The sequence below is a fragment of the Arthrobacter echini genome, from assembly GCF_004803505.1.
Lineage (GTDB): Bacteria > Actinomycetota > Actinomycetes > Actinomycetales > Micrococcaceae > Arthrobacter_D > Arthrobacter_D echini.
In genome coordinates, this window is record NZ_SSWH01000009.1 from 1 (window position 1) to 56,068 (window position 56,068).

Consider the following 56,068-nt stretch of genomic DNA (forward strand, 5'->3'; position numbering starts at 1 on the left):
AGGCAAACACGTAGGGTCCTTGCAGCGGAGGGTTTTCTGGCGATTTCCATCTTGCTCGAGGGCCCTACGTAATCGCCAGCCCCGCCCTGCCGCCCCGGCATCATCACCGCCCCACCCTCACCCTGGTGAGAAAACCTCACTGGGTCCCCCCGCAATCGGCAGCTAAGAGGTTCCGCCAATAGGTCAGGGGCGCCGGGGCGGTCGGGTGTCCCAGCGTTGTCGGATCCAGGCCTCGCGGAGGAGCCTGCGGGTAACGATGATGGCGTTGGCCAATCCGATGAAGGCCTCAATTACCCGGATGCGTTTCTCGATGCAGACGGCCAGTTTCTTAAACCCTCTGTTGTGCCAGGAGTTGGTCCGTTCCACCACCCAGCGGGCGGTGTTCTGAATCGGGCCGGGCACGCCCTTGACGGCGATCTGGTGCTTACAGCCCAGCTCGGCAAGCAGCTCGCGAGTGGCACCCGAGTCGTCGCCGGCGTCCAGGTGCACGGTGATTCGCTCCGGGAGTTCGAAGCCGAACTGGGACAGCGTCTCCATCGTGGGGCGCAACAACGGGGAGTCGTGGCGGTTGGCCGCAGCGACCACGGTCCCCAGCGTGGTCCCGGCACCGTCGACCAGCACGGAACGCTTGGTGCCTTGTATCCCGCGGTCCACCGGTGACCGCCTGGCGGCTTCTCCGCCGCACGGGGCCTTGGTGATGCACCCGTCCACCGCCACGTCCTCCAGCTGCAGCCCGATCATCTTGTCGCAGCCGTCGAGACACAGTTGCTCCAGGCCGGCGAAGGCTCCGCCCTCGATCCATTCATCGCGCCGGCGGCGGATCGTGGTGGCCGAACATGATGTCGGCGATCTTCTCGTAGGCCGCCCCCAGGACGAGAACCTGGACGAGCTTGTCGAAGACCACGCGATCCGGAATCCGTGGCCGGTGGCAACCACACGGATGCTCGTCCACCACAGGAGGGATTAGCACCTGGAACTGGTCCCAGATCGGTTCGATAATGCACGATGGAACAGCAGGCACGAGTGCTCTTGGTCAACACACTGATTCTCGACAAATCCGTGTCTACCAGGCCTCGTGCCTGTCTCATGCCACCGTCCCACCACACCTACTGGCAGAACCTCTTAGCTCCGCTGTTTTTCAATCTCGTCTCTCAGTTCTTCGGTATGCGACTGCCAGCCATCCTCCAGTACTCCAGCGAAGCGTCGGAGTACTGGCCCTCTTCCTGCCACTTTGATCAGATTGCGTCTCTTGGGATAGAGCGAATCTAGTTTCTGCCGACCCTGAACATAATTCTCCCCAGCCGTCTCCGTGCTAGTGGGATGGAAGTAGAGATACGCCTCATACGCTGCTTGAACGAGCTGAGTTGTTGCGGTTCAAAGCGGGCCTGAAGCTCTTATGGCGAGCACAGTTCCTTGCTCTGCTACTTCGTTCAGGCCTTTCGTCATCATGTCCAGCTTTTCTCGGCCGGTCTCTGTAGTCGTAGGCTGACCAGAGCTTAACCACTGGAGTGTCGAGCCGGGGTTGTACTCGAGCAAGTAGACTCGGGATACTAGAGAATCCGCTTTGCCTTGCAACTCCTGATGTCTTTGGTGAGCGCGCTGTGCATAATGACCAGATTGCGTTAGCAGTCCTCCCGCTGCTACACCAACTAAACCTATAACTGCTGGAACCCAGCTGTCAGGGATGCTGGGTAACCAGTCCCAGCTCAGCGCCATTACATTCACTGCGCTTCACTATCAGGTCCAAGCCCTGCCTCAGGGTCCGTCTCGGCTTGAGCCTCACCTTCCGCTTCGGTCTCGGTCTCAATGTCGCGATATGTGGGCCAACCATCGTCGGCAATGACGAGCCGCCTGAGAAGGCTTGAGAGCTGATCTATCTCAAGCGAGTCGTGCAGCAAGTTCTCCCCTCCAATGCGGTGAAGGTGCTGAAGCGCAACGGCTCGAACGACGAGTACCCCCAGTTGACCGATGATTTGCGTGCTCGCCGCATCAGGCTGTCGCCTCTCCTCGTAATGCTTAGTCTTGTTGTACACCTGTGCAAATGCTTTCGCGAGGGCAGTGTTTGAATGGCCCGAGCGTGAGAAATTGAGCTTGCTCCGGACGATGCAGCGGTACATGTAAGTTGCAGCGGTTGGCCGGGGTCGCAGAGCAGCGGAATAGGTGGCTTCCTCCTCCTCGGCTTGAGGAAGCTCGTGCCCTATCGCTTCGACGGCAATCCCTGAGGCGATCACCCGTTCCTCCGCGGTGTAGCTCTCTCGCTGCAGTATTCCAAGTACAGGACTTGTGACGCGGGACCAGTAATCCCGGTCGATCAGCCAGTCTTCAAGTTGTGCGACATCAACGCGGTTCATTGATGTGAGACCGAGGGTAGGCTTCCTGTCATCCGCCTCGTCCTTCGCCACGTCACGGAAAGTTGATGGATGAAGTAGTGGCAGTTCGCGATTTGCGCCCTGTGGTTTCACTCGATGGGCTGTAATCCAAGCGCTTTGCCCCGAGTTCAAAGCAAGGATTGCGCGCATCTGTCTATGAATGGCCAAGTGATCATCAACAGTTACATCGGCAGGGAAGGTCGTCTCGATCCAAGCATCGGCATACATGTGCAACTCGAGGCCTTCGCGAATGGAACTTCGCCAAGTAAGGCTCAGCGCTACCTCGCAGTCTCCGACATGGAAGGTAATTGCCTCTGGCGATCGTACTGTAGCTGTGTACGCCTGCCCCCGTCCATCGTCATCGCGCTCATGCTGGGTTGTAAACACGCTCCTGGCAATGAAACCGCCGAGCCCAGTCATTGTCGACTTCAGCCAAGGGACTGAAATGGGTTTGCCGAAGGCCGGCTCATCAAGGCCTTGGATGGTGACGTCAGGCCTTAACGTGAAGTTGACGCCATAGGAGAAATTCTCCTTCCTCCTGATCATGGTGCAGTTGTAGAAAGTTGCCACTCCCTCTGAGCAGGAAAAAAGAAGAACCTTCGGGATAGTCGCGGAGTCCTGCGCCCACCTGTGTACTTCAGCATGTTGAGGATCAGGCTCTTCGAAAAATACCTGGACTGGGTAGCTGAACTCAAGCGTCGGTCCCCACACCGGGTCCACCACGTAACTGGCATGTTGGTACGGCAACGTGTCGTCGCCGTCAATTACGAAACCTACAATTTGGTCGCCAGGTTTCATATCTGTGAGCTTCATACTTGCCTTCACCTCGGGCTTATCTCTGATCGTTCAGAAGGTAATCCTGCCATTAGGAGACTCCAGGGGTCCCCTGGGTTTGTTCTGGGGGTGTCCACCCTTCCGCGACCAGCACGGCTGCGACCCGGTCGGTGACAGCGACGGTCTCGCCTTCCTCCGCGAGGCCTGGATCCGACAACGCTGGGACACCTGCCCGCCCCGGCGCCCCTGACTTATTGGCGGAACCTTCAAGCTCGCCACAAACGAGACATAGCCCGAAGCTCAGACGACGGTCGCAATACCCTATGTTCAACCCGTGACGTGTAGCCCTTGACCAAGAGTCGGAAGGGCCCCTTCCCCACCGCCACCCCAGCGCACTTCTTCAAGCTCACCTGCACACCAGTTCAACAGTTCCCACCCCTTGTCGCTGGCGCCATCTCGGCTTGCAAACCGAGACGAAGGTGGGTGAATCCTTAGACCTAAAACAGTCTATGGACCACGCTGTCCGGCGATTAGCCGGCACCACGACTTTCAAGTTCCCTCGACACCACGCTCCAAACGCTTGAACAGCTCCGCTCCGAGTTGGGTAGCCCTCAATTCTTCGCTTAAAGAGTCCGGTGTAAACGTTCCGTTCGCCGTTCCTCCGTCCATGCTCCCTGGGTTCATCAAAAGGCCGCATCGCAGGAGATCTTGAATCAAGGGGAGGACCGCGTCGTCCAGCTTAAGGCCGTCACTGACTGTTTGCACTGATACCGCCAGCCCTGGTCTCCAATAGTTCATACCATTCTTCATCTTCTTGCTATCGACAAAATACTTCAGGGCACGGATATGAGGTGGTTCGATCACTGAAAGAATTCTGATCCAGATGCTCTCCCTGTCTATGAGCGCATCGTCCTTAAGTATCGAACCAAGCGACCGACCCAAGGAAGCAGCTTTACTATCGAGTCTTGTGCGCCGCGCAGCGTCGATAGCTTCCGCAGCAAGGAGTGCATACTCGTCGTTCTCCACAATACGGGCGATTAGGGTCGCAGGATCAGCGCTGGCTTGAACGGACGCCGCCTGAAGAAGGGCTTCCACGCGTGTTTCCTGCTGCTTCTGCAAGTTTCCTCTCAGCACCTCAAGGGCTGCCACTCCCGCAGCTATCGGTACACTCAAAGGGGGAACTAGTGCACCTAGCGCGGCTCCCCCGGCAGCCAAGAGAACGCTTCCTCCGTTGCCCGTGCCTACTTGGTGCACAAGCGGCTCGAATTCCGGTTCGAATTCCTCATCTTGGTTGGTATCGGTCGGCTTCATAGCGCCCTTCTCTGTCAGGTACTTCTGCCACTCAAAGTTGGGTCAGTCTCCCAGACACCTCGGTCGCTATTACCAGTGTGACCCCGATACCTGTAACTCCAACCTGAAGGAGGTAAGTCCATCTATGGCCCCAGGAGCGTTCGAACGAGCAGTCTAGCCCAGCACGTCCGAGACATCCGCGGCTTTGTTACTCAAGCTGTCCGACGAAATCGATGATTTGGTCGCCGGAGCTGCCAATAGTCGGGCGGCTCCGTCCTCCCCAACATAACTCACATTATGGTGTGGGTGTTGAGCTATCGGGTGTGCCTGCCGAAGCGCTTGAGATTCATGGCACCAACGGCTCCGGCCTATGCGGGGCACAACTGCGTGAGCAGCCTGCGGCTTACACTCGGAGGCGTGGCTACGTACGAACCCGCCGAGCTCGCTCGGGAACTCGGCTATACGGACGAGCAGCGACCGGGCAAGGTCGTTCGGGACTACCTGCGCAAGAAGTACCCTGGGCATCCGAAATACCAGAGGTGGGTACTCGATGAAGCTCAGGCTGCAGACGTTCGTGTCAACGTCCCGCGGAAGCCCTGACTGGTCGCATAGTGGAGGGGCAGCCAGGCGCCAATAGGGTTGCTGGCGCCGCGCGTCAGAGGAAGAACGGCTGGCAAGTCCTGCAGTGATAGCCGGGTCCTCAACAAGCACCTCAGGTGCCTGCTTCCTCAAGGCGGCTAGGACCGCTCCATGAGCATGGGCATTGTGGGCAGTGCGGCTTTATCTGACGACGGAAGGTACTTCTAATTCAGACAGGAGCTTCACCTTCCGCGAGGTCTTACGACCCAACTCTTGATCGAGGGTGACTTTAAGCCCTGCCGTGAGGATCTCGAGTCGGAGGGTAGATAGGACCTGGTCCCTCCTATCCGGGCTGTATCTCCTACGAGGAGTCCCAGCCGCCTCGGCGTCGGCACTACCCCGCGGGTTCTCCTGTACCTCGGGAAGAATCTTCAGCTTGATGGCCTCGTCAAGGATTTGAATGATGGCGTCACCTTGCATCCTGGTAGACGATGCTTGCCATACCGCATCCAGCACTTCCTTCTCCTTAGAGTCTGCCGCCTCGCTCTTCGCCAGTGCCCGGAGCATTCTGAGCCCGTAGACGTTCAACTTCTCGTTCCCAGACAGTGTGGCCTCCAGCGCCCATTGGGTGCGCGTCCACCATTCGGAGTTGGCTGCCAAGTTTCCCTTCCGTTTTGGCAGAGGGCTCATTTCCTTCGTTGGAACCGTCAGTGGCTCCTTCCGATGCCGACGGGAGATCAAGCCAAAAGCGACGACGGCAACAGCTGTCAGAAGTATCGCCCCGACGACGATGACTACCCACCACGTCGACGAATCAGTACTTGCCGAGGTCAACCCTTCCGGGACGGCGATACTCCAGCCGGCCATGGTGGCCGTCCGATCGTTCATCATGTGACCACCTCCGTGTTCGTCCTGGTCCTCATAACTCGATGGCGTCGTCAAGGAGCTCCGTTATCGTTCTGAGCAGTTCGGGGTCGGCCGTCGGAGCCCCTGGCGGATGGTCATCGGAGCGCGACACCATTCCTATGGACCGGGTCCGTGCGTCTCCGCCGTCACCGCCACGTAGAACCCCCGCGAAGCCAGCCCAGGTGCCGGAATCGCGGGGGTTTTGCACTTGCGGAACAGCCTCAGCGCCCGATGCGTCCGCCGGTGGGTGCGAGACGGGGCCGGCATCGTTGCTATCTCTTCAGCGCCTCCCCTAGGCTGGAATCGATGCCCGATGACGGTCGTCATTCCTACCAAGGGAGCGTTCCATGCGCGCTTTGCAGATCGAATCCGCCGGTGTACTGAAGGTCAAGGACGTACCGGTTCCCGAGATCGATTCCGACGAAGTCCTCGTGAAGGTCGCGGGAGTTGGCCTGTGCCACTCGGACATCCACGTGCGCCACATGCCCGAGTGGCCCATCCCGAACATGACGCTGGGCCATGAGACCGCCGGCTACGTCGAGAAGCTCGGCGAGAACGTCACCGAGGTCACCGAGGGCCAGGCAGTCCTGGTCTACCTCGTCTGGGCGTGCGGAGTCTGCCGGCCGTGTATCGAGGGCCGCGACAATGTCTGCGCGAACAATGGAGGGCGGCTGGGTATGCCTCCCTGCCCGGGGCTTGGGCCCGACGGCGGTATGGCCGAGTACATGAAGGTCAAGGCACGTTACCTCGAGCCCCTCGGTGATCTCGATCCGGTGACCGCCGGCCCCCTGGCCGACGCCGGGCTGACGCCGATGCATGCCGTGAACGGCGCCCAGCACCGCCTCACCCCGGGTTCCACCGCCGTCGTCATCGGTCTGGGCGGCCTCGGACATATGGGGCTTCAGATCCTCAAGGCCACCACGGGTGCCCGGATCATCGCCATCGACTCGAGCGAGCAGAAGCTGGAGCTGGCCCGCAACCACGGTGCGGACGAGACCTTCATCAGCGATGGTGAGACCGCAGCGAAGGTCCTGGCCCTCACCGATGACTACGGTGCCGATGCCGTCTTCGACTTCGTCGGTGTCCAGCCGACCGTGGACCTCGCGACGAACATCATCGCCCCCGACGGCGCGCTTCGTTTCGTCGGTCTGGGTGAGGGATCTTTCACCTACGCAGCAGACGCGCTCACCTCGACCTTGCCGTGGGGTGTCGATGTCCGCCGTTCCTACGGCGGGACACGCTCCGATCAGCGCCAGGTCATCGAGCTCGCCAAACTCGGGAAGATCTCCGTCGATGTGAAGCAGTATTCCCTCGAGGACGGCATCCAGGCCTTCGACGACCTCGAGGCCGGAAACGTCCCAGGACGCGCCGTCCTCGTCCCATAGTCGACAGCATGACGGCCCCGTTGGGAAAGACCTCGGCGGGGCCGTCATGACATGCCGGTCAGGTTGAACCGGCCATTCTGCACAAGTAAGATCGCTAGGCTCGCAGACATCATGGACGAAGATTTCGTAGGCCTGCTCTTCCTGCTCGCATCTCTCGTCGGTCTGCCTGCCATAGGTGTCTTCGTCACACGACAGGCGGCCGAGGGATTGATCGGCCGGAATGCCTCCGGCGGAATTCGTACGCGCTACACCAAAGCATCAGACCCCGCCTGGATTGCCGGGCATACAGCTGCACTTCCGGTAGTGAAGACGATGTGGCTGGCCGCAGGCGCGGGAGTTCTCCTGACCATCAGCGCGCAGGTTCTCGTCGGCGGGGAAGCAGGCGCCGTCGTCGGCGTCGCCGCGCTCCTCGCCCATGTAGCGATTCTGCTTCGCGCTGCCGCCGTTGCCAACAGCGCTGCCCGGTCGACTACCGATGATCGAACCAGAAAGTATTGAGCCCGTGACCTCCTCAGAGAACAGGCGACAAGCAATCCCCATCAGCTTCACCTCCCTCGACGCCGTCGGGCATGACCGCGAATCCCTGATCGACTTCATGACGCGTAACGAGTTCCCCTTCCACGGGAAACCCCAGCCCGCCCGAGAAGACATCGAGAACGCCATCAGCGAGGGCGCGTACCAGGACGAGGACCATCAGTCCTTCTGGATCGACCATGACGAGATCGGACGTGTCGGCTTTTTCCGGCTCGAGGACCTCAGCGAACCCACTCCGGTCTTCGATCTGCGACTCGACGGCACCTTCCGGGGGAAGGGGCTGGGCATGGAGATCCTGCAGGCCGCGACACGGCACGTCTTCACCTCGATGCCGCAGGTCGACCGGTTCGAAGGCCAGACCCGGGAGGACAACATCGCGATGCGCCGAACGTTCCTCAAGTGCGGCTGGGTCAAGGAAGCCCACTACCGGGAGGGCTGGCCCGTGGACGGCGGTACACCTCTCGCGTCCGTGGCCTACGCGATCCTGCGGCGAGACTGGGAAACAGGCCGGACGACGACGTTCGTCTGGGAGGATCTCGTTCTGTGACCGAACATCCCCGAGCGCCTGAAAGATCCGCGATGGAGGCCGTGTTTGGATGAGGCCATGACGAATGCTCCCCCGATGCGGTCCCTGTCGAAGCTCACCGACGGCGACTGCGTGGCGATCCTGTCGCCGTCGTTCGCTGCCCCTGGCTTCGCCCCTGCTGTCCGTGAGCAGGCGATGAACCGTTTCTCGACGGCGACCGGCCTGGACCCCGTGGAGTTCCCGACCACCCGCCAGCTCGGCGCGAGTCCCCAGGATCGCGCCAGGGACATCAACGCCGCGTTCGCCGACCCGAGTATCCGGGCGATCCTCGCGACGGTCGGGGGCGACGACCAGGTGACCGTGATCCCTCACCTCGACGCCGAGCTTGCGCGCGACGACCCGAAGATCTTCCTCGGCTACAGCGACAACACGAATCTGCTCAATTGGCTGTGGACCAACGGCATCCCGGGCTTCTACGGTGGCTCCAGTCAGGTGCACCTGGGCCCCGGACCACACCTCGACGACGTCCACCGTGCCTCTCTTCGAGCTGCCCTCCTGACAGGGGAGGACCTCGAGATCAGCGATCCCGGAGAATCGGAGGACTTCGGTCGGGACTGGCTCGACCCGCGGGCCCTGACCGAGTTCGGCGACCGCGACAAGACGGAAGCGTGGGTCTGGGCCGGCCCGCGACGAGAGGTGAAAGGCCGCACCTGGGGCGGCTGCCTCGAAGTGATCGACCAGCTGGCCATGGCCCACCGCATGCCCTCGGCCTGCGATCTCGAGGGCGCGATCCTGCTGCTCGAGACGAGCGAGGAGCTCCCGCCCGCGAGCGCCGTCAAGCGCTGGGTGCGATCCCTGGGAGAGGCAGGCATTCTCGGCGCCGTTGCCGGAGTGATCGTCGCCAGACCACCCACCAGCAGCTTCTCGTGGCGTCCGGACTCCGACGAGCGCGCCGCCCTGAGGGAACAGCAACGGGACGTCGTTCTTTCGCAGCTGGGTCAGTACAATCCGGACGCGGTGGTCTGCGTCGGCGTTCCCTTCGGGCACACGCGTCCGCAGTGGATCCTGCCCTACGGCGGCGGGATCACGCTGGACGGTGCGAGCCGGACCATCACCGCGCACTACAGCTGAGGCGGCGCTGCCTACGGCGGCAGCAGAGGTCATGGGCCTACGTTGACCTCGAGGATCAGCCGCCTCTCCTCCTCGGTGAGGGTGGATGCGGCCAGAATCTCCTGTAGCACCGCGGACTTGCCTGCGATGTAGCGGTCGATGGTCATGCCCGGTTCTCGTGCGAGGTGCTGCTTGACGGCTCCGTAGCGGTCATGGAGATCGGACCGCGCACGCAGGACGTCGCGGACGGCCAGATGATTGCGAAGATGCAGCGTGTCGGCGACGCAGAGATACACGCTCCGGGAGGGCCGTTCATCCGGTGCGGTGAGGGCTTCGCGATCGGCCAGGCCGAGGTCGCCGCAGTGGACGTACCCGCCGAGCTCGAGCGCCCTGATGGCATTCGCGATGTGACGGCGCTGCACGACGACGTCGACGTCGAGGAGCGGCTTTGCCGGTAACCCCGCGACCGACGTCGAGCCGACATGCTCGATCGCGTCCACCGGCACACCGGCCAGGATCGCGGCCAGCTCTCCAGCGACCACCTCGAACTGGCGGGCCCACTCCGGAGAGTGAGCGACAACCCGGATGCCGCTGCTGTACCGGTCGTTCACGCGGATCACACTACCGACGTCGTCGATGTCTGCGGCGAGGACCAGCAGGCTGCGTCAGGGCTCGAGCAGTCCCGACGGGAATGCGATTTCCTGCAGGGCTACCAGGTGATTCCGCCACGCCCGCTCCCCCTCCTTCGTGAGTTTCAGCCACGTGCGGGGGCGCTTACCGATATAGCCTTTCCGGATTTTGACGTAACCCACCGATTCGAGCGCGGTGGCCTGCTTGCTGAGGACGGAGTCGGACACCTGGAGATGGTCACGCAAGGTTGCGAAATCGATCTCCTCCGCCTGAGCCAGAGCCGCCGTGAGGGAGAAGCGCACAGGATGACCCAGGGCATCGTCGAGCTGGCGTCGCGGATGGTCGGGGGTCGCCAAAGCGTTCATCGAGTTGCCTCGTACCAAGCGCACGACGTCGTCGAGACCGTCAGCGACGCGGCCACGACGCCCGCGAACCAGAGCTCTCCAGGGAAGACGAATCCGGACAGTAGCATCCCGGCCATCCAGAGCGCGCCCCAGAGCCCCATGTAGATACCCCAGCGAAGTCCGAAGCCTCGCTTGCTGGTTCGGGTGAAGAACAGCACCGTGCCGAAGAGGATCAGCAACCACACCCCCATGAGGATTGCAGGCAGGGTCGGGGAAGCATCGGCAGCGAGCCGTGCATAGGTGAAGGTGAGAATGCCCATTGAGGAAAGAGCACCCAGGCCCAGCAGGAAACTGATAGCGGGCCAGCTTGCGCCGGACCGCACGCTGCTTCCGACTCGACTGGCTTGGTCAAGCAGAGCTTGGGCCTGTGCGGCATCGGGCGAGCCCGGGGTCATGGTATTCGTCGTGTCCTCCTGAAAGCGGATTGCGTGGTTACACTCTCGCAAGTGATTTCCAGTCTGGCAAGTACTTTCGGCAGACACTTGATCTCCGAGGAAGCGGTGTTCAGCGAAGGATCACGGCAGGAGCAGCGACACGGCGAAGACCAGGCAGCCGACGGCGTGACCCGCGAGGACCTGCTCCGGAGTGTGGGCTTTGAGCCTCACCCGGGACCACCCGACCGCGGAGGCCAGGAGCAGGGCAAGGGCCGGCCCGAGCGCCGGGACGGGCGCGAGCAGCGCCAGTGCGATGTAGGCAGCCACGGCTGAGTGCACGGAGAGCTTCCACACCAGATTCGCCAGCAAACAAAGGACCAGACCGATGAAGATTGCGCCCATAGCACCGAACAGCTCAGCGGGCGCCTGCAGGAACATCAACAGGAGCACCCCGATGCCGAGCGAGAGTGCGGCGAACGCCATCACGGGGGCACGATCCTCGCGCACGCTGATGTGGTGATCCGTGACAGCACCTCGATGCTTCAGCCACAGGAGCAGTGCGAAGGGCAGACCCACGGTGAAAACTGCTGCCGTAATCGACTGCAGCCAGGTCACCCCGGGAGTGAGCAGGGGCTGCGCCAGCAGGAAGACACCGACGAGAAGCGTCGGGGCCAACCCCTCCGTGATGATCAGTGCCAGCGACCGGCTGAGACGGCCGCTTGCGGGCGAGGCGGTTTCCGGCATCGACCGATCCTATGCGCAGACCCTCACGAAGACCTCGATGAGCCGAGCGGCATCTATGAGGTCAGTGAAATTCGCTGGGACACCCAGACTGCAGCGACTTGATTCAGATACTCGTCGTGACAGGCCTGCATCGCCCCCTCAGAAGCCGCATGCGGGCCGTCATAGGAGGAGCTGAAGCCCAGTTGATTGCCATCCTGCTCAACACCACCGACGCCGAACCCCTTGTCCTGGAGGCAGTCTCTCGTGGCATCGACCGCATTCCGGTACTCCGCTTCACTCACGACCAGGTCGTCCAGGACGGCCCGCTGATAGTCGCTCTTAGTGTCTCGCATGTCGCGTTTCTCGACTTCGGAAAAGGACGGCGCACATCCGGTCGATACGACAACGGCACAACCGAGCAGTACAACTCGTGCTGCATTTCTCGGCGGATTCTGCCTACCCATCGCTGACGACCTCCTACGGCCTACTCCCCAGGGCCAGGGCCGTAACGCCCGGCTGCTTCGGCGTAGTAGGACCGCATCCCGTGCTTCACGCCGAACCGGACGACCACGTATAGCACCAGGGCCCCGATGACCAAAGGGATGATCCACACCAGGAAAACGATGCCGAACGAGAATCCATCCAGTGCCACGATTGCCCCCATCTCATACCGGTTCGTTGAAGCTCAGCCTAGCCCGACCTCTGACCGAGCTCCAGGATTGCAGGCCGGCGCGCTATACTACACAAGAGACATTGCGCAATACTTCTTGTGTAGTAGGTTAATTCGATGGAACCGCAACGGAATCTGCACGACGCCGCCCACCTCCGCGTTCTCGCTCATCCCACCCGGCTCCGTCTGCTGGGGTTGCTCCGGCGTCTCGGCCCCCAGACTGCGGCGAGCCTCGCCGAGCACGTCGACGAGGCTCCCGGCACCCTGAGCTATCACCTGTCGAAACTCGCCGCAGCGGAGCTGATCGAGCAGGATCCGCGCCCCGACAGTGACCGGCGCGAACGCTGGTGGCGGGCGAGCCAGGAGCAGACGGTGTGGGACGACGCCGACTTCGCCAGTGACCCGGAGAAATTCAGGGTCGCGAAGGACTACTACCGCATCCTGGGCCAGCACTACGCCCGCCAGTACGAGGCGTACGTGGAGTCCATGCCCCAGCTGGACCGCGTGTGGGTCGACGGCGCCGTCGGCAGCGACCGTCGACTCCGCCTCACCGCGGAGCAACTACACGAACTCCGCGACGACTTCCATGCACTCGAGGAGAAGTGGGCGGGTATCAGCGCCGACCACTCGGCCGGCGATGGTGCGGAGGAGATCTTCCTCCTCATGCAGGCGTATCGCAGCGCCACATGAGCACTCCCGGACGGGCGCGCCTCTCCCTCACAGCACTGCTGATGGCCCATACCCTCTCGCGCACCGGGAACGTCGTCACCCTCTTCGCCATCCCCTTCCTCGTCCTCGAAACCGGCGGTGGGGCGATCCAGGTCGGTATCGCAGCAGCCGCCACTACCGCCCCCGTGGTCCTCGGTGCGCCGTTGGGCGGCGTTCTGGTGGACCGCATCGGATACCTGCGCTCGTCGGTCGGCTCCGACGTCGTGAGCGGGATGACGATCGCTCTGATCCCCGTTCTCGCTGCTCTGATCGGTCTGCCGTTCCCGGCACTGCTCGCGCTCGTGTTCCTCAGCGGGCTCCTCGACACACCCGGGGAGACAGCGCGCCGCGTCCTGCTGCCGGATCTCTTCACCAAAGCACGGATTCCACTGGAGCGTTCCGTCGGCTTCCTCGACGGCGCCACCCGCGCCGCGACCCTCATCGGGGCGCCGCTGGCAGCACTCCTCGTAGCATCGCTCGGAGCTTTCCCCGCGCTTCTGGTCACCGCTGGAGCATTCGCACTCTCCGCCCTTGTTGCAGGTGTCCTCATCCGTCCGGCGGCGCCGTCACCATCGACCGACGCCGTCGCCGATGCGATCCCGGGCGGTTATTGGGTTGATCTGCGCGATGGGCTGCGCTTCGTCAGAAGCGATCGCCTGCTCCGACCACTGATCCTCCTGGTCCTGGTGACGAACACGCTCAACGCCGCGCGGGGCGGCACGCTGCTGCCCCTCTATGCCAGCCAGGAACTTGCCGGGCCGGCGTCCCTCGGCGTCCTTGCCGGCTCGTTCGGCGGTGCAGCGCTCATCGGCTCGATCGTCTTCGGTTTCATTGCCCACAGACTTCCCCGCCGCGTCCCGTTCGTCATCTGCTACACCCTTATTACCGGTTCATCGCTCGGTCCGGCACTGGGTCTGGATACCCCCTGGCTGGTCGGGGTGTTCATCCTGTCCGGTCTGGCGGCCGGAGCCATCAACCCGATCATCGGCGCCGTCGAGCTCGAGCGCATTCCACCGCACCTGCGCGCTCGGGTCCTGGGGCTGATCACCGCCGGAGCCTGGGCCGGAATGCCCCTCGGAGGTCTCCTGGGCGGATTCGCTGCGAACTCCTTCGGCCTGACGGCCACCTTCACGGCCGCCTTCGTCATCTACCTCGCCGTGACGCTGACTCCGCTGCGCGGCGGGCCGTGGAAGCTGATGGAACGCACGGATGCGCCGGGCAACCGAACGGAGAGAGAAAGCCCCGGACAGGATCAGTCGGTCTTGTAGAAGATTCTCACCTGATAGGTGGCGTCCGGATCACTCGTGGTCACCTCGGTCGATTCCTGACCTGCCGAAAGAGGCAGCGACCAGATGGTGGTGGCTCCGGGAGCCTCCTCGTTGACGCCGTCGTCGCACAGGGCTTCCCCGCCGCCTTCCACACCGAAGGTGCCCGGGCTGAGGCACATCAGCGTGATCGAGATAGTAGTGGCGCCCTCCGGTGCAGGGCCGAGATCGAACGTGGTGGTCCCCGTATAGGTGCCCGTCACCGGGTCAGCTGCGACGGATGTACCCGCCGACGACGGCGTGGCAGGAGTGGGTTCTCCCCCGGGCTCCGGCTCGTTCTGCGCCGTACAGCCCGAGAGGAGCGCTGCCAAGAGCAGGGTCACCGCTGGAACGCCCACCCGCATCCGTCGTGTCATGGGTCAGAAAGTACCAACAGAGCCGCAGAACTCCTCGAACAGCAGTACATCGTTATCAGGATGTGTTGTCCGAAGGGACGAGAAGCTTCACCCGACGATGCTGGCGGCGTCGAGGTCTGGTGCCGGGTCGGTGCGAAGACGTGCGTGGGTCTCGACGTCGAACCGTTGGCTGCCGTAGCGCAGCTTCCCGCGCTCGATCCCCTCGGGAACGAAGCCGGCCCGCGTGGCGACCCTGCACGACGCCGGATTGTTCACCCGGTGCCCCAGTTCGAGCCGGAAGAGGCCGTCGTCGAAGGCCCAGCCGGCAGCAGCACCGAGAGCCCGCGCTGCATAGCCGTTGCCGCGGGCTGCGGAGACGAGCCAGTAATAGGCCCAGGCCGTGCCGTGATCGCGTTCGACGTTCGACAGGCCGACATTGCCCACGACGGCGCCGTCGACGTTCAGTGCCCAGGTCCGGCGGGATGGCAGTGCGGCAAGATGCCCGGCAACGTATTTCTGGGCGTCTTCGACGGAGGCGAGCTCGGTCCCCGCGAACTGCGTGGCCAGATCCGGATTCTCCCGGTACGCCGACAGGAGGGCCGGGGCGTCGTCGGGCGTCCACGGGCGGAGTTCGAGGGTCATGGCCCCTATCGTGCCGCACTGCTCCCGCCGTCGGCACGGCGAACCGGCTTGCACATGGCACTCTGGGATCGTGCCCCATCGCCTCCGTCCTGTCACCGTTCGAGACGCTGCGGAGCTGGCGGAGTTGCTCCGGCGGCACCGCGAGTTCCTGGCCCCGTGGGAGCCGCTGCGCGAGGAAAGCTATTTCACCGTCGCGGGGCAACGCGCCGACATCGCTGCAGTGCTGGTGCGCTACGAGCGCGGGGACGCGGTTCCACTGGTAATCCTCGACGACGGGACGATCGCGGGCAGGCTGACCCTCAACGGCGTCGTCCGTGGGCCCTTCCAGTCGTGCAGCATGGGCTACTGGCTCGCGGAGGACCGGACCGGCCGGGGACTCGCGACGCAGGCCGTGCAGGCAGCCGTCTCGCTGGCGTTCTCGGAGCTCGGCCTCCACCGCGTCCAGGCCGAGACGCTGACGAGCAACGCTGCCTCCCGCCGGGTTCTCGCCAAAGCCGGTTTCCAGGAGTACGGGCTGGCGCCGCGATATCTGAAGATCGCCGGCGTCTGGCAGGATCATGTGATGTACCAGAGGCTCAACGAGCAATCCGGCTAGGAACGTCCTCGTCCGCTCGCCCACCTGCTGGCATGATCTGTCCATGGCGTTTCCCGTACCCCTCCCGGACGAACTGCGTCGCGGCTCACTGCTGTTGCGGGCGCTGCAGGATGAGGACTGGCACCTGGAGCAGGACCTGAGCCGCGTGCCCGACGTACCGCAGTGGACGTACTACCAGACAGACCTCGACGAGGCCGGTGCGCGCCGCCGGATCCACCGGACGAAGGAGCACCGCCGGCAGGGGCTCGGCTGCCGGTATGCGGTGGTGGTGGACGACGCGGTCCTGGGGACGGCCGGCGTCGTCTGGGTCGAGGGCGGCGAGCCGGAGATCTTCTACGCATTCAAACCCAGCGGTCGCGGCCGCGGCGCTGCGACGGAAGCAGTACGCCTCCTGACGCAGTGGCTGTCCGACAACGGGGTCCCCACCGTGGCGCTGGAGACCCTCGCCGGGAACACAGCGAGTGAACGCGTCGCCCAGCGGGCGGGTTTCAGACATGCCGGTTCCCGGCCCGACACGCACCGGGACCAGCCGGTGCACGTGAACCGGTGGGTTCGCGATGCACGCGAGCAGGCAGAGGGTCCGCCCGGGACAGCGATAGCCTGAGCCCATGGTGATCCGGGTGCTCGCAGTGGGGCGCAAGCACGAGAGCTGGGTGTCGGAGGGTATCGAGCGGTACACGAAGCGACTGAAGAAGCCCTTCGACCTCTCCTGGCAGCTCATCGCCCACTCCGCCCGCGAGCACGATGCCGCCCGCGCCGAGGAGTCGGAGCGGCTCCTCGGCAAGGTCGGCTCGGACTTCGTGGTGTTGCTCGACGAACGCGGCAAGGCCATCGACTCCCCGACGCTGTCCCGAACCCTGCTCACGCCCCTGGAATCCTCGCGCAGCGTCACCGTGATCATCGGCGGCGCCTACGGGGTGGACCAGGCGGTCCACCAGCGGGCCGATTTCGTCTGGTCGCTCTCGCCCCTGGTCTTCCCTCATCAGCTCGTACGCCTCATCCTCGCCGAGCAGGTCTACCGGGCGCAGGAGATCGCGGGCGGCCGCTCCTACCACCACGAATGACCGCATCCGGATAACGATTCGGCACACCGCGCTGCGCTCTCCGGACGGACGGCACGCCGGACCTACAGTGAGGGCATGACGACATTGCTGGGGAGCAGATACCGGATCACGACCATGCTGGCTGCAGGAGCGCTGATCGCCCTGAGCGGCTGCACGGCTTCCGGCGCCGACGACGACGGGACAGCGGCGGAGGCGTCGGCGGCTTTATCGGCGGACACTTCGTCGTCGTCGAGCACAGCAGAGCCGTCGTCGAGCATGACGCCGTCGACCACCGAGCCAGCGGCAGCGGCGCCCTCCGCGAACGCCGCTGACACCTCGACTCCGTCCGCGGAACCGGACACTTCGGCGAACGCATCCCCGTCGGCTTCCGCTACTGAGGCGGCAGCTGCCCCATCGCCCTCACCGTCGGCCTCCCCGCCGGCGACGACGTCGACCGCGCCACCCGGCGAGCAACCGGCACCCGCGGTGTCCGCACCGACCGCACCGGGCACCTGTACTGCGGCGCAGCTCGACGGAGCGGTCGAGAGCCAGCTCGGTGGGGGTGCGGCCGGCAGTGTGTACCGGACGCTCCGGCTGACCAACGTCTCCGAGGCGGACTGCACCACGGCGGGCTATCCCGGCGTGTCGTTCGTCGATGCTGCCGGGAACCAGCTCGGCGCGCCGGCTGATCGCGCCGATTCCGCCGTCGTCCCTGTCACCCTCGCTCCCGGCACCTCGGTCTCGACGACGCTGCAGCAGACCAACGCCCAGAACTACGGTGCCGACTGCGGTCTCACCCAGGCCGCAGGCGTCCGCGTCTACCCGCCCGGGGCGACGGACTCGCTGATCCTGCCGCAGGACATCCCGGCGTGCTCGGCAGCGTCGATCGTCCTGATGACCGTGGGAACCGTCCAGCCCGTCGACTGAGGTCGCCGCGGGGACCAGCAGGCTCTGCTTTCCACTGTCATCTTCCTCTGATCCGGGTCCCGTGAGGTGCCTCGCCACGCGCGATCGAGTGTCGGCGCGCTGGGGCATGATGAACAGATGACGCAGGTGCTGACCAGATTCACCCCGGCCACCCATGAGTGGTTCGCCGGAGCCTTCTCAGCGCCCACGCCGGCCCAGGAAGGGGCCTGGTCGGCAATCTCCGCGGGCTCCAATGCGCTCGTGGTCGCGCCCACCGGATCCGGCAAGACCCTCGCCGCGTTCCTCTGGGCGCTGGACCGGCTGATCGCCTCGGGCGAGGGCAGCGGGGACGACGACGAGCCAGCGGCCACGCCGACCAAAGGTGCCGCACCGGCCAAGGGGCGCGCACCGGGGTCGAAGAAGCCCAAGCGCACCACGCGCGTCCTCTACATCTCGCCCCTGAAGGCGCTCGGCGTCGACGTGGAGCGGAACCTGCGGGCACCGCTGATCGGCATCACCCAGACGGCGAAGCGCCTCGGGCTGCCGGCGCCGAGCATCACGGTGGGCGTGCGCTCCGGTGACACCCCGCAGGCCGAGCGGCGCGCCATGCTCACGCGTCCGCCGGACATCCTCATCACCACGCCCGAGTCGCTGTTCCTCATGCTCACCTCGAAGGCCCGGGAAACTTTGCAGGAGGTGGACACCGTCATCATCGACGAGGTCCACGCCGTCGCCGGTACCAAGCGCGGCGCGCACCTGGCCGTGTCCCTGGCCCGGCTCGATGCCCTGCTGGACAAGCCCGTGCAGCGGATCGGCCTCTCCGCCACGGTGGAACCCAAGGAGACCGTGGCCCGCTTCCTCTCGGGCAACGCCCCGGTGGAGGTCGTGGCGCCGCCGTCGAAGAAGCAGTGGGATCTGACCGTCACAGTCCCGGTGGAGGACATGACGGAGCTCGGCGGCGCGGCGGCCAACACCGACGACGACGGCGACGCCGTGCCGCAGGCGAGCATCTGGCCGCACGTCGAGGAGAAAATCGTCGATCTGATCGAGCAGAACCGGTCGACCATCGTCTTCGCCAACTCACGCCGGCTGGCCGAGCGCCTGACCGCCCGGCTCAACGAGATCCACGCCGAACGCCTCGAGCGCGACGCCGTCTGGGCTGCGGGCGGTTCCGATGCGGCCGGCCCGGCGGAGCTCGAGACCGCACCGACGCCGTCGTACGCCCACACCACCAGCACACCCGCGCAGGTCATGGCGCAGGCCGGGCAGAGCGAGGGGGCGGAGCCGCTGCTGGCGCGCGCCCACCACGGGTCGGTGTCCAAGGACCAGCGTGCGCTCATCGAGGACGACCTGAAGTCGGGCCGGCTGCGCTGCGTCGTCGCGACGAGCTCGCTGGAGCTCGGGATCGACATGGGCGCGGTGGATCTCGTGGTACAGGTGGAGTCCCCGCACTCGGTGGCCAGCGGGCTGCAGCGCGTGGGCCGGGCCGGCCACCAGGTGGGCGAGGTCTCGCAGGGCGTCCTGTTCCCGAAGCACCGCGGTGATCTGGTCAACACCACGGTCACGGTGGAGCGCATGCTCGCCGGGCAGATAGAACCCCTGTACATCCCCACAAATCCGCTGGACATCCTGGCGCAGCAGACCGTGGCCGCCGCAGCTCTCGGGACCATCGACGTCGAGGAGTGGTTCGACGTCGTCCGGGCGTCGGCGCCGTTCGCCACCCTGCCGCGCTCCGCCTTCGAGGCGACCCTCGATCTCCTCGCCGGCCGCTATCCCTCGGACGAGTTCGCCGAACTGCGCCCGCGCATCATCTGGGACCGCGTGGAGGGCACCATCACGGGACGTCCCGGAGCCCAGCGCCTCGCGGTCACCTCCGGCGGCACCATCCCGGACCGCGGACTCTTCGGGGTCTTCCTCGTGGGCTCGGAGGGCGAGGGCGGGCGGGCGGGCGGACGCCGCGTGGGCGAGCTCGACGAGGAGATGGTCTACGAGTCCCGCGTGGGTGACGTCTTCGCGCTCGGGGCCACGAGCTGGCGGATCGAGGAGATCACGCACGACCGCGTCCTGGTCTCCCCCGCGTTCGGTCAGCCCGGCAAGCTGCCCTTCTGGAAGGGTGACTCCCTCGGCAGGCCGGTGGAACTGGGCCGCGCGCTCGGCGCCTTCAACCGCGAGATGTCCGGTGGCACACCCGAAGCCGCACGGGAGCGATGCGCGGCGATCGGACTCGACACCTGGGCCTCCGACAACCTCATCACCTACCTGACGGAGCAGCGGGAGGCCACCGAGGTGGTCCCGAACGACAGGACGCTCGTCGTCGAGCGGTTCCACGACGAGCTCGGCGACTGGCGCGTGGTGCTGCACAGCCCGTTCGGTATGCCGGTGCACGCGCCGTGGGCTCTGGCGGTCGGTGCGCGTCTCGAGCAGCGCTACGGCATGGACGGTTCCGCCATGGCGTCCGACGACGGCATCGTGCTGCGCGTGCCGCTCATGGAGGACGAGCCGCCGGGCGCCGATCTGTTCCTGTTCGACGCCGAGGAACTCGACGGCATCGTCACCGCGGAGGTGGGCGGTTCAGCGCTGTTCGCCTCGCGCTTCCGCGAGTGTGCCGCACGGGCACTTCTGCTGCCGCGGCAGAACCCGGGCAAGCGCTCCCCGCTCTGGCAGCAGCGCCAGCGCTCGGCCCAGCTGCTCGACGTCGCCAAGAAGTACCCCACCTTCCCGATCGTGCTCGAGACCGTGCGCGAGGTCCTCCAGGACGTCTACGACCTGCCTGCGCTGAAGGATCTCGCGGCGTCCCTGGAGCGGAGGGAGCTGCGGATCGTCGAGGTCACCACGCAGCAGCCCTCGCCCTTCGCCCGGTCCATGCTGTTCGGGTACGTGGCGTCCTTCCTCTACGAGGGGGACTCCCCGCTGGCCGAGCGCCGCGCCGCCGCCCTCTCACTCGACCCGACCCTGCTGAACGAACTCCTGGGGCGGGCGGAGCTGCGCGAGCTGCTCGACGCGCGGGTCATCGCCGAGACCGAACTGGAACTGCAGCGGCTCAAGCCGGACCGCCTGGCCCGTGGGCTGGAGGGGGTGGCGGATCTGCTGCGCCTGCTCGGGCCGCTCACCGTCGAGGAGCTCAGCCAGCGGCTGGAAGCTCCTGCCGGGATCGGGACGACGGCACCGCCCGCCGCAGAACTGGCACCCACCGACCCCGACGACGCCGACGACCCCGACGACCCCGAGGGTGATCCTGCCGCACACGAGCTCGCGCCCGACGCTGACGACGAACCTGCCGCGCCTCCCGGCCGCGCGTCGCCCGAACTCGTCCGGGAGCACGTCGCCGCGCTCGTGAAGGCCAATCGTGCGCTGACCGTGAACATCGCCGGCGTCGAACGGGTCTCCGCCGTCGAGGACGCCGCACGCCTGCGCGACGCCCTCGGCGTCCCGCTGCCCATGGGGATCCCGCTGGCGTTCATCGAGCCGGTGGCGGATCCGCTCGGGGACCTCGTGGGACGCTACGCGCGCACCCACGGCCCGTTCACCGCCGCCGAGGCCGCCACGCAGCTGGGACTCGGCGTCGCCGTCGTCGCCGGATCCCTGCAGCGCCTCGCCGGCGCCGGCCGTGTGGTCGAGGGCGAGTTCCGCCCCGTGGAGTCGGTCCCCGTGCTCGACATCTCCGCGGAGTCCGGCGCAGCGCCCGGTACCATCACCGTCCACACGCCGGCGGCGAGTGAGTGGTGCGACGTCGAGGTACTCCGGCGTCTGCGGCGGCGCTCACTGGCCGCCCTGCGCCAGGAAGTGGAGCCTGTCGACCCGGCAGCGTACGGCCGCTTCCTGCCTGCCTGGCAGCACATCGGCTCCGGCCTGCGCGGGCTCGACGGCGTCATTACCGTGATCGACCAGCTCTCGGGTGTGCCGATCCCCGCGTCGGCCTGGGAGCCGCTGATCCTCGCCCAGCGCGTGGCCAACTACTCCCCCGGCATGCTCGACGAACTGACCGCGACGGGCGAGGTGCTCTGGTCCGGCGCCGGATCACTGGCCGGCAACGACGGCTGGATCGCCCTGCACCTGGCCGAGAACGCGGCCCTGACGCTCAAGCCCGATCCCGACTTCGAACCCTCCGCCCTGCAGTCGGCCCTCCTGGAGCTGCTGGCCGGCGGCGGCGGCTACTTCCTGCGCCAGCTCACGCCCCAGCTCGACGTGCAGGAGCCAACGAACGACACGGCGATCGTGACCGCCCTCTGGGATCTCGTCTGGGCCGGGCGGATCAGCAACGACACCTTCACACCGGTGCGGGCCCTGCTCGCCAACGGCAAGACCGCCCACAAGCAGCGACCCGTCCCGGCCCGCGCCCGCACCTCACGGACCGGGCGCCTCGGCCGCGCGCCGGGCAAATCCCTCACCGGTGCGTCGATGCGCCTGAGCGCCGCGTCCGGCTCCGGGCTCGGCTCCGGCTCTGATGACGGCGCCGGCGCGAGCGGTGCCTATCAGCGCGCCACGCCTCCCCTGGCCGCCGGCCGCTGGAACATCCTCCCCGCGGTGGAGCCCGAGACCACGCTGCACGCCCACGCCACGGCGGAGCTGCTGCTCGACCGCTACGGTGTGGTCACGCGCGGCGCCGTCGGCATGGAGGGCACCCCCGGCGGTTTCGGGCTCATGTACAAGGTGCTGGCACGGCTCGAGGAGATGGGCCGGTGCCGGCGCGGCTACTTCATCGAGCACCTCGGCGCCGCCCAGTTCGCCGTCCCCGCCACGGTGGACCGGCTCCGCTCCTTCAGCGCCGACAACCAGCTCCCCACCGCGCAGGACGTCCTCGGCGGCGAGGCCGCACCGCTGCACGCCGTCGCCCTGGCCGCCACGGACCCCGCGAATCCCTACGGCGCCGCGCTCAGCTGGCCCCAGGCCGACGGCGGGCACCGTGCCGGGCGGAAGGCCGGTGCACTCGTGGTCCTCGTCGACGGAGCGCTCGCCCTCTACGTGGAGCGGGGCGGGAAGACGCTCCTCGTGTTCACGGAGGACGCGGACGTGCTGCGCGCCGCCGCACTGGCCCTGGTCACCATCATCCGGCGCGGCGCTGCCGACAAGATGGCGCTGGAGAAGGTCAACGGCGGCGAGATCCTCGACACCGACGTGGGCCGGGCGCTTGCCGATGCCGGCTTCTACACGACGCCGAGGGGGCTGAGGATCCGTGCCTGAGGGAGATACCGTCTGGCGGGCCGCCCGCGACCTGCACCGCGCGCTGGCAGGGAAGGTGCTCACGCGGTGCGACATCCGCGTGCCGCGGTTCGCGACCGTGGACTTCACCGGCGACACCGTGCAGGAGGCCGTGGCGAGGGGCAAGCACCTGCTGATCCGCGGCGGAGGCGAGGACGGCTGGGACGTCCACTCGCACCTCAAGATGGAGGGCCTCTGGCACGTGTATGCGCGCGGGGAGAAGTGGCGCCGTCCGGCATTCAAGGCGCGCTGCATCCTGGAGACGGACGACGCCGTCGTCGTGGGCTTCGAACTCGGGTTCCTCCGGGTGATCTCCCGGGCCGAGGAGGACGACGCCGTCGGCTATCTCGGCCCCGACATCCTCGGCCCGGACTGGGATCCGGACGAGGCGCTGCAGCGGCTGCTCGAGCAGCCGGAGCGGCCCATCGGGCTGGCGCTGCTGGACCAGCGGAACCTCGCCGGGATCGGGAACGTCTACCGGTGCGAGCTGTGCTTCCTCGCCGGTGTCCATCCGCTCACGCCGACGGGCGAGGTGCCGAATCTCCCGCGCATGGTGGAGCTGTCGAAGAAACTCCTCGAGGCGAACAAGAACCGCAGCACCAGGGCCACCACCGGGCAGCTGCGCGGCAACAACCTGTGGGTCTACGGGCGGTTCAGGCGTGGGTGCCTGCGCTGCGGAACCCCCGTGGCGCTCGAGCAGCTCGGGGACAGGGACACCGAGCTGCGCGAGCTCTACTACTGTCCGCACTGCCAGCCGCGAGTAGGACTCTCTACCGACACGGCACTACCCTGACGGGATGGGCACAAGCGGGCAGGTGAGGACCGGATGGCGATGACGTCGCCGCTGCCGGTGCGCGACGGCGTGAACGCGACCCGGCTCCGCCTGCCGCAGGACGGCCCGTGGGGCACGGCGCTCGACTACATCCTGGATCGCTTCGATCACGTGGATCCCGAGGGCATGGGCCGGCGGTTCGACCGCGGGGAAGTGGTGGCCCTCGGGGGTGAGGCACTGACCCGTTCCACGCCCCTCGGGAAGCACACCTTCGTCTGGTACTACCGCGAGCTGCCGGTGGAGGAGCGGCTGCCGGTGGAGCTGTCCGTCCTGCACCGGGACGATCATCTGCTCGTCGTCGACAAACCGCACTTCCTGCCCACCACTCCCGGCGGCAGGTACGTTGCGGAGTCGGCGCTGGTGCGGCTGCGCGTGCAGCTCGGCCTGCCCGAGCTCATCCCCATGCACCGCCTCGACCGGATGACCGCGGGCGTCCTGATGTTCTCCGTGAACCCCGAGACCCGCGGCGCGTACCAGCTGCTCTTCGAGAACCGGCGGATCCGCAAGGAGTACCGGGCGGTGGCAGCCGTACGCCCTGAGCTGCGGCTGCAGACTGAGCCGCTGGAGGTGCGGAGCCGCATTGTGAAGTCACGGACGTATCTGCTCGCGCAGGAGGTGGAGGGTCCGGCGAACACGCTGACCACCATCAGCCTGCTCAGTCGGACGGGCGCCGGAGCGGACGAGCGCGGGCTGTACCGGCTGCAGCCGCACACCGGCAAGACGCACCAGCTCCGACTGCACATGGCATCGCTCGGCCTGGGGATCATCAACGACCCCTTCTATCCCGTGCTGCTGCCGCAGGCACCGGACGACTACGGCAAGCCCCTGCAACTGCTGGCCCACAGCATCGCATTCACCGACCCCCTGAGCGGATCGGAACGGCGCTTCGAGTCGGAGCTGACACTGGCCGGATTCTCCTGACACTTGCGCGGTCCGATGGTCTCCTTCACGACGCGGACACTCGCGCGTTGCCCGTGACCGGTCGGGACGTTGGTCGGTACGCTGGTGAGGTCATCGTGGCGGCAGTGCTCGCCCTGGAGGAACACCGGAAGGCCGTACGAGCGCATGAGCACCCCGAAGAGCCAGGAAACGGAGCTCCCTGACACGCCGGACAGGACGACGACGGAATCGGTTCCCGCCTCCGATACCTCCAATGTCCTCGAACGCCTGAAGGCAGCGCGACCGAGGACAGCCGGCTCCGATGCGTCCGCCGCCGCCGAGGGAACCACTGCCGCCGTCGGATCCGATCGTGCCGAGCGCCCCAGGACGTCCCTGGCAGGTGCCGACGACGAGGCCGACGCCGACGTGAGCAACGGGAAGGCTTCGGCGACGAGCGAGGCATCCGGGAGAGCTGCGGTGGACCGCCCGCAGGCTGGGGCAGACCGGCGTCGAGCTGCGGTGGAGAAGACCCGCATCGCAGCAGGGACCACCGGTCTGGCCGTTGCCCGCAGCAGTCGCGCCACCGGTCAAGCCATCGGCAGAGGCAGCCGAGTCACCAGTGAGGCTGTTCGCCGGGGTAGCCGCGCCGCCGCTCAGCGTGCCCGCTCGTGGGACAGGGACGTCGTCCGGCAGTCGGTCGTGACGCTGTGCGCCATCGCCTGCATTCTCGGGTCGGCGGCCGGCGTCGGCGTCTTCGGCGGTCCGTCCATCGCGGAAGCTGCAGGGGGTCTGTTCTCACCGGATGCAACCCTGCTGGCGCCGTCCTCTACGGCCTTCTCCATCTGGAGCGTGATCTACGTCGGTCTCGTTGCGTACACCGCGTTCCAGTGGTTGCCCTCACAGCGTCGGACGCCGCGCCAGAGGCTGCTGGGCTGGATCGTTGCCGCATCGATGCTGCTGAATCTCGCGTGGATCCTCAGCGCCCAGGCCGGGCTGCTGACGCTGAGCCTGATCATCATCATGCTGCTCTTCGTCACCCTGCTCGCAGCCATCCGTACACTGAATGCCTTCCCGAACGCCACGCGGGTCGAGGGTGCGCTGGTCGAGACGCCGATCGGGCTCTACTTCGGCTGGATCCTGCTGGCTGCTGCAGCAAACGCAGCCGCCTTCCTCACGTCGAGGAACGCGGATCTCTTCGGCTGGGAGGGCACCACCTGGGCCATCGTGGGCATCACCGCAGTGCTGATCACGGCAGCCATCGTCTGCTCGACGGACCGCGGCCGCCTCGCCGTGGCTGCCGCGACGTCCTGGGGGCTGGTGTGGATCGCCGTCGAGCGCCTCCTCGGGGACCCGGAAGCGATCGAGGTGGCGTTTGCGGCCACTTTGGCAGCTTTCCTCCTGATCATCACCGCCGGATCACGTCGGCACCGCGTGGATCACGCGTACCGCCGGCGGCTGCGTGCGCAGCAGGATGCGCAGCGCGAGCCGCTCAACCTGCTCGCCGACGACCGGGGGAGCCTGCATCAGGATCGGCAGTCTCCCGAACACGGGAGCACGAGGCCTAGCTCGCACCACCGACCGTGATGGCGATCTTGCCGGGTGCGTGGCCATCGATGTTGCTGCGGAAGGCCTCCGCCGCCCGCTCCAGGGGGAAGACGCCCGCAAGGACAGGCTTCACCCTCTCTGCCTCCACCAGTTCGGTGAGTGCGAGCAGGTCGGCCGGGTTCGGACGCACGAAGATGTAGCGGCCTCCCCTGTCCTTCACCTCCACGTCGGCCACCGAGGCGATCCGTCCCGGTACCTTCAGCTGCGCGACGGTGGCCACCCAGTCCTCGCCGCCCACGAAGTCGACGATCGCATCGATCCCCTCGGGGACCACGTCGGTCAGGCGCCCGGAGAGTCCCTCACCGTAGGAGAGCGGCTCGGCGCCGAGCGACCGCAGGAAGTCGTGATTCTTCTCGGATGCTGTGGCGATCACCCGCGCGCCCCAGGCCTTCGCGATCTGGATGGCGTAGGTGCCCACGCCTCCGGCACCGTTGTGCAGCAGGACGACGTCGCCCTCGCCCACCCCGACAGCGCGGAGTGACTGGTAGGCCGTCAGCCCGGTCAACGGCATGGTGCCTGCTTCGGCCCAAGAGACGTTGCGTGGCTTGCGCGCGAGCGCCCGCACGGGGGCTGCCACCTTCTCGGCGAAGGTGCCCAGGCCCACGGTGTCCATGCGCGCATAGCCGATCACCTCGTCCCCCGCCTGGAACTCCGTCACCGACGGGCCGGGCTCGACGACGACGCCGGCCACGTCCCAGCCGGGGATCGCCGGGAAGTAGGTGTTCAGCGCCCCGTCGAGGTAGCCGGCCATGATCTTCCAGTCGGCGGGGTTCACCGATGACGCGCGGACGTCGACGAGCACGGAGTCAGGTCCGATCTTCGGATCGGGCTGCTCCCCGTACTGCAGAACCTCGGGACCGCCGAACTTGTCGTAGAAAATGGCCTTCATGGTACTCCTTCTCGTGGATCGCTGATCGTCTCGTCGTCGGCAACCGGTGGTCGTCGGCCCCTATTCCGGGTGCAGACCCAGATCTCGATCGAGGAAAAGCAAGGCATCGACAGCCCCTCGAGCGTCACCCGCCCTCAGCTCGAAGCCGAGACGTTCCAGCACCGCCAATGCACCGGCATTGTTCGCGGTGGTGTGCGCCATGACCGGCGTGGCGCCCCGTGCTGCGGCCTCACGCAGCACTGCCGCCGTCGCAGCTTGTCCGACGCCACGACCTCGAACCTCCCCGATCAGCCAGACTCCGGCCTCCACCTGCCTGGAGCGGTCTGCTCGCAGAAGGCGCACAGAACCGACGACGCGCTGCTCGAACAGAACTGCCCACGTGGCCTCTGCAGCTGGACCGCCCAAACCCGCCCGACGGGAACGGTGAAAGTCCTTCAGCCAGGCGATCCGCATCGGTGTCCAGGCGTCACCGCGAGTCAGTGGAGGAGTTACGTCATCGGCCGCGGCACCCGTCGTCGCGGCCTGCACCAGGCGTTCGAGTACGTCCTCGTCGACGGCAACCAACCGCACGTGTGCCTCGTCGATCGCCATGATGGCACAGTACTGGAGGTACACCGATGAGGGTGGATCCTCGGCCCATGCGCCCAGCCGGTTCGCGTCGTCACGCCTCGTTGGAGCTGATGAGACGTTCGACTTCATCTGCCAGCTCTGAGACCGGTCGGCGACCATCGAGCTCGAGGGTCGCACCCTTGCGCAGCAGCGGTTCGACGTCGAGGACCTGCCGACGGATCACCAGTTGCTCTTCTGCTGCTCTCCCGTAGGGGTTGTTCGTACGGCTCGAGACGCGCTCGATGAGGACGTCCACCGGGGCGCTGAGGAGGACGACGGCCGCGAAGTCGCCGTAGAAGCGCCCCTGATTCTCCACGGTGCCCTGGAGGACCAGCGACGGAGTGGACGCGAGAAGCGCGGACATGCGCGCCTCATCCCATGTGCCGTCAGGCAGCGTCCAGCCGTCGTAGTCGGTGTCGATAGTTCGGTGGCCCCGCCGGGAGAGCTCATGCAGCAGCGTGGTCTTTCCTGCGCCTGACATACCGGTGATCAGGATTCGGGACATGGAGCCACCCTAACGAGGTACCTGATGACGGAAGCACGTCACGCTTGAAGTGTCCGTCACGGTGCTGATAATGGTGCGATGACGACCTACTCCGGGACGAAGGAATTCGAAGGCGCAACCTTCGTCAACGCGAGCTTCAAGGGCGCGACGCTCCGGTTCTCCGATGCCAGTGGTGTGAGCATGCGTGGTGTCGACGTGGACGGACTCGACATCGACAGTCACGATCTGTTCTTCGGCAGCCTCGTCGTCAACGGCGTCGACGTGGTGCCGCTCGTGGACGCCGAGCTCAATCGGCAGTTCCCGGGACGCGAGCTGCAGAACGCGCAGACGCCCGAGGGCCTGCGTGAGGCCTGGGTTGTTGCACAAGCCGCGTGGCAGGAGACGGTGGTGGACACTCCGCGTGAGCTGGTGGACGTCCATGTCGAGGACGAGTGGTCGCTGGCCCAGACGCTGCGGCATCTCGTCCTGGCGTCGGACGGCTGGCTGCGCTGTGGGATCCAGCAGATGGCGCAACCGTTCCACGAGATCGGGCTGATTTTCACCGGCGCCGAGGACATGGGCTTCGACGTGTCGATCTTCCGGCTGGATCCGCCGTCGTATGAGGAAATTCTCACGGTACGGGCTGAGCGGCAACAGCAGGTGACCGACTTCCTGTCCACCGTCACGGCGGAACTGCTCGCAGAGGAACGCGAGAACCCGTGGGGCGGCGGTGAATGGCGTCCCAGCGTCGGCGACTGCATCCGCGTGATCCTGGAGGAGGAATGGGCGCACCTGCGCTACATCCGGCGGGACCTCGCCCTTCTCCGGTGATCCGCAGTGGCCGGTGGACGACATACACCGACGACGTCTCCTGGGTAGCCCTTCGAAGCTAAAGTGCCCGGCCGCGTCGATCCCAGTCAGCTCGTCGTTCCTCGTCCTCTCTCCAGAGGTGCTCGTCACGACGACGCAGCTGGACCAGGTAGCCGAGCACGGCGAAGCCCAAGACCACCATGAACACGTTGAGGTACTCCGCGAAAGCCCAGTCCTGCCCGCCCAAGACATTGATCATGACAGCGAACAGTTGAAGGGCGGTCAATACAGACCAAGTCATGAACAGCAGGCGGAAGCTCCCGCGGTTCGTCGTCGCGTGCACCCTCCTGGCAGAGCTCTCATCACTCATGGAGCGAGACTACAGCTGCGCTCCGGCCGACAGGCACCTTCCACCTCAGCGCAGCGGCAGTGCGACGACGACGACCAGTGCCAGCACACTGACCAGCGCGACAGCGCCCGCCATCCAGGCGACACCGACGACGTCGGCACCGATGTGTCCGGAGCTCATACCCCGTACACCGCGCCGATACCGGCGCGCCTGACCGACGGCGATGACGAACGCGGTGCCCACGGTCAGCGCGCTGAGCACGAGCGGGAACCATCCGTGCAGCGGGACCCAGCGGAGGAACAGGGCTCCGGACAGGACCAGGGCGAGCAGAGTGCGGTTCCAGGCCAGTGACGTACGTTCGGGCTGCAGGCCGGGATCGGCGGGACCGCCCGGAGGTGGCCCCCCAGCACTTGCCCCTCGGGAACCGACGTGCGCGTTCATCGCCCGATGAGGACGCCGACGAGCACGGCCGCGGCGACGAGGGCACCGCCCACTGCCAGGACCGGGACCAGCAGCGGCAGGGGAAGAGGCGCCTGCCGACGCATGGCCCGCTCCACCCTCAACCACCGGACTCCTGCCGAAACGGCGAGCAGGAGCGCCAGCACCAGCAGGACGACGGCGAGCGCCGCGCGGACCGGCGGGATGAAGGTGTCCGGGGTAAAGGCCTCGACGGCGATCCCGCCGGCGAGCAGCGCCAGCGCCGTCCGAATCCAGGCCAGAAATGTCCGTTCGTTCGCCAGGGTGAAGCGGGGATCGGGCTCGATCCCGCCGCCGAGGAGCCGTGCAGATCGGGAGTGCCGGCGCTCCCGATCAGCGATGGGTTGCTCGGGCGTCCCCGCGACGGCGGGAAGGGCGTCGTCGTCACCGGGCTGGTCGGGTCGGTCGGCCTCACCGCGGGAAGATCTCACGCGCCCATCGTAGGTCCCGATGCTCGCCGTGACGGGCATTCCGCCGTCATCGGCAGATGCGCAGACAGGCGCCGTCAGGTGAACGCGGAGATGCCCGTCAGCGCCCGCCCCACGATGAGGGCATTGATCTCGTAGGAGCCCTCGTACGTGTAGACCGCCTCGGCGTCCGCGAAGACCTTGGCCATACCGTAGTCCGTCACAATGCCGTTGCCGCCGAGGATGCCCCGTCCGAGCGCGACGGTCTCCCGCATGCGCGCGGTGGTGAAGGACTTGGCGAACGCAGCCTGCGCCATGTCGGAGGCGCCCTGCGCCTGCAGATCGGCGACCCGCGCCATGACGGCCAGACTCGCCGTCGTATTGCCCATCATGGTCACGAGTTGGTCCTGCACCAGCTGGAAGCCCGCGATCGGACGGCCGAACTGGTGGCGCTCCAGCGCGTACTGCCGGGCGACGTCGAACGCTGCCAACTGCTGTCCCACGGCCTGCCAGCCGACGAGGATGCGTGAGCCGAGCAGGAGCTGACGGGTGTCGTCGAACGAATCGACCCCGGCGAACCGGTCGGCGTCGGGAACCATCACGTCGGTGAGCGTGATGTCGGCGTTCTGCACGGTCCGCAGCGCCGTCTTGTTGGCGATGGCGGTCCGGGTGACGCCGGGCAGGGTGGCGTCGAGGATGAAGCCGCGCACACCACCGGTCTCGGTGTCCCGCGCCCACAGGAGCATGTAGTCGCAGAAGGTGCCGTTGCCGATCCACCGCTTCGCGCCGTTGATGATCCACGTGTCGCCGTCCCGGGTGGCCGTGGTGGTCATGCCACCGGCCACGTCGGATCCGTGCAGGGGCTCCGTCAGCGCGAAGGCGCCGGTGATGCGCAGGTCCATGGCGTCCTGCAGCAGCCTGGCCTTCTGCTCCTCGTTGCCGAAGCTGTGCAGCGCCTGGACGAAGAGATCGTGATGGACCATGAAGAAGGTGGCTATGGACGTATCCGCACGCGTCATCTCCGCGATGACGAGACCACTGAACAAATGGCTGTAGCCCTGCTGGAGGGGCGTACTGAGCTGGAGGCCCGCCAGTTCGGGCAGAAGCGCGTGCGGGAACTCGGCGCGGTTCCACCACTCGGTGGCGCGCGGGGAGACCTCCTTGGCGAGGAAGTCACGGACGTCCTGCAGCTTCTCCCGCTCGTGGGCGGCGAGAAGGGATTCGAAGCCGAGGAAGTCCGCGGTGGGTAGCTGGCTCTCCATGGAGCCGTCCTTTCGATCGGGACCGGTGGCGGCGATCACTTCGGCGCCATGCGGATGGCTCCGTCGAGCCGGATGGTCTCCCCGTTGAGCATCTGGTTCTCCACGATGTGCGCGGCGAGCGCCGCGTACTCGACGGGTTTGCCGAGGCGGGAGGGGTGCGGCACCTGGGCGCCGAGGGAGTCCTGAGCCGCCTGCGGCAGGGAGGACATCATCGGTGTCTCGAAGATGCCCGGGGCGATCGTGACCACGCGGATGAGCGAGCGGGCCAGTTCGCGCGCTATCGGCAGGGTCATGGCAGCGACACCGCCCTTCGAGGCGGAGTACGCGGCCTGGCCGATCTGGCCGTCGAATGCGGCGACGGATGCGGTGTTGATGATGACGCCGCGCTCGTCGGAGCCGCCGAGCCCGCTCACGAGCTCCGTGCGGGCCATGGCTTCGGCGGCCAGCCGGATGACGTTGAAGGTGCCGAGGAGATTGACGGTGATGACGCGGGAGAACTGCTCGAGGGGCAGCACACCGTCACGTCCGAGGATCTTTCCGGGCGTCGCTATCCCTGCGCAGTTGACCACGATCCGCAGCGGACCGAGTCCGGTGGCGGCGTCGACCGCTGTCTGCACCTGCTCAGGATCGGCGACTTCGGCGGCCACGAAGCGCACGCGCTCGCCCGAGGGGTCCAGCTCAGCCGCGGTGTCCTGACCCGCCGACTGCGGGAGATCGACCAGGACCACCGAGGCGCCGTCGTCGAGCAGTCTGTGCGCCGTGGCGAGACCGAGTCCGGATGCTCCGCCGGTGACGAGGGCCACCGCTCCGCTGATGTCCATTCCTGTTCCTTCCCGTGAGGACCGCCGTTGGCCTGCCCACGCGCCCAGCGTACTGTGACGTGGCCCACTGCGCACCCGCACGATACTCCGTTGCGCAGGATGCCCAATTCGACGGCTCGGCGCTGTGGCTAGGGTGGTCAGATGCGCATTCCCGACGGAGCGGCCGCTGACGCGGCGAGGAGTGTGCGAGAACTGTTCTCCCGCCGCGTGCTCTGTCTACCGATGACGAGGATAGGTGCCGTCGCCTTTCCGTCCTCCGGCTTCCCATGTGGTCAGTGGCACTACTGGTGGCAGGCGCACTTCCTCGACTGCCTCATCGATGAACATCTCCGCGATCCCTCGGGTAACGCACTGTCCGAGGCGCGGAAGCTGGCGCGAGGAATCTGGCTGCGCAACGGCGCGCGGTGGCGCAACGCCTACTACGACGACATGGCCTGGCTTGCGCTGGCACTGCAGCGCCTCGATGAGGTCGAGGGGCGATCAACGCCACGCCGTCCCGTGCGGATCCTCGGTGACGCACTCCGCTCGGCGCACACCCAGGATCTGGGCGGCGGGGTGTTCTGGAACACCAGCCGGGACTTCAAGAACACGCCCAGCACCGCCCCGGCAGCGCTCTTCTTCGCGCGGGCCGGGGAGAGCGAGCGGGCACAGGAACTGCTCGACTGGCTGAGGGAGCACCTGTTCGACACCGGCAGCGGGCTCTACCTCGACGGCGTCAGGACCGACGGCTCCGTGGAGACCACACTGCACACCTACAACCAGGGCACAGTGCTCGGCGCGTTGATCGCCGTCGGCGGTCGCACTGATCTACGACAGGCGGGTGACCTCGTCCGGTCGATCGCGCGCGGCATGGCCGACGACGACGGCGTGCTGCCGCTGGATGCCAGGGGCGACGGCGGTCTCTTCACGGGGATTCTCTGTCGGTATCTGGCGCAGGCCGTTGTGGCGGGGATCGACCAGTCGGCGTCGTCGACTGCTCGCAACCTGCTCGAGGCGACGGCGGCGCATATCTGGAACGGGCGCACGCAGCTCGATCGGGAGGGACTTCTCTTCCCTCCCCCGCAGGGCGGTGCGGTCAGCCTATCCTCGCAGCTCCAGGCATGGATGACCCTCGAGGCGGAGCGGGCCTCGCGCTAGAGAAACCATCAGGACCATCGATTCACGAGCTCGCACTCTGGCAGTCGCATGGGGGCACCTGTAGCGTAGGTCTCCCGTGACATCCGAGGGGGACGCCGAGCAAGAGCGTTACCGATCTCAGGAGGTTCCCCATGAAAGCACTCGTGTACCACGGCCCCGGCAAGAAGGCATGGGAAGACGTGCCCGACCCCAGGATCATCGATGCAACCGACGTCATTGTCCGGATCGACACCACGACCATCTGCGGCACCGATCTCCACATCCTCAAGGGGGACGTCCCCGCGGTGACCGACGGCCGCATCCTCGGGCACGAGGGAGTGGGGACCATCACCGAGATCGGCTCCGCCGTGAACCAGCTCGCCGTGGGTGACCGCGTCATCATCTCCTGCGTCTCAGCGTGTGGTTCATGCTCGTACTGCCAGCAGCGACTACCCTCCCACTGCCTGTCCCCGGAAGGCGCAGAGGGTGTCGGCTGGATCTTCGGTCACCTCATCGATGGCACGCAAGCCGAGTACACACGCGTTCCGTTCGCCGAGAACTCACTGCACAAACTCCCCGAGGGAGTGAGCGACGAGGCGGGCATCATGCTCTCCGACATCCTGCCCACCGGATTCGAGATCGGCGTGCGCAACGGGCGTGTGAAACCGGGCGACGTCGTCGCCGTCATCGGCGCCGGTCCAGTGGGCCTGTCTACGATCATGACGGCGGGCCTCTATGGAGCCTCACGGGTCATCGCGATCGACCTCGACGACAATCGTCTCGAGCAGGCCAAACGCTTCGGCGCCACCGACGTCGTGAACAACGGCGCAGCGGACTGGAAGGAGCAGGTCATGGCGATGACTGACGGCCTCGGCGTGGACACCTCGATGGAGGCCGTTGGCATCCCGGCAACCTTCACCGCTGCCGTGGACATCATCCGTCCCGGAGGTACGGTCGCCAACCTCGGCGTGCATGGCACCTCGGTCGACCTGCCCCTCCAGGACCTCTGGATCAAGGACATCGCCATCACCACCGGCCTCGTCTCGGCGACGACCACCCCGATGCTCCTCAAACTGGTCGCTCAGGGCAAGCTCAGCCCCGAGCAGTTCGTCACCCACCGATTCAAGCTCGACGACTTCATGGACGCCTACGACACGTTCGGGCGGGCTGCCGAAACGAAGGCGATGAAGCTCGCGATCAGCCGCTGATCGGTGACAAGCGCGAGCATGGCCTTGGTGTCATTGCGTCGCAGCAACAGCGTAGGGCGGTACAGGGAAGTGCTGGTACGGCGCCGGGCGTAGTCAGCTCTACGATCGCAGGATGGATCCCTTCGATGTCGCCATCGATCATGAGCTGTTCCGCATCAGCGAGAGACGGCAACCCGGTGGCGCACTCAGTTGCGACTTCACGTGGCTCAATGGGCCGATGGAGGGAACCTATGGTTTCACGGTCGGTCGTTCCGCGGTCGGCACTGGAGGAATCACCCCCGATTCTGTAGGCCGTATGACCAGGGATGAACTCATCGCCGAGGTCCGAGGTTTTGTTGCGGGCATCTATGAACCAGACGGCTCGAGTGATGACTGGCCGGACCACGTCGCAGCCAGAGTCCGCGACGCCGAATGACAGTGTGCTGACGTAGCTCTTGGCGGCGGCGAGTCCGCGTGGCAGCCATACGTGACTGCCACGCGTGAATCGCGCATCCCGTGGGGCGTTCGACGGCGCGCGCCGCGTGTCATGCGCCGTAATGTCCGCGCAGAAGGTTGCGGGCGGGAAACAGCCGCTGTTTAGTGATGTACGACCATCCCGAGCGGCCGAGAGATCTGGATCGATGACGCCGCAGCAACCCCTCTGAGCGGCATGCTCGGACAGGGTGCTACTGCCAGACCGATGGAGAGTGGCTATGCCTGCACTGATTGTTCGGACCCAGCACCCGATGCGTCCTGGGGTCCATGAAAATCACCCGTACCCCGTATGGCAGGTGGTCGGAGCTCGAGAGCTGCTGCATTCGCCTCGGCCCCGCACCCTCTGACTGACCTACCGATCAACGCCTGGCTCATCGTGTCGGCACAACTGTGCTCCGACGCCTCTTCGCGCGAAGTGAGATGACGCCCGCAGCGTTCACGTACGACACCACGACCATTCACGTCGACGGCAGACGAACCGAAAGGAGTTCACCATGTTGATCGCACTGCTGTGGTACCTGGGAGCGGTCATCTTCACCTGGGCACTCGGTCTCTTCCTCCTCTGGAGGATAGAGAAGTCGGGAGTGAAACGCTGGGGCGCCACGGGACGCCTGTTCACCTACAAATAGTCCAAAGCAACGCAACCGATCCACAGCTGACACGTGAAAGTCCGATCGGGGTCCCTACGAAGGAGCACAATATAATGCAGTGGTACATAGGCGCCATGGCGTTGTATGCGGCATTCCTGATCTGGACGAATGTCAAAAGCCTGAAGATGGCGGAATCAGCAAGTGATTTCACTGCCGGTGGTCACCGGATGGGGTTGCTCCTCGGAACCGGGACGACGACGGCCACCTGGGTGAGCGTGGCTTCGGTGCTGGGCATTCCCGCGTTCCTGTACAGCGACGGCGCGGCAGCGATCATCGGCTGGATGGCCGGGTGGATCTTCGGCGGCGCCCTGATTCCCATCGTCGGATACAAGATCCGACGACCAGCCAATCCTGCTCGAACGTTCCCTGAGTTCGTCCGTATGCGCTACGACATGTTCGCGAGGAGAAGTTTTCTCCAGGCGCTCATCGGCGTCGTCATGTTCATCGGCTACCTTTTTCTGGTCAACATCCAGGCAACCGGCTTCGGGATCGTCTTCTCGTCGATCACAGGTGTCGATTACAAGGTCGCCATCTTCGGCTTTCTCATCTTCATCGTGATCACGAACGTCGGCGGCTTCTGGTCCGTCGCAACCACCGACACACTGAACGCAGCCGTCATCGCGATCGGGTGCATCGCCGCCGCAGTCACGGTCCTCCTGTCCACTGGGGGTCTGGGGAACATCCTGGACACGCTGGCGGTGACGACCGCTCCGATCAACGAGGGTGGTCCGGCGCTGGACCCGGGCGTTCTGCTCACCCCGACCGGGTCATTCGGTAGTGCAGCTCTGCTGTCGATCTTCATCTCGAACTCACTCGGTACCCCGTCATCGCCGCACTGGGTTGCCAGGATGCTGGCTCCGATGAATGTCAAAGTCGCGGTCCTGCAGATCATGGCGAATGTCGTGGTGCTGCTCGTCATCTGGCTCCCGCTGATCGTCATGGGACTGGGGGCCAAGGCGTTGATCCCCAGCCTGCCGGAAGGAGTCGCGACGGACTATGTCATCCCCTTGCTCCTGCAGGAGCACACGCCGGTCCTCGTGGCAGCTCTGACACTGGTTGCCATTTGCGCCGCGGCGGTCTCGACGGGCAACTCGATGCTGCTGACCTGCTCCACTTCGCTGTACTACGACGTCTACCTGAATTTGTTCGGTAGAACCGTCAGCGACAGGGCCCTCAAGAACTGGCTGCGATTCATTGTCTTCGTCGTCGCGGTGATAGCCGTGGTTCTCGCGATCGATCCGCTGTGGTTCCTGGCCATGGGATTCACCTACGTCTACGGAGGCTTCGGGGCGACGTTCTCGCTGACTGTTTTCCTCGGGCTGTACTGGAAGAGGATGAACAGGGCAGGCGCCTACGCGAGCATCATCGTCGGATTCGTCGCGTTCATCATCGCGACTGCTGCGGATGTGCCCGTTCCCTTCGTTGTAGCCGTATCGGCATCAGCTGTAGCCTGCCTGATCGCGGTCTACGCCACGAAACCGCCACCGCTCGAGTCATATGAGCCCTTCTTCGAGGCGGAGATCAGTGAATCGACGAAGGTGGCGGTCGAGCGTGTCCTGAAGTTGAACCCCGCACAACAATCTGAGGCTGTAGAGGTCAGAAGCGTCTGACCCGGCGGTGCTCCTTCTGCCGAAGGGGCACCGCCCGTCTTCCTGCCGTGGCGTAGCCGGGTGGTTCGGTCCCGGTCGCTCCTCGAGCACCGCAGTGACAGACTGCTCGTATGGAGAACACGACGCGCGATCACGATCTCGTCATCTACGGAGCAACCGGATTCGTCGGGGAACTGATCACCGCATACGTCGCGGAACACGCCCCTGCCGGTCTGCGCGTCGGAATCGCAGGTCGATCGAGAAGCAAGCTCGAGGCCGTTCGGTCCCGTTTGCCGGAGGCTGCACGCGAGTGGCCCATCATCGAGGCGGACTCCGAGCACCCCGGTTCCCTCGCCGACCTCGCAGAGAGCACGCGGGTGCTCTTCACCACCGTGGGCCCGTACGTGAAGTACGGGCTGCCCGTCGTCGAGGCGTGCGCCCGGGCCGGCACCCACTACGGCGATCTGACGGGCGAGGTGTCCTTCGTCCGTGAGGCCATCGACCGCTGCGACGCCCTCGCCAGAGAGACCGGTGCCCGCATCGTGCACGCGTGCGGCTACGACTCCGTACCCTCGGATCTCGCGGTCCTCCTCCTCCACCAGGCTGCGGAGGCCGACGACGCCGGCCCTCTGACGGAGGTACAGCTCGTCGCGACGGCGAAGGGCGGCGTCAGCGGAGGCACGATCGACTCGATGCGGGGCCAACTCGACGGTGCACGCCTGGACCCTGCGCTGAAGTCACTGGCCGGCGACCCCTATGCCCTCAGCCCGGACCGCGCCGAGGAACCGGCCACGTCACAGCCCGCGGATTACGGCCCCGTGAGTCGCTCGGCCAACGGCCTGTGGACGGCACCCTTCGTGATGGCCGCAGGCAATACCCGAATAGTGCGCCGGAGCAATGCCCTGCAGGGCTGGGCCTACGGCCGCTCGCTCCGGTACTCCGAAGCGATGGGTATCTCCCGCGGACCGGCAGGAGCCGTGGTCGCCGGCGTCGTTGCCGTGGGACTGAAGCTTTTCATGGGGGCCATGGCAGTCCCCGCGACGCGGCGCGTACTCGATCGCCTCCTCCCTGCTCCGGGCAAGGGTCCGAGTGTCCACGCGCAGAGCACAGGATGGTTCCGCTCCACGGCGACTGCTCAGACCGGAAGAGGTCACCGCTACCAGGCCACCGCGAAGGGACCGGGAGATCCGGGCTATGCCGCGACCGCGGTGATGGCAGGTGAAACCGCACTCGCCCTGGCGCTCGACGGCGACCGCCTCCCGGCCGTGAGCGGATCGCTGACGCCGGCCTCGGCGCTCGGCGACGTGCTCGTGGAACGGCTACGAGCTGCCGGCCACACCTACGAGGTCACCAGGCTCTCCTGAGGATCCTCTGCCGGGACGAGTATCGACGAAGCCCTGAGCCTGTCCGCATTCGTGGAGCAGGCCCTTCGCGCCTACCTGAAGGAGAACTGATGCTCCGCGTCCGCCCGCTCGTGTACACCTCCGATCTGCCCAGCGCGAGCGCGTTCCTGCTCGCGCTGGGGCTCAGCCCCGCCGTCGACCCGGAACCGACCGACGCCTACGCGGTGTTCGACGCCGGGAGCGGTCGCGTCGCCCTCCAAGCCTGCGAGCCGGGGAGCGCCGAGGAGGGAACGACGTCGCTCGCCTTCGATGTCTCCGACGTGACCGAATTCGCGCGGCGTACCAGGGAGGCCGGGACTGCTGTTGAACTGTCGCAGGAGGGACACGGGCTCGCGGCCCGCATCACGGCACCGGACGGGACGTCCTTCCTCGCCGATCCCGGTCCACGCGCGACGACGGCGGAGCCGACCCCGCTCTCCGTCCTCGCCCTCTGGTACACGCCCGACCTCGAGTCCGCCGTGCGTGTCCTGAAGGACATCGGTGCCAGACCGCGCATCAGCTCTGATGCCGGCACGTGGCACGATTTCAGCGCGAAGAACGGCGGGCTGGTCGCCCTCCACGCCGGCGAACGCACCGGCCTGGAGTTGGCCTTCGAGTACGACGGCGATGTCCGGGCCTGCGTCGGCGGCCTCCTCACGGCCGGCGTCGAGCCCACCGTGATCGACGAGAGCTACGGCCGGTCCCTGCGCGTGCCTGCTCCCTGGGGCGCGGAGATCTGGATCAACGAGCGGCAGCGGGATCTGCACGGGTACACCGAGCACTGACGTCACGGGCTGCGCCGTATTCAGCCACGGGCCGAAGAGCCGCGCGTCGTCGACGGGCCGGAAGAGGTCTGCTATAGAACTAGGGTATGAACGTACGCACCCCTGACCCCAATCCGGGCTGGCTCTCCGAAGAAGATCTGTACGAGGCCCGCCGCCGCCTGCCGATGGTGTACGTGGAGGCGATCCCCGTGCGCCTCGACGCCCTCGGGTACGTCGACGAGGTCGGTCTGCTCCTGCAGGCTAATGAGCAGGGGGAGATGGTGCGCACCTTCGTATCGGGCCGCGTGATGTACCGGGAAACCATCCGTGCTGCGCTGCTGCGGCATCTCGAGAAGGATCTTGGGCCGCTGGCACTGCCTCAGCTGGCGCCGTCCCCCCTACCCTTCACCATCGCCGAGTACTTCCCGTCCCCCTCGGAGACCGGGCTGACGGACGACCGCCAGCACGCCGTCGCGCTCGCCTATCTCATCCCCGTGACGGGTGAGTGCAATCCCCGCCAGGACGCTCTCGAACTGTCCTGGATGACGCCGTCGGAGGCGCTCAGCCCCACCATCCAGGCGGAGTTCTCCGGTGGACGCGCCGATCTCCTGCGCCAGGCACTGGCGCATGCCGGCTGGGCGCGGTAGGGGCGCCCGACGCCGGCAGCCGGCCGCGTGTCGTACGGTGAGAGATGAGCGGCGCGCCGAAGAGCGCTGAATCAGGAGAGGATCGATTGGCGGACAGGGACACGACAGGACTGCGCGCGCTTCCCGCGGACCGGCTGGCGGTGGGGGACGTCCTCGCGCTTCCCCGGAATGCAGGGACCGCCTCGGTCACCGCGGTAAGGATCGAGAACGACGACTTCGGGGTTGCGGCGCTCGTCGTCGCCACGCTCGCGGACGGGCGCCGCATCTCCATCGCGGCCGGATCCGTGATCTACGTCGAATCCGCTGAGGCGGAGCTCGAGGCGTCAGCGGTCGCAGCCGACGAGGGCTCGCCCGAAGCGCTCGTGGCCCGGATCGCCCAGACCTACCCGGGCAACGCCGCCCTGCAGGAGATCGCGGGGCGACTGGCGAAGGGCATCAATCTCAAGGCCGGCAGCAATCTCCAGGACCTGCACCAGTTCGCCACCGCGCTGCTGGTCGACGAGGGCGATACGGCTGCCGCCCTCAGCATCGCCGATCTGCTGGCCGCCCAGCCCTTCGACGGCAACTTCGGGCGGTGGAAGTGGATCGAGGGCGGTCTTGCGATCGCGGCGTACCTCACCCGGCACGACGACGACCGCTCGGCGGCGTACTCCGCGGCCATCCTCGCGGCCGACGCCGCAGAGACGGACCCGCTGCGCGCGAAGACCGCGGCACTGTACCGCCAGCGCCAGCTCAACGAGCCGAATGTGTACGACCCGGAGATCCTGCGCGCCTCCGCTGCCGGTCAGCACGACGTCGAGCGCGACTGGCGCGTCCTGCGCATCGGCGTCCTGCTGTATCTGCGGGCGCACGGAGGTTCGGAAACTCTGAGCCGGGAGGTGCTCGAGCGGCGCATCGCCGCGGAGCTCGCCGCCGTCAGTGCCCTGGACGCCCAGCTGGAGCAGAGCTGAGCCACGGCGGGCAACACGTCCGAAGACTGGCAAAATAGGGTGGTGCATCCACAGTCCCAGCAGTCGTCCTTCGCCTTCTCCGTCCAGTCCCGCCTCGAGGACACGACGCCGGGAGGCGGGAACGGCGGACTCCGGCACGGACGTACCGGCACCATCACCACCCCGCACGGGCAGATCAGCACACCGGCGTTCATCCCGGTGGGCACGAAGGCCTCGGTGAAGGCGGTCCTCCCCGGGGCCATGGCGGATCTCGGAGCCCAGGCACTGCTGGCCAACGCCTACCACCTGTATCTGCAGCCCGGCGCCGACATCCTGGACGAGGCCGGGGGCCTGGGCGCCTTCATGAACTGGCCCGGCCCGACGTTCACCGATTCCGGCGGCTTCCAGGTCATGAGCCTGGGCTCCGGGTTCAAGAAGGTCATCGCCATGGACGCCCCCGTCGATGCCGAGACGGCCGGGGCGGACGACCGCGTCGCCGTCGGGAAGGAGCGCCTGGCGCACATCGACGACGACGGCGTCTGGTTCAAGTCGCACCTCAACGGCGACCGCCACCGGTTCACCCCCGAGATCTCCATGCAGGTGCAGCACCAGCTCGGCGCGGACATCATGTTCGCCTTCGACGAGCTCACCACCCTCATGAACTCGCGCGGCTACCAGGAGGAATCGCTCGAACGGACCAGACTGTGGGCGCAGCGCTGCGTCTCCGAGCACGAGCGCCTCACCACCGAGCGCAGCCACCGGCCCTATCAGGCGCTCTTCGGCGTCATCCAGGGCGCCCAGTACGAGGACCTGCGACGCAAGGCCTCCGCCGACCTCGGGGCCATGAACTTCGACGGCTTCGGGATCGGCGGCGCCCTCGAGAAGGAGAATCTGGGCACCATCCTCGGCTGGTGCAGCGACGAGCTCCCCGAGGACAGACCCCGCCACCTGCTCGGCATCTCCGAACCGGACGATCTGTTCACCGGCATCGAGAACGGCGCCGACACCTTCGACTGCGTCTCCCCCACCCGGGTGGCCCGCAACTCCGCGTTCTATACCCCGGACGGTCGCTGGAATCTCTCCAACGCCCGGTTCAGACGCGACTTCACCCCGCTCGTGGAAGGCTGCGACTGCTACACCTGCACGCACTACACCCGCGCCTACATCCACCACCTCTTCAAGGCCAAGGAGATGGTCTCGGCAACGCTGATCTCCATCCACAACGAGCGCTTCGTGGTACGGATGGTCGACGACGCCCGGGCAGCCATCGACGACGGCACCTTCTACGACCTCAAGGCGGAGGTCCTCGGGCGCTACTACGCCTGACGGGGCCTGCCGCTGGTGAGCCAACGTCGGCCGGGTTGTCCCTGCCGCGACCTACTCTCCCTGCTCCTGGCACTGCACGTGCCACTGCACCCGAGCGGCTTCTTCGCGGAATCGGGTGGCCGCGCCGGACTCTGGTCGGGCAGACTAGGAGGATGTCCAACACCCAGTCATCCGCGCCTCCCGTCACCCTGACCATCGCCGGATCTGAGGCCACCGGCGGCGCCGGAGCCCAGGCCGATCTGCGCACCTTCCAGGAACTCGGTGTCTACGGCATCACGGCGCTGACCTGCATCGTCTCGTTCGATCCGGCGAACGAGTGGCAGCACCGCTTCGTGCCGGTAGATCAGCAGGTCATCGCCGATCAGCTCGAGGCCATCCAGACCACCTACCCGCTCACCACGGTCAAGCTCGGCATGCTCGGCACCCCCGCCACCATCGACACCGTGGCCACGTCGCTCAAGAGTCAGGAATGGGACAACGTGGTCCTCGACCCGGTACTGATCTGCAAGGGACAGGAGCCCGGTGCCGCGCTCGACACCGACCAGGCGCTCACGGCGAAGATCCTGCCGCTGGCGACCTTCGTCACGCCCAATCATTTCGAGGCGGAGTCGCTCTCGGGCATCAGCATCAGGACCCTCGAGGACCTGAAGGAGGCGGCGCGCATCATCCACCGCAAGAGCGGCGCCGTCGTCCTCGCCAAGGGCGGCGTACGCATCGAGGGCCCGGACGCCGTCGACGTCTACTTCGACGGCGAGACCCTCGAGGTGCTGTCCACCCCGAAGATCGGCGACGTCGCCGTCAGCGGCGCCGGCTGCACCCTGGCCGCCGCGGTCGCCGCGGAGCTGGCGAAGGGCGCCACGCCGCTCGACGCCGCACGCACGGCGAAGGAGTTCGTCACCGAGGGCATCCGGAACCGCGTCACCTCGAACGCACCGTTCGACGCCGTCCGCCAGGGCGGGGCACGCTCCTCGGACTGACACGGGCGGGCAACGGCGTCGGTCGGCGTCGTCCCCCGGGTTGCGGCTGCTGTGCCGGCCGACGCGCTACCGGTCGGCGTCGTTGTTCACCGCTCGGAAAGGCGGCGCCTGAGATAATTTAGCCCGAGTGCGCCGCCAGGAACGCGTACACCTCGGTCTCGTCGACGCCCGGGAAGGCGCCCGGCGGCATGGCTGCGAGCAGGTGCGAGTGGGCGCGGGCACTCGGCCAGGCGTGTCCGGCCCATTCCCGTGCCAGCTCCGACGGCGGGCGTCGGCAGCAGGACTCGTCCGGGCAGGAGGACTTCCCGCGGATGTCCGTGTCCCGCCCGCGGAACCACTTCACCTGCGCGTACGGCACCCCGATGCTGAGCGAGAACTCGCCGCTGGCGGCCCGCTCGGTCCGGGCCGTGCACCAGTAGGTGCCGCTCGGGGTATCGGTGTACTGGTTGTAGGCCCTGAACTTGTCCGGCACGTCGAACACCACGCGCGAGGTCCAGCGACGGCACGACGGCTGTCCCTCGATGGCGCCGGTGTGGTCCTGCGGGAACGTGACGCCGTCGTTCTCGTAGGCCTTGTAGATGATCCCGCTCTTGTGGGTCTTCTGGAAGTGCGTGCGGATATCCAGGTGCTCGGTGGCCAGATTCGTGAAGCGGTGCGCGGCGGTCTCGTAGGAGACGGCAAAGGTGTCGCGGATGTCCTCCACGGCGATCTCCTTCGCGGCCTTGGCGCGCCGGAGGTAGTCCACGGCCGGCTTCTCAGGCAGCAGGAGTGCCGCGGCGAAGTAGTTGGTGGCCACGCGCTGCCGGAGGAAGTCGCCGTAGCTCACCGGCGTGTCGTGCCCCAGCACGTAGTGACCGAGGGCCTGCAGCAGCACCGACCGTGGATCGTGATCGGAGCGCTGGGACTGGGTGAGATAGATCCGGCGATTCTTCAGATCCGTGACCGACCGGGTGGAGTGCGGCAGATCGTTCACGTGGTGCAGCGAGAACCCGAGGTGCGCGGCCATGTCGGCGATCAGATGCTGTGACACGGGCCCGGCGCTGTACCCGACGGCGTCGAGCACCGACTGCGCCTGGGCCTCGATCTCCGGGAAGTAGTTGTTGCGCTCCCGCATCTCACGGCGCAGTTCCGCGTTGGCCCGCCGCGCCTCCTCCGGAGTGGCCACCTGCTCGTTCAGCCGGCGCTCGAGCTCACCCTGCAACCCGACGAGCGATTCCAGCACCTCCATCGGCAGCCTCGACGAGAGCCTGACCTTCGGCAGACCGAGCGATTCGTACAGCGGACCGCGCTGCGCCCGTTCCAGCTCGATCTCCAGGGCGGCACGGCGCGACGGCGGTTCCGCACCGAGCAGCTCGGCGAGCGGGACGCCGAGCGCTCCGGCAAGACCCTGCAGCAGACCGAGCTTCGGTTCCCGTTTGCCGTTCTCGATGAGTGAGAGCTGGGACGCGACAGTCCCGACGGCGGCGCCCAGGTCGTCGAGCGTCATCCCCTTCGCCTTCCGCAGGTGACGCACGCGTCGTCCCAGACTCAGCAGGTCCAGTGGGGTGTCCTGAGCCGGAGGCGAAGCGGCAGGTGTCCGGTTCCAGGCGGGAGTCGTCATTTCTTGACGATAGACGAAGAAGTGCGTTTCTTTCCAGCATTTCGCTCTGGAAGGCGGTGGAAAAGCAATGGAGCGTTGATTCCACACCACTCGCAGCATCCGTCACGAAGGAGACAGCCATGACCCACGAACCGAACACCCCCTCCACCGGTGATCAGCAGGAGCAGCTCACGGCTGCAGCCCGCGAGCTGGAGCTCGAATGGTCGGCCGATCCACGCTGGGACGGCGTGGCACGCGACTACTCGGCAGCCGACGTCGTCCGCCTGCGCGGCAGTGTCCAGGAGGAGCACACCCTCGCCCGGCGGGGAGCGGAGAAGCTGTGGAACCAGCTGACCGACGAGGCGGGATCCGGCGGCTACACGAACGCCCTCGGCGCCCTCACCGGCAACCAGGCCGTACAGCAGGTCAAGGCCGGACTGCGGGCCATCTACCTCTCCGGCTGGCAGGTGGCCGCGGATGCGAACAACGCCGGGCACACCTACCCGGACCAGTCGCTGTATCCCGCGAACTCGGTACCCACCGTGGTACGCCGGATCAACAACGCGCTGCTGCGTGCCGACCAGATCGAGTGGGCGGAGGGTACGTCCACGGTCCAGGACTGGCTCGTCCCGATCGTCGCCGACGCCGAGGCGGGCTTCGGCGGACCGCTGAACGCCTACGAGCTGATGAAGTCGATGATCCAGGCGGGGGCCGCCGGCGTCCACTGGGAGGATCAGCTCGCCTCGGAGAAGAAGTGCGGGCACCTCGGCGGCAAGGTGCTGATCCCGACGCAGCAGCACGTGCGCACGCTCAACGCGGCCCGGCTCGCGGCCGACGTCGCCGGGACGCCGTCGGTGATCGTTGCCCGCACCGACGCCGAGGCAGCGACGCTGATCACCTCCGACGTCGACGAGCGTGACCAGCCCTTCGTCACCGGCGAGCGCACGCCTGAAGGCTTCTACCACGTGCGCAACGGCCTCGAGGCCTGCATCGCCCGTGGCAGGGCCTACGCCCCCTACGCTGATCTGCTCTGGATGGAGACCGGCACCCCCGATCTCGACCTCGCCCGCAGGTTCGCCGAAGGCATCAAGTCGGAGTTCCCCGACCAGATGCTCGCCTACAACTGCTCGCCGTCGTTCAACTGGCGCAAGCACCTCGATGACGCCACGATCGCCACGTTCCAGCGCGAGCTCGGTGCCATGGGCTTCACGTTCCAGTTCATCACCCTCGCCGGCTTCCACGCGCTCAACTACTCCATGTTCGATCTGGCCCACGGCTACGCCCGGGACGGCATGAGCGCCTACGTGGACCTGCAGGAGCGCGAGTTCGCCGCCGAGGACCGCGGCTACACCGCCACGCGGCACCAGCGCGAGGTCGGCACCGGCTACTTCGACCAGGTGGCCACGGCGCTCAATCCCGCCGGCAGCACGCTCGCCCTCGCCGGGTCCACCGAGACCCAGCAGTTCCACTAGATCCTTCCCGCCGAGATGGCGGATATGACCGCGCGGCACCTCGTGACCGGTCATATCTGCCATCTCGGCGGCCCCTACCTCAAGGAGCACACCATGAACGGCCAGTACACCCTGAACGGCATCACTCTGACCGCCCTGCCGGTGCCACGGCAGGCTGAGATCCTGACCCGCGAGGCACTCGACTTCGTCAGGGCACTCCACAAGGCCACCCACAAGCGCCGCGAGGAACTCCTCCACAACCGGTGCCGCCAGCGCAAGGCCGTCGCCGCAGGGATCGATCCTCAGTTCCTGCCCGAGACGCGCCACGTGCGCGACGACGCCTCCTGGCGGGTGGCCCCGACGGCGCCCGGCCTCGAGGACCGCCGGGTCGAGATCACCGGCCCCGTGGACCGCAAGATGACCATCAACGCATTGAACTCGGGGGCGAAGGTCTGGCTCGCGGACATGGAGGACTCCTCGACGCCGTCGTGGTCCAACGTGATCAACGGGCAGCTGAACCTGAAGGACGCCCTCGCGGGCCGGATCGACTTCACCTCCCCGGAGGGCAAGGAGTACCGGGTCCGGGGCGATGCCGCCGAGCTGCCCACCATCGTGGTCCGCCCCCGAGGCTGGCACCTGTCGGAGAAACACGTCCTCATCCAGGACGTGGCCGTGGCCGGTGGCCTGCTCGACTTCGCGCTGTACTTCTTCCACAACGCGCGCACGCTCATCGAGCAGGGACGTGGCCCCTACTTCTACCTGCCGAAGATCGAGAACCACCTCGAGGCACGGCTGTGGAACGACATCTTCGTCCAGGCGCAGCAGCTGCTCGGTATCCCGCAGGGCACCATCCGCGCCACCGTTCTCATCGAGACCATCACGGCGGCCTTCGAGATGGAGGAGATCCTCTACGAACTGCGCGATCACGCCGCGGGGCTGAACGCCGGCCGCTGGGACTACATCTTCTCCGTGATCAAGAACTTCCGTACCAGGGGTCCGCGGTTCATCCTGCCGGACCGCAACGCGGTCACCATGACCGCGCCGTTCATGCGCTCCTACACCGAGCAGCTCGTGCGTGCGTGCCATCGACGCGGCGCCCATGCGATCGGCGGCATGGCAGCGTTCATCCCCAACCGGCACGACGAACAGGCCAATGCGCTCGCGCTCGAGAAGGTCCGCGCGGACAAGTCCCGCGAGGCCGACGACGGCTTCGACGGCTCGTGGGTGGCCCACCCCGATCTCGTCCCCGTGGCCATGGAGGTGTTCGACGCAAAGTTGGGCGACCGGCCCAATCAGCTCGACCGCCGGCGCGACGACGTCGAGCCGGACGCTCGGGGGCTCCTCGACGTCGCCGCGACCCCGGGCACCATCACGGAACGGGGCGTGCGGGAGAATCTGGAGATCGGCGTCCGGTACATCGAGTCATGGCTGCGCGGGCAGGGTGCCGCGGCGATCAACAATCTCATGGAGGACGCCGCCACCGCGGAGATCTCGCGGTCGCAGATCTGGCAGTGGATCAACGCGAGCGCCATCACGGACGACGGCGAGATCATCACCCGGGAGTGGGTCACCGAGCTGCTCGACGAGGAGTTCGCGGCCCTGACGCGGTTCGACGGGGACCAGTTCGACACGGCCCGGGAGATCTTCGAGGAGGTTGCCCTCAGCGAGACGTTCCCTGCGTTCCTGACCGTGACCGCCTACTCGAAGTACCTGCGGGACCGGAGGGAGCTGGCTCCGGTATAGGCGTCCCGCGCCGGGAGGGGAAGGCGCCGTCGGCGTCGTCCCCTCCCGCGTTGGAGCCCTTATGGCGCCGTGGGCGTGGGTGCCGACGTCGTCGTCGCTCCGGGCGTCGGTGCCTGGGTCTCCTCGCCGCCGCAGAACAGCCCTGCAGGCGTGGCGTCGACCGCGTCCGGTTCCACGAGGCCCTCGTATGCCGACCCGAGGATGACGTCCACCGTACGATCCTCGCGCTCGTCCGGCACGAAGATCGCCTCCGGAATGACGCGCTGCACGGTGAACGCATTGGCGCGGCCGCCCTCGCCTGCGACGATGAGCGCCGTCATGCCCCTTGGCCCCACATCCTGGTTGCCGATCTCGCGCACAGCGAAGGCGCGCTCACGCAATTGCTCCGCAGCTGTGCCGGCAAGACCGCCGATGGTGGTGCTGTTGAAGACGTCGACGGTGATCGAGCTCGCATCCTGCAGTTCGAAGGGCCCGGCAGGGCAGGTCGACGTCGGGGACGGCCTTGGAGAGGGCTCGAGTGCGTCGAAGCTGATGTCTCCACGGGCAAGGCCCACGGCCACGTAGACGGCTGTCGCCAGCAGGCCTGCCAGAACCACGAGGACCACGCCGTGGCGGATCCGGCGCCTGGAGGTACGCCGTCGGTCCGCGGCGTCGTCCGTCTCGAACGTGCTGCTGAGATCGGTCTCCGTGACGATGGTCTGGCCATGCCACTCCCTGGGGTCGCGTCTGGCCCGGGCCCGCTGCTTGCGCCGGGATTCAGGCCTACTCATCGGGCACGATGCCGATTCTGGTTCTGGAGATCACTGCCCCAGCCTAGATAATGGGCGGCATCAATGGAACGCAGGCTCGTCGTCCTTTCGTGGCCGCGTGCCACCGGCGTACGCTCACTCCTCAGGCAGAGCGGGAAGCTCGTCGTCGAGTCCTGGATAGGAGGGCTGGGCGCCGGGTTGCTGGACGGCGTAGGAGCCCACCTGCACGGCGAAGCGTACGGCGTCCTCGAGGGCGGCTCCCGCAGCAAGGCGTGCCGCGAGCGCTCCGACGAATGCATCGCCGGCACCCGTCGTGTCCACGACGTCGACGCGCGGGGCGGGCACCATGGCGATGGGACCGCCGTCGGACACCAGCGCTCCAGCGCCACCGAGCGTCATGACCACCGACGCCAGTCCGCACTTCCGCAGTGCCTCCACCACACCATGGTGGTCGGTGGCTTCCGGGCCTCCGAGCTGGGCCAGGACCAGCGCTCCCTCGTGTTCGTTGACCACCAGCGGATCGGCCCGGAGGAGCGCATCACGATCGAGGAGAATGACCGGCGCCAGATTCAGGATCACCCGCCCCGAGGCCAGGCGCATGGCGGCGGTGGTGGTGCCCGCGGGCAGCTCACCCTGCACCACGACGACGGCCGCACCCGCGATGGTCTCGGTGGTCGCGTCCACCTGCGCCGGAGTGACCTCGGCGTTCGCTCCGGGAAGCACCACGATGGTGTTCTCACCGTCATCGGAGACCTCTACGACGGCGATACCCGTCGATCCGGGCACCGTCCGGACTGACCGCAGGTCGACGCCGGCGCTTCTCAGCGTCGAGAGCGCCGTATCGGCGTAGTCGTCCGATCCCACGGCGCCGACCATGGTGACATCGCCACCCAGCAGCGCTGCGCCCACTGCCTGATTGGCGCCCTTGCCGCCGGGCAGCACGGTCAATGATCGCCCGGAGACGGTCTCGCCGGGCTGCGGGTGCCGCTCGAGCGTGACCACCAGATCCGCATTGATGGAGCCGACGACGACGATGCCGGTCAGTCCTGTACTCATGGCGCGAGTCTCTCATGACGACTTGTCACCGATAGAAACCTCGGGACGATCTCGAAGAGGCTGGACGAAGAATCGAGCAGATCTCTGCGCAGCTCCGGGTCACCGAGCGCCGTTCACAACTGGAGGTGCCAGGCTCCAGGCGCCCAAAATGGGAGCTTCCCGCCGGACGGGAACATACTGGGACCATGCCTACGGACGCCCCGCTCGATCTCCTGCCCGATGCCCTTGCCCTGCCTGCTGACGGGGACCACCCCGTTCAGGGACTCCTCCTCGACGTCGACGGCCCCATCGCCAGTCCCGTGACGCGCACGGTGCCGCCCGGCATCATCTCGGACCTCCTCACTCTGGCCTCCGCGGGCTGGCCCATCGTCTTCAACACGGGCCGCTCCGACCACTTCATCCGGACGCAGGTCATGGAGCCGATGCTCGCCGTCGGCATCCCCGCAGGGGTCACCTTCCACGCGATCTGCGAGAAGGGCGGTACCTGGTTCTCCTTCACCGCCGACGGCGCCGGGGAAGTCTTCGTCGACCGCGAGCTGGCGCTGCCCACCAGTTTCGCCGACGACATCCGCGACCTCGTGGAGGAGAAGTACGCGCACCTCATGTTCTTCGACGAGACGAAACTGTCCATGGTCTCCGTGGAGCAGTCGCTGGACGCAACGAATGCCGACTACCTCGAGGGCCAGCTGCGCTTCGACCTCGACGTGTTCGACGTCATGCACAGCCACGACATGGGCGCCCGGCGACTGGACCGCGAAGATCCCGACAGTACGGGGGAGATCGGGTACCGCATAGATCCGACCATCATCTCCACAGACATCGAATCGGTGCGCGTGGGCAAGGACCTCGGGGCGGAGCGTGCCCTCGAGCTGGTGACACCGCTGATGGAGCTTCCCCGCACCTGGCGGACCGTGGGTGACTCCCGCACCGACTACGCCATGGCCGACTACCTGCACGAACAGGGGCTCGACGTCGCGCACGTGGACGTCCGCCCTGCCGACGGCGTCCCCGACAAACCGTACGAGGTACTCACCGAGGGTCCGCTCGTCCACGAGGAGGCAGGCGCGGCATTCCTCGCCCGGTGCGTCGCAGCGCTCTCGTGGAGTGCCGAGGCGAGCGGGGACATCACGCTGCGCTGAACGAGTGACGCGAGCGACACCGGGAACACATCCGGTCCAGCAGCGGTCCGACGCCGGAGCAAAGCGGTGGGCAGGCACGTTGGACAACAGGGAAGGCCCCGACGGCCGGCGCCACCCGTTTCGGCAGCGCATCGACCGGCCGCACGGCCGAGGACAGGACGGTCAACGGATGGGAATCATCGACAGGTGGAAGCTCCAGCTCCGCACCACCTTCACCGGCGGCGATCCGGACATTCCACAGTGGCAGTTCGAGTTCGGGGAAGGCGACGACCTCGGCTACTTCCCTCTCGGCTCGGCAGTATGGACCGTGCACAGCTCGATGACCCCGACGGTCGCGGGCATCCGTGCGCTCCTGCTCCAGGCCCTGCATCCGGGCGCCATGGCCGGCGTCCATGAGCACTCGAGCTTCCGGGAGGAACCGCTCGGCCGGCTCGCCAACACCATCCGGTGGATCTTCACGGTGACGTACGGGTCGAAGGTGGCGGCGCAGCAGGGCTCGGCCTTCGTGCAGCGCCTGCACACCAGGGTCAACGGCAGCTACACGGACAGCCGTGGTGTGGGGAGACCCTACTCGGCAGCGGATCCCGAGCTCGTCAGGTGGGTGCATCTGGCCTTCACCGACGCCTTCGTGGCAGCTCATAAGGCCTATGGCGGGCCGATACCCGGCGGAGTGGATGCGTACGTGGCCGAGTGGGCGGCGGCCGGGGAGCTCATGGGGCTCGACGACCCGCCCCGGTCGGAGGCCGGGTTGAGGGAGCAGCTGGCAACGTTCGACGGCGAGCTGACGAACAGCGCTCAGGTACAGGAGACGCTGGCGTACATCCGCCACCCGCCCCTCCCACGCTCGCAGCGCCTCGGATACCGGATCCTGTTCGCGGGCGCCGTTGCGACCCTCGAGCCGAGGCACCGCGAGATGCTCGGGCTCACAGTTCCCTCCCTCGGGCCGTTCCCCTTGCCGATCCGTACGGCTGTGCGACTGGTCCTCGGGGTGATCCGGTCGGGTCTGGGTCCGGAGAGCCCGTCGGAGGCGGCTGCGAAGAAGCGGATCAGCCGGCTCCGTGGCGCCACGACGGCGTGAAACAGGAAGGACCCCGGCCGCATGGCCGGGGTCCTTCCTCTGGTGCTACGGCGGAGGATGGGGGATTTGAACCCCCGAGGGCGTGAACCCAACACGCGTTCCAGGCGTGCGCCATAGGCCGCTAGGCGAATCCTCCTCGTTCGGAGCAGCTCCCAGAATACCCGTACAACCGGATCCTGCCGAATCACCGCCCCGGTACTCCCGGTCGATTCGAGGGCCGCGCGGGCGACTGTGTAGACTATTTCCCGGCCCCTCATGTGGTGTCACCCTGTGAACTCCCCCAGGACCGGAAGGTAGCAAGGGTAAGCGGGCTCTGGCAGGTGCATGAGGGGTCTTCGCTTTAACCCTTTCAACGGCTGGCAACAGGAGGTCGAACGGTGACAGAGATGGGCGCCGGCCGGTTCGCGCCGAGCCCCTCCGGCCCGCTCCACGTCGGCAATCTGCGCACCGCCGTCCTCGCCTGGCTCTTCGCCCGATCGACCGATCGACGCTTCCTCATCCGGGTCGAGGACCTCGACCGCGTGCGCGCCGGAGCCGAGGCGATCCAGCTGACCGAGCTCGCTGCGCTGGGACTGACCTCCGACTCCCCGGTCATCCGCCAGAGCGAGCAGGCCGACCGCTACGACCGTGCCCTGGAGCAGATGCAGAGTCAGGACCTGGTGTACGAGTGCTTCTGCACCCGCCGCGACATTGCCGAGGCCGCAGCTGCCCCCCACGCGGACCCCGGTCTCTACCCCGGCACGTGCCGCAATCTGAGCGACGGCGAGAGAGCACGACGGCGGGCAGAGCGGCCACCCGCCCTCCGCCTGCGCGCCGCCGTCGAGACCTGGGCCGTGGACGACGTACTGGCAGGGCGCTTCCGGGCGCCGGTCGACGACGTCGTGCTGCGACGCAACGACGGCGTGATCTCCTACAATCTCGCCGTCGTCGTGGACGATGCCGCCCAGGGCATCGATCAGGTGGTGCGGGGTGATGACCTGCTCGCATCAGCTCCTCGCCAGGCGTACCTGGCGTCGCTGCTCGGACTTCCGATCCCCACCTATGCCCATGTGCCCCTCGCGCTCGCTCCGCAGGGACGGCGTCTGGCGAAGCGTGACGGCGCTGTGACGCTGGAGGACCTCGCCGATCTGGGCCACCCGCCGTCGACCGTGCTGGCGGTGATCCTGCGCTCCCTCGGTCTTCCCGGCAGCTCCCTGGCCGCGGCGCTCGAGGCCTTCGAACCGACTCTGGTGCCGCGCGATCCCTGGATCGTGGACCCGGAGAAGCTATTGTCCACCATCCTGGACGCAGCACCCCAACAATCAGCCTCAACCGATAAGGTTCATCCGTGAGTACAGCCCTCTACCGTCGTTATCGTCCCGAGACCTTCGCGGACGTCATCGGTCAGGAGCACGTCACCGATCCCCTGATGGCTGCCATCGACAAGGATCGCATCAACCACGCCTACCTGTTCTCCGGGCCGCGCGGGTGCGGCAAGACGACGTCGGCCCGTATCCTCGCCCGCTGCCTGAACTGCGCCCAGGGCCCGACGTCGACCCCGTGCGGTGTCTGCGACAGCTGCGTGGGGCTCGCCCGCGACGGCTCCGGCACGCTCGACGTCATCGAGATCGACGCCGCCAGCCACGGCGGCGTCGACGACGCGCGTGATCTCCGCGAGCGCGCCACCTTCGCCCCGGTGCGCGACCGCTTCAAGATCTTCATCATCGACGAGGCCCACATGGTCACGTCCGCAGGCTTCAACGCGCTGCTGAAGATCGTGGAGGAGCCGCCGGAGCACATCCTCTTCATCTTCGCGACCACCGAGCCCGACAAGGTGATCGGGACCATCCGCTCGCGCACGCACCACTACCCGTTCCGCCTGGTGCCCCCCGAACCGCTCATGGCCTACCTCGATCTGCTCTGCCGGCAGGAGAACGTGCCGGTGGCGCCCGGGGTGCTCTCGCTCGTCGTCCGGGCCGGAGGCGGTTCGGTCCGCGACTCGCTCTCCGTGCTCGATCAGCTCATGGCCGGCGCCGGCGAGAACGGGCTCGACTACGAGCTCGCCGTCTCCCTCCTCGGGTACACGCACGCGGCACTCCTGGACGACGTCGTCGACTCCATGGCCGCCGGTGACGCCGGGACGGTCTTCAACGCCGTCGATCGCGTCATCCAGACCGGACATGATCCGCGCCGGTTCGTGGAGGATCTGCTCGAGCGCTTCCGCGACCTGATCGTCATCAACGCCGTGCCCGAGGGCGCCGCGTCGATCCTCCGCGGGGTCCCCGACGACCAGCTGAACCGCATGCGCACCCAGGCCAACCAGCTCGGCGCCGGTGAACTCTCGCGCGCCGCCGACGTCACGAACACCGCCCTGACCGAGATGACCGGTGCCACCTCGCCGCGGCTGCACCTCGAACTGCTGTGCGCCCGGCTGCTCCTGCCGGCGTCTGATGCCTCGGTGCGGGGAACCCTGGCCCGCGTGGACCGGATCGAGCGCCGGCTCGAGTACGCCGGTGGGGCTCCGGCCGTCGATTCCGTCGCCGACGGCGTCGTCGACCCGGGAGCCGAGCCGGCCTCCGCGCCGGAGGGGACCGTGCGGCCTGCGGAACGGTCCCGGCTCGACGGCGTGCCCCGGAACGCCGAGGAGGCCGCCGCCCAGTGGTCCCTGCCCACATCCACCCCGGACCCGCATGCTCCCGCCGTGCCCTCTGCTGCACGGACCGGCTCACCCACGCCGGCCGACGCATCGGCAGACTGGGGTGCGAGCTGGGGAGTCTCCACCGATGCCGGATTCTCCGGACAGGCGTCCTCGGGCGCGGACCGTCCCGCGGCGCCCGCCGACGGCGATACGGCCGCTGGTGCGGCAGGACGCTCCGATGCGGACCGTCCTGCTGGGGCGTCGACGGCAGGTGACCCTTCCGGCAGCGACCGGGCCACCGAAGTCGGCAATGCGCACACCCCGTCCGAGGTGACTGACGCTTCCAGCGATCCCGTGGCACCCCCGTCGGACGGCTCTTCCGGCTCGGACCACCCCGGCCCGACATCCGGACCCTCCGGCGCAGACCGGACCGATGTCCCTGAATCCGCACACGCTGTGCCCCGCGGCTCGGATCGATCGTCCGGCGACGCCGAAGCGCCCGCCGCCCGAGAGCACCGGGCCGCCCAGCAGGATACCCCCGTCTCGGATCATGTTCCCGCGCCGTCCGAGTCCGACAGGTCGGCCCCACGCTCGGGCAATCCGGTAGCCCGGTCCTCCGCGCCCGGGGAACGACGTCCCTCCCCCCAGGGAGCAGCACCTCCGCAGACCACGCCGAGCCCGGAATCACAGCAGCAGGCCGCACCGGCTCCGGGGACGCCGCCCAGACAGGGGCATGCCTCGAGCGAGAACATCGAGATGATCCGCCGCGCCTGGCCGGAGATCATGGACGAGGTTGCGGGGATCAAGCGTGCCACCTGGCTGATCGTGAATGTCTCGGCGGCGCCACGCTCCTTCGACGGCAACCGCCTGGTTCTCGCCTTTGCGAACCAGGGCAACGCCATCGGGTTCCAGCGCGGACCGCACATGGACAACGTGAGACAGGCCATCCACAAGGTTCTGGGCCTCACCTGTTCGATCGAGGTAGTGCACGATCCCGGCGGAGCAGGTGGGGCAGACCCAAAAGCACCAGCCGGCCCGCCGGCCTCAACCAGTAACCAGCGCCCTGCAGCGACGCCGTCAGCACGGCGCCCGAGCACAGCCTCCGTGCCCGATGCCGGGCAGCAGCGGCAGCCGGTCCGCCAG

At 66.9% G+C, this 56,068-nt stretch carries 56 protein-coding genes, 1 tRNA gene, 1 other RNA gene and 1 pseudogene (1 of these 59 cut by a window edge); 34 read left to right on the forward strand and 25 right to left on the reverse strand.

Going from position 1 to position 56,068, the window contains the following annotated elements:
* Positions 1–183: 183 nt before the first annotated feature.
* The 3 genes and pseudogenes from E8P82_RS10690 to E8P82_RS10700 all read right to left on the reverse strand — a co-directional run bounded on the left by E8P82_RS10690 (position 184) and on the right by E8P82_RS10700 (position 4,454).
* Positions 184–1,021 (reverse strand): annotated as a pseudogene (locus E8P82_RS10690) (IS5 family transposase).
* A 700-nt stretch (positions 1,022–1,721) separates the two neighbouring features.
* Positions 1,722–3,182, reverse strand: coding sequence for an ApeA N-terminal domain 1-containing protein (locus tag E8P82_RS10695; protein ID WP_136454792.1), 1,461 nt, complete (start codon positions 3,180–3,182; stop codon positions 1,722–1,724).
* Between the two features lie 510 nt (positions 3,183–3,692).
* Positions 3,693–4,454: a hypothetical protein gene (locus E8P82_RS10700; protein WP_136454794.1), complete on the reverse strand. Its 762-nt coding sequence runs from the start codon at positions 4,452–4,454 to the stop codon at positions 3,693–3,695.
* Between the two features lie 396 nt (positions 4,455–4,850).
* Between E8P82_RS10700 and E8P82_RS10705 the strand changes: the two genes are divergently transcribed.
* Entirely contained in the window at positions 4,851–5,033 is a 183-nt protein-coding gene (locus tag E8P82_RS10705; protein WP_136454795.1) for a hypothetical protein, read from the forward strand.
* 180 nt (positions 5,034–5,213) lie between these two features.
* Here E8P82_RS10705 and E8P82_RS10710 read toward each other — a convergent pair whose 3' ends face one another.
* Positions 5,214–5,903 (reverse strand): hypothetical protein, encoded by a 690-nt coding sequence (locus E8P82_RS10710; RefSeq protein WP_136454797.1) that lies wholly within the window; start codon positions 5,901–5,903, stop codon positions 5,214–5,216.
* Between the two features lie 362 nt (positions 5,904–6,265).
* Between E8P82_RS10710 and E8P82_RS10715 the strand changes: the two genes are divergently transcribed.
* The 4 genes from E8P82_RS10715 to E8P82_RS10730 all read left to right on the forward strand — a co-directional run bounded on the left by E8P82_RS10715 (position 6,266) and on the right by E8P82_RS10730 (position 9,494).
* Positions 6,266–7,303, forward strand: coding sequence for an NAD(P)-dependent alcohol dehydrogenase (locus E8P82_RS10715; RefSeq protein WP_136454799.1), 1,038 nt, complete (start codon positions 6,266–6,268; stop codon positions 7,301–7,303).
* A 111-nt stretch (positions 7,304–7,414) separates the two neighbouring features.
* The gene (locus E8P82_RS10720) at positions 7,415–7,801 is read left to right on the forward strand and encodes an SdpI family protein (RefSeq protein ID WP_136454801.1); all 387 of its coding nucleotides are present in this window, start codon (positions 7,415–7,417) and stop codon (positions 7,799–7,801) included.
* A gap of 34 nt (positions 7,802–7,835) precedes the next feature.
* The gene (locus tag E8P82_RS10725; protein WP_136454993.1) at positions 7,836–8,384 is read left to right on the forward strand and encodes a GNAT family N-acetyltransferase; all 549 of its coding nucleotides are present in this window, start codon (positions 7,836–7,838) and stop codon (positions 8,382–8,384) included.
* A 57-nt stretch (positions 8,385–8,441) separates the two neighbouring features.
* The gene (locus E8P82_RS10730) at positions 8,442–9,494 is read left to right on the forward strand and encodes a S66 family peptidase (protein WP_136454803.1); all 1,053 of its coding nucleotides are present in this window, start codon (positions 8,442–8,444) and stop codon (positions 9,492–9,494) included.
* 29 nt (positions 9,495–9,523) lie between these two features.
* Here the strand turns inward: E8P82_RS10730 and E8P82_RS10735 are convergent, their stop codons facing one another.
* The 6 genes from E8P82_RS10735 to E8P82_RS15040 form a co-directional block, all read right to left on the reverse strand.
* A complete protein-coding gene (locus tag E8P82_RS10735; protein WP_136454804.1) occupies positions 9,524–10,084 on the reverse strand; it encodes a GrpB family protein in 561 nt (186 codons plus the stop codon).
* Positions 10,085–10,138: 54 nt separating this feature from the next.
* Complete coding sequence (locus E8P82_RS10740; protein WP_136454806.1) at positions 10,139–10,468, reverse strand: winged helix-turn-helix domain-containing protein; 330 nt, start codon at positions 10,466–10,468, stop codon at positions 10,139–10,141.
* Complete coding sequence (locus E8P82_RS10745) at positions 10,465–10,767, reverse strand: hypothetical protein (RefSeq protein WP_136454808.1); 303 nt, start codon at positions 10,765–10,767, stop codon at positions 10,465–10,467. The genes E8P82_RS10740 and E8P82_RS10745 overlap by 4 nt, the downstream gene beginning before the upstream one ends.
* Positions 10,768–11,022: 255 nt before the next feature.
* Positions 11,023–11,625 carry a phosphatase PAP2 family protein gene (locus E8P82_RS10750; RefSeq protein WP_136454809.1) on the reverse strand — a complete coding sequence of 201 codons (603 nt, stop codon included), beginning with the start codon at positions 11,623–11,625 and terminating at the stop codon, positions 11,023–11,025.
* 53 nt (positions 11,626–11,678) lie between these two features.
* Positions 11,679–12,068, reverse strand: coding sequence for a hypothetical protein (locus E8P82_RS10755; protein WP_136454811.1), 390 nt, complete (start codon positions 12,066–12,068; stop codon positions 11,679–11,681).
* A gap of 20 nt (positions 12,069–12,088) precedes the next feature.
* Complete coding sequence (locus E8P82_RS15040) at positions 12,089–12,256, reverse strand: hypothetical protein (protein WP_168796553.1); 168 nt, start codon at positions 12,254–12,256, stop codon at positions 12,089–12,091.
* Between the two features lie 135 nt (positions 12,257–12,391).
* On the opposite strand from E8P82_RS15040, the gene E8P82_RS10760 reads away from it, so the two are divergent.
* A complete protein-coding gene (locus E8P82_RS10760; protein ID WP_136454813.1) occupies positions 12,392–12,964 on the forward strand; it encodes a winged helix-turn-helix domain-containing protein in 573 nt (190 codons plus the stop codon).
* Positions 12,961–14,250: an MFS transporter gene (locus E8P82_RS10765; protein ID WP_136454814.1), complete on the forward strand. Its 1,290-nt coding sequence runs from the start codon at positions 12,961–12,963 to the stop codon at positions 14,248–14,250. The genes E8P82_RS10760 and E8P82_RS10765 overlap by 4 nt, the downstream gene beginning before the upstream one ends.
* On the opposite strand, the gene E8P82_RS10770 is transcribed toward E8P82_RS10765, so the two are convergent.
* Together E8P82_RS10770 and E8P82_RS10775 are read right to left on the reverse strand one after the other, a co-directional pair.
* Complete coding sequence (locus E8P82_RS10770; RefSeq protein ID WP_211096858.1) at positions 14,235–14,645, reverse strand: hypothetical protein; 411 nt, start codon at positions 14,643–14,645, stop codon at positions 14,235–14,237. The genes E8P82_RS10765 and E8P82_RS10770 overlap by 16 nt on opposite strands.
* 105 nt (positions 14,646–14,750) lie before the next feature.
* Complete coding sequence (locus tag E8P82_RS10775) at positions 14,751–15,284, reverse strand: GNAT family N-acetyltransferase (protein WP_136454817.1); 534 nt, start codon at positions 15,282–15,284, stop codon at positions 14,751–14,753.
* A 70-nt stretch (positions 15,285–15,354) separates the two neighbouring features.
* Between E8P82_RS10775 and E8P82_RS10780 the strand changes: the two genes are divergently transcribed.
* The 3 genes from E8P82_RS10780 to E8P82_RS10790 are packed head-to-tail and all read left to right on the forward strand — an operon-like array spanning position 15,355 to position 16,943.
* Complete coding sequence (locus E8P82_RS10780) at positions 15,355–15,879, forward strand: GNAT family N-acetyltransferase (RefSeq protein WP_246021271.1); 525 nt, start codon at positions 15,355–15,357, stop codon at positions 15,877–15,879.
* A 43-nt stretch (positions 15,880–15,922) separates the two neighbouring features.
* On the forward strand, positions 15,923–16,483 hold the full coding sequence (locus tag E8P82_RS10785) for a GNAT family N-acetyltransferase (RefSeq protein WP_136454821.1): 561 nt from the start codon (positions 15,923–15,925) through the stop codon (positions 16,481–16,483).
* A 4-nt stretch (positions 16,484–16,487) separates the two neighbouring features.
* Positions 16,488–16,943 carry a 23S rRNA (pseudouridine(1915)-N(3))-methyltransferase RlmH gene (locus tag E8P82_RS10790; RefSeq protein WP_211096859.1) on the forward strand — a complete coding sequence of 152 codons (456 nt, stop codon included), beginning with the start codon at positions 16,488–16,490 and terminating at the stop codon, positions 16,941–16,943.
* Positions 16,944–17,005: 62 nt separating this feature from the next.
* Here the strand turns inward: E8P82_RS10790 and E8P82_RS10795 are convergent, their stop codons facing one another.
* Positions 17,006–17,434, reverse strand: coding sequence for a hypothetical protein (locus tag E8P82_RS10795; RefSeq protein ID WP_136454823.1), 429 nt, complete (start codon positions 17,432–17,434; stop codon positions 17,006–17,008).
* Here E8P82_RS10795 and E8P82_RS10800 point away from each other — a divergent pair.
* The 5 genes from E8P82_RS10800 (at position 17,409) to E8P82_RS10820 (ending at position 26,322) form a co-directional block, all read left to right on the forward strand.
* Complete coding sequence (locus tag E8P82_RS10800) at positions 17,409–17,849, forward strand: DUF4232 domain-containing protein (RefSeq protein ID WP_136454824.1); 441 nt, start codon at positions 17,409–17,411, stop codon at positions 17,847–17,849. The genes E8P82_RS10795 and E8P82_RS10800 overlap by 26 nt on opposite strands.
* 117 nt (positions 17,850–17,966) lie before the next feature.
* Complete coding sequence (locus tag E8P82_RS10805; protein ID WP_136454826.1) at positions 17,967–23,009, forward strand: Lhr family helicase; 5,043 nt, start codon at positions 17,967–17,969, stop codon at positions 23,007–23,009.
* Entirely contained in the window at positions 23,002–23,820 is an 819-nt protein-coding gene (locus E8P82_RS10810) for an Fpg/Nei family DNA glycosylase (protein WP_136454828.1), read from the forward strand. The genes E8P82_RS10805 and E8P82_RS10810 overlap by 8 nt, the downstream gene beginning before the upstream one ends.
* Before the next feature lie 39 nt (positions 23,821–23,859).
* Complete coding sequence (locus E8P82_RS10815; protein WP_136454996.1) at positions 23,860–24,780, forward strand: RluA family pseudouridine synthase; 921 nt, start codon at positions 23,860–23,862, stop codon at positions 24,778–24,780.
* Positions 24,781–24,924: 144 nt separating this feature from the next.
* Positions 24,925–26,322 (forward strand): TspO/MBR family protein, encoded by a 1,398-nt coding sequence (locus tag E8P82_RS10820; protein ID WP_136454829.1) that lies wholly within the window; start codon positions 24,925–24,927, stop codon positions 26,320–26,322.
* Here the strand turns inward: E8P82_RS10820 and E8P82_RS10825 are convergent.
* Genes E8P82_RS10825 through E8P82_RS10835 form a run of 3 tightly spaced genes read right to left on the reverse strand, consistent with a single transcriptional unit; the run spans position 26,300 to position 28,346 of the window.
* Entirely contained in the window at positions 26,300–27,232 is a 933-nt protein-coding gene (locus E8P82_RS10825; protein ID WP_136454831.1) for an NADP-dependent oxidoreductase, read from the reverse strand. The two genes, E8P82_RS10820 and E8P82_RS10825, sit on opposite strands and share 23 nt — an antisense overlap.
* A 60-nt stretch (positions 27,233–27,292) precedes the next feature.
* Positions 27,293–27,931, reverse strand: a complete 639-nt coding sequence (locus E8P82_RS10830; protein ID WP_211096860.1) for a GNAT family N-acetyltransferase — start codon at positions 27,929–27,931, stop codon at positions 27,293–27,295.
* Positions 27,894–28,346, reverse strand: a complete 453-nt coding sequence (locus E8P82_RS10835; RefSeq protein ID WP_136454834.1) for an AAA family ATPase — start codon at positions 28,344–28,346, stop codon at positions 27,894–27,896. Before E8P82_RS10835 ends, E8P82_RS10830 begins: the two co-directional genes overlap by 38 nt.
* A 78-nt stretch (positions 28,347–28,424) precedes the next feature.
* On the opposite strand from E8P82_RS10835, the gene E8P82_RS10840 reads away from it, so the two are divergent.
* Positions 28,425–29,156: a DinB family protein gene (locus E8P82_RS10840; protein ID WP_136454836.1), complete on the forward strand. Its 732-nt coding sequence runs from the start codon at positions 28,425–28,427 to the stop codon at positions 29,154–29,156.
* Between the two features lie 58 nt (positions 29,157–29,214).
* Here E8P82_RS10840 and E8P82_RS10845 read toward each other — a convergent pair whose 3' ends face one another.
* The 5 genes from E8P82_RS10845 to E8P82_RS10865 all read right to left on the reverse strand — a co-directional run bounded on the left by E8P82_RS10845 (position 29,215) and on the right by E8P82_RS10865 (position 32,451).
* Positions 29,215–29,505 carry a hypothetical protein gene (locus tag E8P82_RS10845; RefSeq protein ID WP_136454837.1) on the reverse strand — a complete coding sequence of 97 codons (291 nt, stop codon included), beginning with the start codon at positions 29,503–29,505 and terminating at the stop codon, positions 29,215–29,217.
* Positions 29,506–29,550: 45 nt separating this feature from the next.
* Complete coding sequence (locus E8P82_RS10850) at positions 29,551–29,925, reverse strand: DUF202 domain-containing protein (RefSeq protein ID WP_136454838.1); 375 nt, start codon at positions 29,923–29,925, stop codon at positions 29,551–29,553.
* Complete coding sequence (locus E8P82_RS10855) at positions 29,922–30,302, reverse strand: YidH family protein (protein WP_246021291.1); 381 nt, start codon at positions 30,300–30,302, stop codon at positions 29,922–29,924. Before E8P82_RS10855 ends, E8P82_RS10850 begins: the two co-directional genes overlap by 4 nt.
* A 164-nt stretch (positions 30,303–30,466) precedes the next feature.
* Positions 30,467–31,630 (reverse strand): acyl-CoA dehydrogenase family protein, encoded by a 1,164-nt coding sequence (locus E8P82_RS10860; RefSeq protein ID WP_136454842.1) that lies wholly within the window; start codon positions 31,628–31,630, stop codon positions 30,467–30,469.
* Between the two features lie 35 nt (positions 31,631–31,665).
* On the reverse strand, positions 31,666–32,451 hold the full coding sequence (locus E8P82_RS10865) for a 3-hydroxyacyl-CoA dehydrogenase (RefSeq protein WP_136454844.1): 786 nt from the start codon (positions 32,449–32,451) through the stop codon (positions 31,666–31,668).
* 141 nt (positions 32,452–32,592) lie between these two features.
* Between E8P82_RS10865 and E8P82_RS10870 the strand changes: the two genes are divergently transcribed.
* The 11 genes from E8P82_RS10870 (at position 32,593) to thiD (ending at position 43,513) form a co-directional block, all read left to right on the forward strand.
* Positions 32,593–33,588: a glycoside hydrolase family 76 protein gene (locus E8P82_RS10870; RefSeq protein WP_136454845.1), complete on the forward strand. Its 996-nt coding sequence runs from the start codon at positions 32,593–32,595 to the stop codon at positions 33,586–33,588.
* Positions 33,589–33,719: 131 nt separating this feature from the next.
* Complete coding sequence (locus tag E8P82_RS10875) at positions 33,720–34,775, forward strand: zinc-dependent alcohol dehydrogenase family protein (protein ID WP_136454847.1); 1,056 nt, start codon at positions 33,720–33,722, stop codon at positions 34,773–34,775.
* A 112-nt stretch (positions 34,776–34,887) separates the two neighbouring features.
* The gene (locus E8P82_RS10880) at positions 34,888–35,190 is read left to right on the forward strand and encodes a hypothetical protein (RefSeq protein WP_136454848.1); all 303 of its coding nucleotides are present in this window, start codon (positions 34,888–34,890) and stop codon (positions 35,188–35,190) included.
* 553 nt (positions 35,191–35,743) lie between these two features.
* Positions 35,744–35,878, forward strand: a complete 135-nt coding sequence (locus tag E8P82_RS15405) for a hypothetical protein (RefSeq protein ID WP_281275794.1) — start codon at positions 35,744–35,746, stop codon at positions 35,876–35,878.
* Between the two features lie 74 nt (positions 35,879–35,952).
* Positions 35,953–37,509: a sodium:solute symporter family protein gene (locus tag E8P82_RS10885; RefSeq protein ID WP_136454850.1), complete on the forward strand. Its 1,557-nt coding sequence runs from the start codon at positions 35,953–35,955 to the stop codon at positions 37,507–37,509.
* A 110-nt stretch (positions 37,510–37,619) separates the two neighbouring features.
* Positions 37,620–38,852, forward strand: coding sequence for a saccharopine dehydrogenase family protein (locus tag E8P82_RS10890; protein ID WP_136454851.1), 1,233 nt, complete (start codon positions 37,620–37,622; stop codon positions 38,850–38,852).
* 89 nt (positions 38,853–38,941) lie between these two features.
* A complete protein-coding gene (locus E8P82_RS10895) occupies positions 38,942–39,655 on the forward strand; it encodes a VOC family protein (protein ID WP_136454853.1) in 714 nt (237 codons plus the stop codon).
* A gap of 86 nt (positions 39,656–39,741) precedes the next feature.
* Complete coding sequence (locus tag E8P82_RS10900) at positions 39,742–40,281, forward strand: NUDIX hydrolase family protein (protein ID WP_136454855.1); 540 nt, start codon at positions 39,742–39,744, stop codon at positions 40,279–40,281.
* An 86-nt stretch (positions 40,282–40,367) separates the two neighbouring features.
* On the forward strand, positions 40,368–41,231 hold the full coding sequence (locus E8P82_RS10905) for a DUF6707 family protein (protein WP_136454856.1): 864 nt from the start codon (positions 40,368–40,370) through the stop codon (positions 41,229–41,231).
* Positions 41,232–41,273: 42 nt separating this feature from the next.
* Complete coding sequence (gene tgt, locus E8P82_RS10910; protein ID WP_136454858.1) at positions 41,274–42,536, forward strand: tRNA guanosine(34) transglycosylase Tgt; 1,263 nt, start codon at positions 41,274–41,276, stop codon at positions 42,534–42,536.
* A gap of 152 nt (positions 42,537–42,688) precedes the next feature.
* Positions 42,689–43,513, forward strand: a complete 825-nt coding sequence (thiD, locus tag E8P82_RS10915; protein WP_136454859.1) for a bifunctional hydroxymethylpyrimidine kinase/phosphomethylpyrimidine kinase — start codon at positions 42,689–42,691, stop codon at positions 43,511–43,513.
* Positions 43,514–43,631: 118 nt separating this feature from the next.
* On the opposite strand, the gene E8P82_RS10920 is transcribed toward thiD, so the two are convergent.
* Positions 43,632–45,113, reverse strand: coding sequence for a helix-turn-helix domain-containing protein (locus E8P82_RS10920; RefSeq protein ID WP_136454861.1), 1,482 nt, complete (start codon positions 45,111–45,113; stop codon positions 43,632–43,634).
* Positions 45,114–45,232: 119 nt separating this feature from the next.
* Here E8P82_RS10920 and aceA point away from each other — a divergent pair, with 119 nt between their 5' ends.
* Together aceA and aceB are read left to right on the forward strand one after the other, a co-directional pair.
* Positions 45,233–46,564 (forward strand): isocitrate lyase, encoded by a 1,332-nt coding sequence (gene aceA / locus E8P82_RS10925; RefSeq protein ID WP_136454863.1) that lies wholly within the window; start codon positions 45,233–45,235, stop codon positions 46,562–46,564.
* Positions 46,565–46,657: 93 nt separating this feature from the next.
* On the forward strand, positions 46,658–48,286 hold the full coding sequence (gene aceB, locus E8P82_RS10930) for a malate synthase A (protein WP_136454998.1): 1,629 nt from the start codon (positions 46,658–46,660) through the stop codon (positions 48,284–48,286).
* A gap of 59 nt (positions 48,287–48,345) precedes the next feature.
* Here the strand turns inward: aceB and E8P82_RS10935 are convergent, their stop codons facing one another.
* Positions 48,346–49,056: a LytR C-terminal domain-containing protein gene (locus E8P82_RS10935; RefSeq protein WP_136454864.1), complete on the reverse strand. Its 711-nt coding sequence runs from the start codon at positions 49,054–49,056 to the stop codon at positions 48,346–48,348.
* A gap of 114 nt (positions 49,057–49,170) precedes the next feature.
* A complete protein-coding gene (locus E8P82_RS10940; protein ID WP_136454866.1) occupies positions 49,171–50,091 on the reverse strand; it encodes a ribokinase in 921 nt (306 codons plus the stop codon).
* Positions 50,092–50,276: 185 nt separating this feature from the next.
* Between E8P82_RS10940 and E8P82_RS10945 the strand changes: the two genes are divergently transcribed.
* Both E8P82_RS10945 and E8P82_RS10950 read left to right on the forward strand, forming a co-directional pair.
* Positions 50,277–51,230, forward strand: a complete 954-nt coding sequence (locus tag E8P82_RS10945) for a Cof-type HAD-IIB family hydrolase (protein WP_246021272.1) — start codon at positions 50,277–50,279, stop codon at positions 51,228–51,230.
* A 169-nt stretch (positions 51,231–51,399) separates the two neighbouring features.
* Positions 51,400–52,308, forward strand: coding sequence for an oxygenase MpaB family protein (locus E8P82_RS10950; RefSeq protein ID WP_136454868.1), 909 nt, complete (start codon positions 51,400–51,402; stop codon positions 52,306–52,308).
* 51 nt (positions 52,309–52,359) lie between these two features.
* Here E8P82_RS10950 and E8P82_RS10955 read toward each other — a convergent pair.
* Positions 52,360–52,444: transfer RNA gene (locus E8P82_RS10955), tRNA-Ser, on the reverse strand.
* A 108-nt stretch (positions 52,445–52,552) separates the two neighbouring features.
* On the opposite strand from E8P82_RS10955, the gene ffs reads away from it, so the two are divergent.
* The 3 genes from ffs to E8P82_RS10970 form a co-directional block, all read left to right on the forward strand.
* An RNA gene (gene ffs / locus E8P82_RS10960) (signal recognition particle sRNA small type) lies at positions 52,553–52,648 on the forward strand.
* A gap of 46 nt (positions 52,649–52,694) precedes the next feature.
* Positions 52,695–53,639 carry a tRNA glutamyl-Q(34) synthetase GluQRS gene (gene gluQRS / locus E8P82_RS10965; RefSeq protein ID WP_136455001.1) on the forward strand — a complete coding sequence of 315 codons (945 nt, stop codon included), beginning with the start codon at positions 52,695–52,697 and terminating at the stop codon, positions 53,637–53,639.
* Positions 53,636–56,068 carry the 5' portion of a DNA polymerase III subunit gamma and tau gene (locus tag E8P82_RS10970; RefSeq protein ID WP_136454869.1) on the forward strand. It continues 861 nt past the right edge of the window, so the window shows 2,433 of its 3,294 coding nt (coding positions 1–2,433); it begins with the start codon at positions 53,636–53,638; its stop codon lies off the right edge, out of view. The genes gluQRS and E8P82_RS10970 overlap by 4 nt, the downstream gene beginning before the upstream one ends.

Coding starts and splice junctions, on each gene's coding strand:
- E8P82_RS10900 (WP_136454855.1), top strand. CDS start 39,742: ATGAACGTACGCACCCCTGACCCCAATCCGGGCTGGCTCTCCGAAGAA.
- E8P82_RS10765 (WP_136454814.1), top strand. CDS start 12,961: ATGAGCACTCCCGGACGGGCGCGCCTCTCCCTCACAGCACTGCTGATG.
- E8P82_RS10715 (WP_136454799.1), top strand. CDS start 6,266: ATGCGCGCTTTGCAGATCGAATCCGCCGGTGTACTGAAGGTCAAGGAC.
- E8P82_RS10870 (WP_136454845.1), top strand. CDS start 32,593: ATGCGCATTCCCGACGGAGCGGCCGCTGACGCGGCGAGGAGTGTGCGA.
- E8P82_RS10750 (WP_136454809.1), bottom strand. CDS start 11,625: ATGCCGGAAACCGCCTCGCCCGCAAGCGGCCGTCTCAGCCGGTCGCTG.
- E8P82_RS10845 (WP_136454837.1), bottom strand. CDS start 29,505: ATGAGTGATGAGAGCTCTGCCAGGAGGGTGCACGCGACGACGAACCGC.
- E8P82_RS10790 (WP_211096859.1), top strand. CDS start 16,488: ATGGTGATCCGGGTGCTCGCAGTGGGGCGCAAGCACGAGAGCTGGGTG.
- E8P82_RS10875 (WP_136454847.1), top strand. CDS start 33,720: ATGAAAGCACTCGTGTACCACGGCCCCGGCAAGAAGGCATGGGAAGAC.
- aceA (WP_136454863.1), top strand. CDS start 45,233: ATGACCCACGAACCGAACACCCCCTCCACCGGTGATCAGCAGGAGCAG.
- E8P82_RS10950 (WP_136454868.1), top strand. CDS start 51,400: ATGGGAATCATCGACAGGTGGAAGCTCCAGCTCCGCACCACCTTCACC.
- E8P82_RS10850 (WP_136454838.1), bottom strand. CDS start 29,925: ATGAACGCGCACGTCGGTTCCCGAGGGGCAAGTGCTGGGGGGCCACCT.
- thiD (WP_136454859.1), top strand. CDS start 42,689: ATGTCCAACACCCAGTCATCCGCGCCTCCCGTCACCCTGACCATCGCC.
- E8P82_RS10815 (WP_136454996.1), top strand. CDS start 23,860: ATGACGTCGCCGCTGCCGGTGCGCGACGGCGTGAACGCGACCCGGCTC.
- E8P82_RS10775 (WP_136454817.1), bottom strand. CDS start 15,284: ATGACCCTCGAACTCCGCCCGTGGACGCCCGACGACGCCCCGGCCCTC.
- E8P82_RS10805 (WP_136454826.1), top strand. CDS start 17,967: ATGACGCAGGTGCTGACCAGATTCACCCCGGCCACCCATGAGTGGTTC.
- E8P82_RS10820 (WP_136454829.1), top strand. CDS start 24,925: ATGAGCACCCCGAAGAGCCAGGAAACGGAGCTCCCTGACACGCCGGAC.
- E8P82_RS10880 (WP_136454848.1), top strand. CDS start 34,888: ATGGATCCCTTCGATGTCGCCATCGATCATGAGCTGTTCCGCATCAGC.
- E8P82_RS10730 (WP_136454803.1), top strand. CDS start 8,442: ATGACGAATGCTCCCCCGATGCGGTCCCTGTCGAAGCTCACCGACGGC.
- E8P82_RS10860 (WP_136454842.1), bottom strand. CDS start 31,630: ATGGAGAGCCAGCTACCCACCGCGGACTTCCTCGGCTTCGAATCCCTT.
- E8P82_RS10945 (WP_246021272.1), top strand. CDS start 50,277: ATGCCTACGGACGCCCCGCTCGATCTCCTGCCCGATGCCCTTGCCCTG.
- E8P82_RS10830 (WP_211096860.1), bottom strand. CDS start 27,931: ATGAAGTCGAACGTCTCATCAGCTCCAACGAGGCGTGACGACGCGAAC.
- E8P82_RS10760 (WP_136454813.1), top strand. CDS start 12,392: ATGGAACCGCAACGGAATCTGCACGACGCCGCCCACCTCCGCGTTCTC.
- E8P82_RS10895 (WP_136454853.1), top strand. CDS start 38,942: ATGCTCCGCGTCCGCCCGCTCGTGTACACCTCCGATCTGCCCAGCGCG.
- E8P82_RS10840 (WP_136454836.1), top strand. CDS start 28,425: ATGACGACCTACTCCGGGACGAAGGAATTCGAAGGCGCAACCTTCGTC.
- E8P82_RS10940 (WP_136454866.1), bottom strand. CDS start 50,091: ATGAGTACAGGACTGACCGGCATCGTCGTCGTCGGCTCCATCAATGCG.
- E8P82_RS10825 (WP_136454831.1), bottom strand. CDS start 27,232: ATGAAGGCCATTTTCTACGACAAGTTCGGCGGTCCCGAGGTTCTGCAG.
- E8P82_RS10890 (WP_136454851.1), top strand. CDS start 37,620: ATGGAGAACACGACGCGCGATCACGATCTCGTCATCTACGGAGCAACC.
- E8P82_RS10710 (WP_136454797.1), bottom strand. CDS start 5,903: ATGATGAACGATCGGACGGCCACCATGGCCGGCTGGAGTATCGCCGTC.
- E8P82_RS10745 (WP_136454808.1), bottom strand. CDS start 10,767: ATGGGCATTCTCACCTTCACCTATGCACGGCTCGCTGCCGATGCTTCC.
- E8P82_RS10885 (WP_136454850.1), top strand. CDS start 35,953: ATGCAGTGGTACATAGGCGCCATGGCGTTGTATGCGGCATTCCTGATC.
- E8P82_RS10720 (WP_136454801.1), top strand. CDS start 7,415: ATGGACGAAGATTTCGTAGGCCTGCTCTTCCTGCTCGCATCTCTCGTC.
- E8P82_RS15405 (WP_281275794.1), top strand. CDS start 35,744: ATGTTGATCGCACTGCTGTGGTACCTGGGAGCGGTCATCTTCACCTGG.
- E8P82_RS10740 (WP_136454806.1), bottom strand. CDS start 10,468: ATGAACGCTTTGGCGACCCCCGACCATCCGCGACGCCAGCTCGACGAT.
- E8P82_RS10835 (WP_136454834.1), bottom strand. CDS start 28,346: ATGTCCCGAATCCTGATCACCGGTATGTCAGGCGCAGGAAAGACCACG.
- E8P82_RS10695 (WP_136454792.1), bottom strand. CDS start 3,182: ATGAAGCTCACAGATATGAAACCTGGCGACCAAATTGTAGGTTTCGTA.
- aceB (WP_136454998.1), top strand. CDS start 46,658: ATGAACGGCCAGTACACCCTGAACGGCATCACTCTGACCGCCCTGCCG.
- E8P82_RS10865 (WP_136454844.1), bottom strand. CDS start 32,451: ATGGACATCAGCGGAGCGGTGGCCCTCGTCACCGGCGGAGCATCCGGA.
- E8P82_RS10700 (WP_136454794.1), bottom strand. CDS start 4,454: ATGAAGCCGACCGATACCAACCAAGATGAGGAATTCGAACCGGAATTC.
- E8P82_RS10785 (WP_136454821.1), top strand. CDS start 15,923: ATGGCGTTTCCCGTACCCCTCCCGGACGAACTGCGTCGCGGCTCACTG.
- E8P82_RS10920 (WP_136454861.1), bottom strand. CDS start 45,113: ATGACGACTCCCGCCTGGAACCGGACACCTGCCGCTTCGCCTCCGGCT.
- gluQRS (WP_136455001.1), top strand. CDS start 52,695: ATGGGCGCCGGCCGGTTCGCGCCGAGCCCCTCCGGCCCGCTCCACGTC.
- E8P82_RS10935 (WP_136454864.1), bottom strand. CDS start 49,056: ATGAGTAGGCCTGAATCCCGGCGCAAGCAGCGGGCCCGGGCCAGACGC.
- E8P82_RS10755 (WP_136454811.1), bottom strand. CDS start 12,068: ATGGGTAGGCAGAATCCGCCGAGAAATGCAGCACGAGTTGTACTGCTC.